Here is a 56517-nt window from a genome sequence, read left to right on the forward strand (position 1 = left end):
CATTCGTGGTTATGGGTCCCTGCTTTCGCAGGGACGACAATCTTGGTGTGGATAGTTCAGCCTTCAATCACGTGCCTCAATCATTCCCGATCGTATCGCCGAACAGCTGCCAGGTCTCGCCGTTGAATTTCTGCAGCCGCATCGCTTCGACCGGGAAGTAGTCGGTCGGCGAGGTCTTCACCTTGATGCCGGGCAGGAACATCGGCAGCGCGATGTCGAGGTTGGCGGCCTGCTTCATGATGTTCTCATGGGTGAGGTCGTCGCCGCATTGCTTCAACACCTGCACCGTCGCCTCCGCCACCACATAGCCGTAGACGATCAGCTGGTCCTGCAGATTGCCGTCCGGGAAATACGTCTTCATGAAGTCCTGCCAGGCGATCACGTCAGGATCCGTCTTCCATTGCGGATCGTTCGGATCCTTGAGCGAGTAGGACGAGATGATGTCCTTGGCGTAGTCGAAGCCGGCGGGCTTCAGCACCGAGGACACCGAGGTCGAGGTCGCCGCGAGGAAGAACAGGTCCGGCTTCCAGCCGATCTCGCCGATCTTCTTGATCGCCTGCGCCGCCTGCTTGGGGATCGCGTGCATGAACAGCACGTTGGCGCCGGAAGATTTCAGCTTCACGATCTGGCTGTCGACGGTCGGGTCAGTCGATTCATAGGTCGTTTCCGCCACCACCATCTTGGCAGTGTTCTCCGCGCCCAATCCCTTCTTGAAGCCGTTGCCGTAATCCTTGCCGGCGTCGTCGTTCTGGTAGAACAGCGCGATCTTCGCGTCCGGCTTGTTGGTCAGCACATATTTGGCGTAGACCGCGGTCTCGGCCTGGTACGACGGCTGGAAGCCGATCGACCATGGATAATGCTGATAGTCGCCCCACAGCGTGGCGCCGGCGCCGACGAACAGCTGCGGCACTTTTTTGTCGTTGAGATATTTGCGCACCGCAAGGCCGGTCGGCGTGCCCAGCGGATTGAGGATCGCGGCGACCTCCTCCTGCTCGACCAGCTTGCGGGTCTGCTCCACGGTCTTCGGCGGCGAGTAGCCGTCGTCGAGCGTGATCAGATTGATCTTGCGCCCGTTCACGCCGCCCTGGTCGTTGATCATTTTGAAATAGGCCGCCTGCACCTTCGCGATCACGCTGTAGGCCGACGCCGCGCCGGAGAATGGCGAGGTCTGTCCGAGCTTGATCTCGGTATCGCTGGTACCAGCGCCATATTTCTTTTCGGCGGCGTGCGCCTGTGATGCGAGCGCAAGCGCGAGTGCTGCCGTGATGGCCTTGCAGATCATCGTGAGCCTCCCTGTGGCGTTCTTATTGTTCGCGAGGGAGAGCTTACGTGAGGTCGAGGGAGGCAGGCTTGCGACGAGACGCCGGGGCAGGGATGCGAAAATGCGGCGGGGTCTAACGTTTACCGTCGTCCCGGCCTAGTGCGCAGTTGCGCACGGGAGCCGGGACCCATTACCCCAACTGCTTATGTGGTGCGACGCTGCGGCAACATTCCGCGTACCGGCAAACATTAGTGGTTATGGGTCCCGGCCTTCGCCGGGACGACGGTGATGAGCCCTCAGCGATACCGCACGCTGCCGGTCGTGACCGGATCGGTCGGCAGCACCGTGGCGCCGGCTCTACTGGCAGCGGCGGAGGTGATCATGCCGGGCTCGGCCGCGGCCTGCACATTGCGGGGCGGGTTGAATTCGAGGATGACGAGGACTGCCGTGGCCAGCACCGCCACGGCGGCGGTTGCAAGCGCAGGCACCAGTCTTCCGCGCGTATCGGCTGCGCGAACTTGCATTGACCAATTCCTTTATTGGGGTCGTTCTTTGGACGTGATGTAGGAACGGCCAGGCTTCTTCCCAAGAGTGCGGCGCACATGCCTCACAATCAGTTGTGCCGGCCGTGATGTCCTTCACGGTGTTCGAGCCGCGCAGCGGTCGCCGCGTCGAATCGCAATCGTGTCGGACGGCTTGTTTGCACACCATGAGTTGGAAGAGATCGTGGCGTTTTGCATGCGCCTCATGCGCTCGTGATTGATCGCGTGAGGTTGTGATTAATGGCCACGCGACAGGCCATTTTTGCCGTGATTTAGAGGCTTTCTTCGTTGTGCGCGGCGTGTGCGTTAAGGCTTTCTTCACGCGCTCTCGAAGCATCGGCACGGATTCGCGTGACGTGCGAGCTGCGGAAGCAATGACACCGCTGTCATTGGCAGCAGCTGTCAGCGGACTTGTCGCAACCGTCGCGACGCCGTTCGTCATTGCGAGAAGCGAAGCGACGAAGCAATCCATCTCTCTTCACGTTGTGCGATGGATTGTTTTACTTCACGCGTCATTGCGCAAAGAAGAATTCACTTCGCCATCGCGCCGCGCGCGTGGTGGTCGGATCGATTCACCTGTCAGACAGCGGGAGAGGGTGTGCGGGCGCATTCTCGCGGCCGGATCGGCCCGAGCTTTGCGGCAGCTTGACCCTCTTTCTTGAGCAGAGGGCGCGGGGAACGCCGGGTGCCAGCACGCACCCATGGGTCCCGAGCAACAAAAAGCTCGGGAGGTAGGACCACAGGTACGGCCGGGCGATCCCGGCGTTCCCCGCGCGGTTGGTTTACGGCTTATACGTGCTCTCCCCGGCGAGACTGGGCTTGTTTGTCACCGTCTTCACTGGACGCGTTTGCGTCTTGTGAAGAGACACCTGCCGCTAGGGCGTCAGGCCTGCACGATTTCGCCGTCCACGATGAGGCGCGCTCGTCTCGCGCGCTTCTCGCGTCCACCGCATCCCGCACCCAACGTCCGTGACGATCGCGATACGCCCCTCTCAGAGGAGGCGGGACGCGGTCTTGTAATGCTGAGTTGGGGTCTCGGGAAAGAGGAATATTTTCTTCGCGCGGACTGGACAGGGTGTGTCGCCTTGAACTTGCTGGCGAAATTCGTTTTTTGGCGCACGGCTGCCGCGGCGGTGGAACTTGCGCTGCGGTTCCGACTTGATGCTGCGGGCTGGTTACCGGCCTGCACGGCCTTGCAATTTCCTGCCCCCAAAGCCAGGGCCGTGCACTCCCCCCGGGGGCGCCAGCTCCCGGGGCCCCCGTGGCGCCGACTCCCTTCAAATCCTCGCAGTCGATTTCCTTCGCTGTGTTCACTACTGCACCGTCAAGCCACGCCGCGCGGGCGTAGTCTCGGTCCATCACCGCGCGAATGTCCGGCACTGCCGGTGACCGAGAACGCCAGTTGCGCTCCCGCCTTCGGATGCAATGGAGCAGCGTGATGCAGAACAGCCTTCCCAACCCGCGCAGGTCCCCGGAGCAGCACCTCGCGGATGAATCGATCCGCCTCCGCGACCAGGCCCGCGTCATGCCGCCCGGCGTCGCACGCGACCGCCTGATCCGCATGGCCCGCCAGGCCGAAACCGCCTCGCGCATCAACGCGTGGGTGATGTCGCCGGGGCTGCGGTCGCCGGAGTGAGACGGGTGGCGGCGCGATCCGTGCTGTGCTTGCAACGCGTCACGATTGGGAGCGTGTGATCCGGCAGCGGCCGCGACATCGGTGAATTTGGCAGCGCTGGTTGTGACGGCGCAATCGATCCGTCCCTCGATGCAGATTTAGGACATTGCGAGGTGACCGCGTGCATTTGCTCGGCGCGATCGGCCCAGGTCGTGCGGCAGCTTGACCCTCGCTCGTGATACAGAGCGCGCTGGCGGGAGCTTGCTTGTAACCGTCCTCGCAACAACGCTTTCGCGTTTTGCAGAGGACGCACCAGCCGCGAGGGCGTCAGGTCCACAGGCTTTCACTGTCCGCGATCAGGTACGCTCGTCCTGCGGGCTCCTCCTGTCCACCGCATCCCGCACCCAACGTCCGTGACGATCGCGATACGTCTCTCTCAGAAGAGACGGGACGCGGTCGTTGCAATGCTGAGTGGGGTATCGGAGAAGAGGAATATCTTCTTTGCGGGAGTTGTGCAAGGTGTATTGCATTGAAAACGCTAGGGAAATTAGAATTTGTCGAAGGGTAAGACGATGCGAGGCGTCGGCGCCGCAGATCCAGCTAGAATCATCTTGAGTCGGCTCACGCGATGACAGCTGCATAGCCAGGCATGCAAAGCTAGCTCGTCCAAATGCACGACATAAAGCGTCGCTCACGAATGGGCCTAACCCGGCGCACCGCGTTTTGCTTGGCCCACTCGCGCTGACTTATCGGATCGGTCGGATTGATTATCCTAAATAGGACTGACGGCGTCCGATCCCGTCGCATATGCAGGAGATCGGCTGCTCGAAGTATTATTGCGCAGTACTGGATATTGGCCGTCTCGGAATCCGTTGGCCCGTAGGGCTGCACAATCTTGTACTTCGCAAGATTATCAAGGTCATCGAGATGATGGCTCTCGGCGATAAGGCCCAAGTCCCTTCGAAGGGTGGGATCCAAATTCGACAATACGCGTTGCACCTCAGCGATCGCCTTTTCTGAGACACCTAGAGTTGGATTTAGATCACCCTCTATCCATTGGCGAATGCGCTTAGCGTGATTATATCGTACAAACTCCTGATAGAGAAAAACATCACGCTCTTCTCCAGCTAGCTCGTCAAGGAGAAAACCTTCTGGACCGTCGATTGCCAGTTGATCCAATCAGCGGAAGGGCTTGTTAAGGAGTCGAAAGCTAATTCAACTGTAGCGAGCATTGTAACTGCGCTAGGCGATGCGGCTCAGCAACTGCCTTCTGGTACAATTCTGTACAACTTGGATGTCAGTGCGATGCTGCGCAACTCAGTGGAGCTCGAATTTGAGCCCGTCCAAGTAAACGCAAGTGAGAGCCTGCGCCGAGCTGATATTCAATGGGGGCCAGGAGCAGCGAACAAATGGACGCGCGTGCAGGAGAAAATAGCTCGAAGAAATAGCCGGCCTAGAACGCAAGTTGATGAGCGAGTGAGCCAATACCTCGAAGAGTTGTTAATGCGCGATGGTCGCGCGAGACGATCCACTCTACGAGGACTTCCGCTGTGGCTCGCCGCACCTGACGTCCCATTCCATGGCATTGATGGGTATTGCGGCATAAGTTCCTACTACAGAACGTTTCTCCGAGGAGACCTCGCGATTACAAAGTTATTGCGTGACCTCTCCCTCAAAGCGGATGACGATGATATTTGGAGGCGATTGTACGTCTTCGCTTCAGTCTTCATGGCGGTAGTGGACATTGGATCGGACCGCGTGAATTCGGCCGCCGCTAAGCTTCGTCGTATTACTGCTGACTTGGGGGAAGAAGTATCTCAGGGAGGCGATCAATTCCTTGAGGCATTGAACGAAAGTCCGTTCGGCTTGTTTGACACGTCTGTTTGGTCGAATCGGGACAACAAGGCGGTCCAAAACAATCTATACTTCTAGAGAGCACTCTAACATTTTGGGGTGCTAATAAAAAAACGGCCGGGTCATCCGACCCGGCCGTTCAAATCTCTTTCCGCGAATTCCGCTCTTGCGTCGCGCTTAGCTCGCCTTCTTCACGAACGCCGGCTTGCCGACCTTCTTCTCGATCGCGCGCTTGAGATCGAGCGCGCGGGGCGACAGCACGTCGGCCTTGGCCTTGAGCAGGTAGGCGTCGAGGCCGCCATTGTGGTCGACGCTCTTCAGCGCGTTGGTCGAGACGCGCAGGCGCACGTTGCGGCCGAGCGCGTCCGAGATGAAGGTCACGTTGGCCAGGTTCGGCAGGAAGCGCCGCTTGGTCTTGATGTTGGAGTGGCTCACCTTGTGGCCCGTCTGGGGGCCCTTGGCCGTCAGTTCGCAGCGCCGGGACATCTTACAAAATCCTTATTGCATCCCCGCCTCTGGCGGCGCGTGCAATCACGCGGCCCGCGCGGGGGTTTTGAATTCGCGTCCATTTTCCAGGAACCGCGGGTGTATAGGGGGAGAATGCCCGAGCGTCAAGATTATATCGCCGCATGGACGCCCCGGGAAATGGCGGTTCATAAGCGCTACCAGCCACTTAACGGCGGATATGGCAACCATATAAAGGGCGTATTCGGCTGCAAGTCTTGGTTCCATAACAGATGCGCCCGTTGTCCGGCCGAATTGAATGCCAAATGGACAACGGATAGAGCGCCGATAGCAGGACCGTCAGGTAGGTTAAGTGACCACCGCCATTGCCCTTTTGCCCCCGCTCGGCCGGCTCGTCGGTCTGTGCGCCGGTGCCCTCTTGCTGTTTTGCGCCGAGCGCGCGAGCGCGCAAGGGCGGCTCGACGCCCAGTATGAGGCGACGCTCGCCGGTATCCCGGTCGGCAAGGGCAGCTGGACCATCGAAATCGGCGACGACAGCTTCTCGGCCTCGGCCCAGGGCGGCACCGCAGGCCTCCTGAAGGCGTTTTCCGGCGGCAGCGGCTCGGGCGCCTCGCAGGGCCGCGTCGTCAACGGCGCGCTGGCGGCCATCTCCTACACCGCCACCACCACCACCTCGAAGAAGTCGGAGACCATCCGGATGGTGCTGGCGGGTGGCGGCATCAAGGAATCCACGATCGAGCCGGAGCCGCCGGTCGATGCCGACCGGCTGCCGGTGACCGAGGCGCAGAAGAAGAACGTGTTCGATCCGATGACCGGCTCGTTCCTGCGCGCGCCCGGCAATGCCGAATTGATGAGCCCGGATGTCTGCCGCACCGGCGCCGGCGTGTTCGACGGCCGCATGCGCTACGACCTCAAGCTCGATTTCAAGCGCGTCGAGATCGTGAAAGCCGAGCGCGGCTATCACGGCCCGGCGCTGGTCTGCGCGCTCTATTTCGTGCCGATCTCGGGCTACATCCCGGATCGCCCTGTCATCAAATATCTCGCCGCCCAGCGCAACATCGAGGTCGCCTTCGTGCCGATCGCGGGCACCCGTCTTCTGGTGCCGTTCCGCATGACGATCCCGACCCCGCTCGGCCAGGCCATGCTGGAAGCCACCTCGTTCGTCACCACAGCCGCGCCGCCGCGCGTGGCAAAGACGCAGTAGCCTTCTCCCTCGCCCCGCTCTTGCGGGGGCGAGACGACGAAGCTCGCGCTTGGAGGGTTGGGGTGAGGGGCTTTCACCGCGAGCTGTGACAAGGGAGAGACCTGTACCCCCTCACCCGGATCGCAAGGGCGATCCGACCTCTCCCCGCAAGCGGGGCGAGGTGAACCGAATGCAACAAACGTCACCGGAATCCAGTTGACTCTTGCCCGCTTCTGATTCGACTCGGCCGCCTCTGGAACTTAAGGAATTCAGTCCGCATATCCCGTGCTTGTGGAGCCCTCTCAAACTTGATCTAGTGCCGCCGCCGTCAGCCTGCCCGAGATGTTGCGGTGAACGTTTCAGGCCTGGAATGGAGTCACCGATTCGGGCGCGATTCGTTCCGGACTCGTTCCGAAGCTTAAGGGCGGCGCAGAAAGCGTCGCATTGTGAGACAGATTCGCCTCAGATGGTGTCCATGATCGATCAGTTTCGGGATTTCCGCGTCATTGCGAGGAGCGCAGCGACGAAGCAATCCATATGTCGCGGCAAGCAATCCGAATGGATTGCTTCGCTTCGCTCGCAATGACGATTAACAGCCGCGCATCGATCAAAGAAACACCTGCAAAATATGGCTTTCTCAACTTCGTTCGGAAATGACCGCGTGCCCGGCGCAGGCGTCACTGCGGTGCTGGGGCCGACCAACACCGGCAAGACGCATCTGGCCATCGAGCGCATGCTGGCGCATTCGTCCGGCCTGATCGGGCTGCCGCTGCGGCTGCTCGCGCGCGAGGTCTACAACAAGGTCGCGGCCCGCGCCGGCGTCGACAATGTCGCGCTGATCACCGGCGAAGAGAAGATCAAGCCGAAGGCGCCGCGCTTCTGGGTCTCGACCGTGGAAGCGATGCCGCGCGATCTCGACGTGTCCTTTCTCGCGGTCGATGAAATCCAGATCGCGGCCGATCTCGAGCGTGGGCATGTGTTCACCGATCGCATGCTCAACCGCCGTGGCCGCGATGAGACGCTGCTGCTTGGCGCAGCCACGATGCGGCCGATCATCGAGCGGCTGTTGCCGGGCGCCTCGATCGTCACGCGGCCCAGGCTCTCGCAGCTCGAATTCGCCGGCGACCGCAAGATCACGCGGCAGCCGCGGCGCACCGCGATCGTCGCGTTCTCCGCCGACGAGGTCTACGCGATCGCCGAACTGATCCGACGCCAGCATGGCGGCGCGGCCGTGGTGCTGGGCTCGCTCTCGCCCCGCACACGCAATGCGCAGGTCGAGATGTTCCAGAACGGCGACGTCGATTATCTCGTCGCCACCGATGCGGTCGGCATGGGGCTCAATCTCGACGTCGACCACGTCGCCTTCGCCTCCGACCGCAAATATGACGGCTATCAGTTCCGCCGGCTGACGCCGGCCGAATTCGCGCAGATCGCCGGCCGTGCCGGGCGCGCCACGCGCAACGGCACCTTCGGCACCACCGGCCGCTGCGCGCCGTTCGAGCCGGAACTCGTCAATGCGCTGCAGAACCACACCTTCGACAGCGTCAAGATGCTGCAATGGCGCAACGCCAGGCTGGATTTCGCCTCGCTCGGCGCGTTGCAGGTATCGCTGGCGCTGACGCCCAATCATGAGGCACTGACGCGGGCCCCGGTGGCCGAGGACCTGCGGGTGCTCGAACATGTCGCACGCGACGCCGATGTGCGCGAATTCGCGCATGGGCCGGCCGCGGTGGAGCGGCTGTGGGAGGCCTGCCAGGTTCCGGACTACCGAAAGCTGTCGCCGGCCGCCCATGCCGAACTCGTGACCACGCTGTACGGCTTCCTGATGCAAAAGGGGCGTATCCCTGACGCATGGTTTGCCGCTCAGGTCGACCAGGCCAACCGGACCGACGGCGATATCGACACGCTATCGGGCCGGATCGCGCAGATCCGGACCTGGACCTTCGTTGCCAACCGGCCGGACTGGCTCTACGACCCGGACCATTGGCAGGGGATCACGCGCGAGCTCGAAAATAAATTGTCCGATGCGCTGCATGAACGGCTCACGGAGCGTTTCGTTGACAGGCGGACCAGTGTATTGATGCGCCGCCTGCGGGAGAACTCAGTTTTGAATACGGAAATTGGCAAGACCGGTGAAGTGATCGTGGAAGGCCACGTGATAGGCCGGCTCGATGGTTTCACCTTCGCACCTGATGCGGCCGAGGCCGGCAGCGACGCCAAGGCGCTACAGGCCGCCGCACAGCAGGTGCTGGCGCGCGAGATCGATACGCGTGCCGAGAAACTGGGCGCCGCCCCCGACGAGCAGTTCGTGCTGACCTCCGATGGCACCATCCGCTGGACCGGCGATGCGGTGGCCAAGCTGGTGGCCGCCGACGACGCGCTGCATCCGCGCCTGCGCATCATCTCCGACGAGCGGCTGACCGGCGCCTCGCGCGAAGCCGTGCAGACCAGGCTCGATCTCTGGCTCAAGACGCATATCGAGAAGCTGCTCGGGCCGCTGTTCGAACTGTCCAAGGCCGAGGATATCCAGGGCATCGCCCGCGGCATCGCCTTCCAGCTCGTCGAGGCGCTCGGCGTGCTCGAGCGCAGCAAGATCGCCGCCGAGATGAAGGATCTCGACCAGCCCTCGCGCGCCGCGCTGCGCAAATACGGCGTGCGCTTCGGTGCCTATCACATCTACTTCCCGCAGCTGCTCAAGCCCGCGGCGCGCTCGCTGGCGTCGCTGCTGTGGGCCGAGAAGCAGAGCAATGTCGACATGGGCGCGCTGTCGAATGTGCAGCATCTCGCCTCCAGCGGCCGCACCTCGTTCCCGGTCGACAAGGCCCTGCCGCGCGACGGCTATCGCGTGCTCGGCTATCGCCAGTGCGGCGAGCGCGCGGTGCGCGTCGACATTCTCGAGCGGCTCGCCGATCTGATCCGTCCGGCGCTGGCCTGGCGCGAGACCTCGCCGGGCGAGAAGCCCGCCGGTGCGTTCGATGGCCGCGGCTTTGTCGTCACGCAGGCGATGACGTCGCTGACCGGCTCCGCCGGTGAGGACTTTGCCTCGATCCTGCGCGCGCTCGGCTACCGCATGGACCGCCGTCCGCCGCTGCCGCCGAAGGCAGTCGAGGTTGCGCCTGCTGAGGCCACCGAGACCGTCGCCGCGGAGACGCCGCCGGCCGAGGCGACGTCCGACGTCGCCGCGGACGCGCCGGTCGATGCCGGCGCCGAGGTCACGGCCGATGCGCCGGAGGCTGCCGCTGCGCCGGAGGCCGAAACTGCCGCCGATCAGCCGGTGTCCGGCGATCCCGCGCCGTCGGCCGCGCTGCTGCCCGATGTCGGCTTTGCCGAGGTGGTCGCCAGCGAGGCGACGCCGGTGGTGCTCGAGACTCAGCAGGATGCTGTGGCCGAGCGCGCCGCGCCGGTCGATGAGCCCACTGTTGCCGAAGCGCCCGCTGCTGAAGTGCCGGCCGAGCCTGCGCCTGCGGTGGAAGCCGCTGCGGAGACGCCGACTGAAGCCGTTGCCGCAGAGGCTCCGTCAGAGCCCGCCGCCGAAGCGCCTGCGGAGACCGCGAACGCTGACGCAGCAACCGCCGAGGCCGCTCCCGCCGCCGCGGAAACGCCGGCTGAGCCGCAAATGGTCGAAGTCTGGCGGCCCGGCGGCCGCTCCGACGAGCGCCGTCCGCATCATCGCGGCCACGACCGCAACCGCGGCCGTCACCAGAACAAGCCCGCCGAGGGCGCGCAGGCTGCCGAAGGCGGTGGCGAGGGCGAGAAGCGCGAACATCATCGCCGGCCGCGCCGCCACCAGGATTTCCGCGTTCCGCGTCCTGGCGCGCCCGCTGACGGCTCTGCGCCGGCCGCTGCCGCGCCGGCCGATGGTGCGCCGCGCGAGGACAAGGGCCAGCGCCGCGAGCGCTTCGAGGGCAAGGGCTTCGAGGGCAAGGGCCGCGATCGCGACAATGAGCGTCGCCGCGACAACAAGTTCGGCGGCGGCGATCGTAAGGGCGGTGATCGTGACCGCGGCGGCCGCGATTTCGGCAAGGGCGGCCGCGACAAGCGCGAGGGCGGCCCGTCGCATCGGCCCTACGCCTCGAGCGCGCCGCGCGAGCGCGACCGTCCGATCGATCCGAACTCGCCATTCGCCAAGCTCGCTGCCCTGAAAGAGCAGCTCGCCGGCCGGAAGGAATAATCCAACCCTTGATGCTAGTTCTTGGTCTGACGCTTGGACAGACAGCGGCTCGACAAATGGCTGTGGCACGCGCGCCTGGTGAAGGCCCGCACCAGCGCGGCTGAACTCGTCGCATCAGGTCATGTCCGCATCAACGGCACGCGCGAGAAATCGCCGGGCCATGCGGTGAAGGCGGGTGACGTCATCACCGTTGCGCTCGACAACAGCGTCCGCGTGCTCAAGGTCACGGGCTTCGCCGAGCGGCGCGGCGATGCCAGTTCGGCGCGCGTGCTGTACGAAGATTTGCAGGCCGGCAATTTGCAAGCCGGCAAGGAGTAGTTATCTAGCGCTTGCTATCCCAATTTGGGGTGGCAGGGGCGTGAGAATACTGGCGTTTTTCGAGGCTGGCTTCCCTTGCGGCCCCGGTATTCCTGCGCTACGCAACCCCAGAAAAATCGATCGTTCCGGAGTTTTGGATGACCTACGTCGTCACTGAAGCCTGCATCAAGTGCAAATATACCGACTGCGTCGAGGTCTGCCCCGTCGATTGCTTCTACGAGGGCGAGAATATGCTGGTCATCCATCCTGACGAATGCATCGATTGCGGCGTGTGCGAGCCGGAATGCCCGGCTGACGCCATCAAGCCGGACACCGAGCCGGGGCTGGAGAAGTGGCTCGAGGTCAACACCCAGTATGCCAAGAGCTGGCCGAACATCACCCAGAAGAAGGACTCGCCCGAGGACGCCAAGGAGTGGGAAGGCAAGGAAGGCAAGTTCGAGAAATATTTTTCTCCGAATCCGGGCAGCGGCGACTGATTCGCTAACGTTCGCAAGCAGCCGTCGGGACTACCCCGATAAGGGCGGCCCGGACCCGCGGCGGCCCTCCGTGCGGCCGCCGATTTAACCCTAATGACGGACATATGACCTGAGGATGCCCTGTTATGCCCGGAATCGGGCGTAAACCATTGATTTTTGCGGAAAATGTGCTATATCTGCACCATTACAGGCCAAGAACCCCCTGCCATGCGTACCTTGTGGCGTCGAGGTTCCCGCAACATCGAACAGGGGCGTGGCAGTTTCCGCGCACAGGCTGTGTCACAGAAAACGCGTAAAAAGAGTGCTTCAAAGACGACAAAGAAAGCCGCTGTCGTTGCTCGCAGCGCAACCAAGGGCCGTGCCAAGGCGCCCGTGAAGGGGGCCAAGAAGGCGGCGGCTGCAAAGTCCTCAAAGAACAAAAGAAGCGTGATGCCAGAAAAGACTGCCAAGACTGCCGCGAAAGCGGCAGCTGCGAAGCCCGCTGCTGCGAAGGTCGCCCCCAAGACTGCTGCTGTTGCGCCGAAGCCGGCCGCCCCGAAGGCTGCCGTCCCCGCCGCTGCTCCGAAGGTTGCCGCCAAGCCGGCCGCTCCGTCCCGCCCGGAAGAGAAGAAGGTCGTGACCCAGCGCCAGGGCTTCAAGGCCAATGAATTCGTCGTCTATCCCGCTCACGGTGTCGGCCAGATCCTGGCGATCGAGGAGCAGGAGATCGCGGGTGCCAAACTCGAGCTGTTCGTGATCAATTTCATGAAGGACAAGATGACGCTGCGCGTCCCGACGGCGAAGGTCGCCAATGTCGGCATGCGCAAGCTGTCGGAGCCGGCGCTGGTCAAGAAGGCGCTGGAGACGCTGAAGGGCCGCGCCCGCGTCAAGCGCACCATGTGGTCGCGCCGCGCCCAGGAATACGAAGCGAAGATCAATTCGGGCGACATCGTCGCGATCGCCGAGGTGGTCCGCGACCTCTATCGTTCGGAATCGCAGCCCGAGCAGTCCTACAGCGAACGCCAGCTCTATGAAGCGGCGCTCGATCGTCTGTCGCGCGAGATCGCTGTCGTCCAGCACTCGACCGAGACCGAGGCGATCAAGGAGATCGAAGGCCAGCTCGCCAAGAGCCCGCGCCGCGGCGCCAAGGCGGAAGCCGAGGGTGAAGGCGAGGGCGATGCCGACGGTGAGGATGCCGATACCGATGGCGACGATACCGCCGTCGAAGACGAAGCCGCCTAAGCAGCGCGCTGCAAGATTTCGAAGAGCCCGGTCGCAAGACCGGGCTTTTTTGTTTTCGTGGACTCACCGGCGCTGCGGCAACGCGGTCTTGCATGCGGGCCTTGCCGCAATCGCCCCTTGGCTGATCGCCGCGACTCATGACCTGCTGCGCCGCGCTGGCGGCGAGATCGCGGAGCCGGCGAGGGGCGCGGCATGCTTGCAGGACGGTCGCTGGGGCGCGGTTACGACTGGCTGTGGACCGCATTCGCGGTCTCGACCTTCGGCACCTGGATCGCCTTTGACGCCTTCCCGCTGCTTGCGATCCTCGTGCTGCATGCAAGGCCGGAGGCGGTCTCGGCGCTTGCTGCCGTGGGGCTGCTGGCCGGGGCTGCGGTGGCGGTGCCGCTCGGGCCCTGGATCGAATTCCGCCGCAAGCGGCCGGTGATGATCGCGATGGACCTGATCCGCTTTGCCGCGACGATCAGCGTTCCCTTAGCGTTCGTGCTGGGACGGTTGACCTTCATCCAGCTCGTCGTCGTCGCCGTCATCATGGCCGCCGCGGACATCGCGTTCCGCGCCGCGAGCGGCGCCTGCCTGAAGGCGTTGGTCAAGCCGGGCGATCTCGTGATCGCGAACGGGCGGCTCGAAGCCACGTCCTGGACCGCGACCGCGATCGGGCCGCCGCTTGGCGGCGCGGCAATCGGAGTGTTCGGCCCGGTGGTGACCGTGATCGCCAACGCGCTCAGCTTTCTGCTCTCGGCGCTGGCGGTCCGGCGGATCGGCGGAAGCGAGCCTGCGCCCGCCCAGCGCCAGGCCCAGGGATTTCGCGCGGCCGAACTGATCGAGGGATGGCGGGCGATCCTCGCGCATCCCGTGCTCCGCCTGCTGTTCTTCAACACCGTGCTGGTCAACGGCCTGATCATGGCGACGGCGCCGCTGCTCGCGGTGCTGATGTTGCGCGATCTCGGCTTTGCGCCGTGGCAGTACGGGCTCGCATTCGGGGCGCCCTGTATCGGCGGGCTGATCGGCGCGCGGCTCGCGCCTTCGCTCGCCGCGCGCTTCGGGCAGCACAATGTGTTGCTCGCGGCCGGTACGCTGCGTGCCTGCTGGTCGCTCGGCCTCGCCTTCATGCCGAACGGTGCCGCGGGCATCGCCGTCGTCTTTGCGCTGCAGTTCGGTCTCGTCACCTGCGCCGGTATCTTCAATCCGGTGTTCGCGGCCTATCGTCTGGCCCAGATCGAGATGGGGCGGACCGCGCGGGTGCTCTCGGCCTGGACGATCACCAGCAGCGCAACCATCGCGGTGCTGACGGCGCTCTGGGGCCTGCTGGCGGGCTTCGCCGGTGTCCGGACGGCGATCGGTCTGAGCGGGCTGCTCTTGCTGGCGACGCCGCTGCTGCTGCCGCGCCGTGCGCTCAATACGAGCGCTGCTTTGATGCCCCAGCGGCCGTTCTCTGAGGTCACGATCCACAGATTGCGGTGACGGCTGGCAATCGATCCGTCGGCGCGGTCACGGCTGTATTCGACCAACAGGTGCACCTTGCGCGGACTGACCAGCACCGGCTCCTTGCGCTGATAGGTGCTCTTCGCCCATCCCGTGGTGCGCGCCAGATCGTCAAAGAACGACGCCGGCAGCCGGCCCGGCCGGTCCCAGATCACGAGCTGCTCGCCGGACAGGATGACATGCGGGAAGTGAAGCAGTGCGTCCATGCCGGCGAGATCGCGGGCATTGAAGCGGTCGGTGAAATCGTCGATGCAGCGGATCGCCGCCGCGATCATGGTGGCGTCGTCGAGGCCATCCGAATGCGGCTGGAACAGGTTGTCGGCATTGCCCATGCTGTCGCTATCCACCGGCACCGGAGTGAGCGGCAACGGCGTGCGCACGCGGCTCTCCAATCGTAGCCCGGATGAAGTGAAACCTTTTGATCGCGGTGAGGCGCGGACCGCCGGGTACCGAACGGCTTGAAAGCCACGTAAGCAATCCTGACCAGAATCGTCTTCACGGATGACGACGGCAATCGGAGCGCGCATGCTATGCTGGCCGCCCGGCGGCTATTTGATCGACATTAAAGTGACCCATCAATTTGCAGCGAGGAAAAATCCGATGACATCCAATGTTGAGGCGACCAGGAAGGGTTATGAGGCCTTTCAACGTGGTGACATTCCGGCGCTCATGAGAGATCTGATCGATGACGACTGCACGTGGATAACGCCAGGTCCCCAGGATAAATTGCCTTGGGCCGGGACCTTTAGGGGAAAGCAACAGATTGCAAACTTCTTCGTCCAGGTCGGCGAGAATCTGGAATTCAGCGAGTTTGCACCGCGCGAGATGATTGAGCAGGGCGACACTGTCGTGGTCTTGGGTACACTCACGGCGCGGGCAAAGAAAACAGGCAAGACCGTCAAGAACGAATGGGCCCATGTTTTCAAGTACCGCGAAGGAAAGGCGGTCCGCTTTCAGGAATACATTGACACTGCGGCGGATGTCGCGGCGATGACGTGACGGAGCAGGAGGCGGCCGGCTGAATCGGGCGCGCATTCGCGTGTCTTGCAGGCGTCATCCGCCTCTTCCTGCTACTTCACCCGTTGCTTCTCCAGCTTGCGCGCCAGCGTCCGGCGGTGCATGCCGAGGCGGCGGGCGGCCTCGGAGATGTTGAAATCGGTCTCCATCAGGGTCTGGTGGATGCGCTCCCATTCCAGCGTCTTGATCGAGGTCGGCCGCGCGCCGACCTCGATGGCGGCGTTGCCGGCGGCCTTTTGGAAGGCGGCCTCGATGTCGTCGGTGTTCGACGGCTTGGCCAGATAGTGGCAGGCGCCGAGCTTGATCGCCTCGACCGCGGTCGCGATGCTGGCAAATCCGGTCAGCACCACGATCAGCATATCCGGGTCATGCGCGTGCAGCGCTTCGACGCAGGCAAGGCCCGATGCGCCGCCGGCGAGCTTCAGGTCGACGACGGCATAGCCGGGCGATTGCTGCTCGAGCAGCTCGCGGACCTCGTCGAGCGAGGCCGACACCGCGACGCCGTAGCCGCGGCGCTCGAACGAGCGCTTCAGCGTGCGGGCAAAGCCCGCATCGTCCTCGACGATCAGGAGCTGGCGTTCATCCGTCAAGATGGTCTCCGATCGCAAGCGTCGAGAGCGGCAGCTCGAGTTTGACCGCGGCGCCGATGTCCGGCCGATTGCGCGCCGTGACCACGCCACCCAGCTTGCGCACGACATTGACGACCAGGAACAGGCCGAGGCCGCTGCCGGAGCTGCCCTTGGTCGACTGATACGGCTTTCCGACATGCGCCAGCATCTCGCGCGAGAAGCCCGGACCGCGATCGGTCACCGACAGCACAAGCTTGTCGGCATTGCGTTCGGCCATCAGCTCGATCCAGTCACGCGAGACCTCGGCGGCATTGTCGAGCACGTTGAAGATCGCCTGCTTGAGCGCGATGTCGGAGACGATCGCCAGATCGGCGCCGAAAGCGTTACGGAAATACAGCGTCGCCGACGGCCGTGTCGTCCGCCATTCCTCCACCAGCGCCGTCAGGAACGCCGCGACCGTGGTCGGCGAGGAGCCTTCGCCGCGGGCTTCGCCGGCCGACAGCAGGATGCCGGTCACGATCGACTTGCAGCGCTGCACCGAGATCTCCATCTCGCCGAGGTCCTGCGACAGCTCGGGATCGGAGGCGAGCGCCGGCATCCGGCGCCAGTCGCCCAGGATGACCGAGAGCGAGGCGAGCGGCGTGCCGAGCTCATGCGCGGCGCCTGAGGCCAGAAGGCCCATCTGCACGATGTGGTCCTGCTCGGCCGCGTGCTGGCGCAGCGCCGCAAGGCGGAGGTCGCGGTCGCGCAGGTTGCGGTTGATCCGGGTCATGAACACCACGAGCAGCACGGCGTCGAGCACGAGGCCGATGAACGTGCCGGCAATATAGAGATTGAAGGCTTCGGCAAAGCCCTGCGGCAGCTCCAGTGGCCGATAGTAACTCGTCAGCCAGGCGAAGTTCATGCAGACCAGCGCCACCAGCGACCAGGTCGAGGGCGCATCGAGCAGCACCGCGCCGAGCGTGACCTGCAGCAGATAGAGCGACGTGAAGGGATTGGTGGCGCCGCCGCTGAGATAGAGCAGGGCGGTCAGCGCCGCAACGTCGAGCGCCAGCGCAACCAGGAGCTCGCGGTTGTTGATGTCGGCGCGGTAGCGCAGCCACAGCAGGCTGACGAGGTTGAGCGCGACGAGCCCGAAGATCACGGCGGCCATCGGTAGCAGCGGCAGCGCCACGCCCATCCAGAACTGCACGAAGCCGATGGTGGCGATCTGCCCGATCACGGCGATCCAGCGCAGCTGGACCAGCAGGGCCATGTTCTTGCGATTGGTCGCGAGGTCGGCGGGCGCTGCGAGATCGAACGGCATGCCGGCAGCCGCGGGCACGGCGGACGGCATCACGGCCGTGGCATTTTCGTCATGCAGATCCGATGTGCGCTCGAGCATCTGGGCCTGTGTCGCGAGACAGATTGCGGGCTGCGCCGATCAGGCGGCGCACGGCGGCGCGCCTTGAGCCCCAACTTGGGTCGAAGGCGCCGGCGCGGCCCCTGCCGCTGATGACGCGCAGGAGCGCGCCGGCCAGCATAAAGGCCAGCGCGAACCATGTCAGCGCGTAAATCAGGTGGTTGTTCGGAAACCGCACGATCGTGAGCCCGCCGACCGGAGTGCCGCCCGGATTGGGCGTCGCATCGGCGTCGATGAAGAAGGGGGCGGTGTGCGACAATCCGTGCACGGCGGCGATGGCGGCGACGTCGCGGGAATACCAGCGGCCTGCCGCGGGATCGTTGCTGCGCAGGAAGCCGCCCTTTGGCTCTGACATCCGCAGCAGCCCGGTGATGCTGACTGGGCCTTGCGGCTCGCTGTCGCGCCGCGTCGCCGGATCGCGCTTGTCAGGCGGAACAAAGCCGCGATTGACTAGCACCGTGGTTCCGTCAGCTATCTGCAACGGGGTCAGCACCCAGAAGCCAGGGCCGTCTGTGGTGACGGCCTGCACCAGTGTCTCTTCGGCGTTGAGGAAGGTGCCGCGCACGGTGACGCGGCGATATTCGTCGCTCGTGGCCGTGACATCAGGCCATGACGAGGGAGGCGGCGGCGCTGTCGGCGCCGCATGCATGCGCTGTTCGACCCGTTCGATCAGCGCCAGCTTCCAGGTCCTGCGTTCGATCTGCCAGATACCGAGCGCGCTCAGCAGCACCACGCCCAGCATGCCGAGCGTGAGCAGCACAAGCGATGGTCTGGCAGAGCGCATCGTCACGGCATCTGGCTCATGTCGTGGATCGGCATCATGTTGATGTTGAGGTGATGCATGACCCACAGCGAGCCGGTCAGCGCGATCACCACCATGATCACGGTGAAGATCATCGCCATCATGGTCCAGCCGTTCTCGGACCGCGTGTTCATGTGCAGGAAGTACACCATGTGCACGACGATCTGGACCGCGGCGAGCACCAGAACGATCAGCGCGGTGACCTGCTTGTCGGCGATGGCGCCGGTCATCACCAGCCAGAACGGCACCGCGGTGAGGACGACGGAGAGGCCGAAGCCGATCAGATAGCTCTTCAGCGAGCCGTGTGCAGCCCCGTGATGGGCCGCGCCGCCATGGTCATCATGGCCGTGACCGCCGGCATTGGCTTCGAGAGTGCGGGCTTCTGTTGTCATCGCAGCATTCCCAGGAGATAGACGAAGGTGAAGACGCCGATCCAGACCACGTCGAGGAAGTGCCAGAACATGGAAAGGCACATCAGCCGGCGCCGGTTGGCTTCGATAAGGCCGAAGCGCGCGGTCTGCACCATCAGCGTCACCAGCCAGACCAGGCCGAAGGTGACGTGCAGGCCGTGGGTGCCGACCAGCGTGAAGAACGACGACAGGAAGGCGCTGCGCTGCGGCGTCGCGCCTTCATGGATCATGTGGGCGAACTCGGTGAGCTCGATGCCGAGGAAGGCGAGGCCGAACAGCCCGGTGATCGCGAGCCAGGCCTGCGTTGCGCCGATCCTCGATTTCTCCATCGTCAGCATGGCAAAGCCATACGTGATCGAGGAGAGCAGCAGCATCGTGGTGTTGAGCGCCACGAGCTTGAGGTCGAACAGGTCCTTCGGCGCCGGGCCGGCGGCATAGTTGCCGCCAAGCACGCCGTAGGTCGCGAACAGCATCGCGAAGATGAGGCAGTCGCTCATCAGGTAGATCCAGAAGCCCAGCATGGTGCTGGCGCCTTCCGGATGCGCGTGCTCGTCGATGACGTGAAAGACCGGTTCGGAGCCTTGTGTGGAGACGGTAGCAACGGTCATGTCTGGGCTCCTGCGGCGAGAACGCGCGTCCGCGCATCTTCGGTCCGCACCACCTCATCCGCCGGGATGTGGAAGTCGCGGTGATAGTTGAAGGTGTGGCCGATCGCGACCGCGAGCAGCGCAACGAAGCTGACGGCGGCAAGCCACCAGATGTACCAGATCAGGCCGAATCCCATCACCGTCGCGAAGGCTGCGAGGATGATGCCTGTGCCGGTGTTGGATGGCATGTGGATCGGCTTGAAGCCGGTCAGCGGCCGCCTGTAGCCGCGGCGCTTCATGTCCCACCAGGCATCGTTGTCGTAGACCACCGGTGTAAAGGCGAAGTTGTAGTCCGGCGGCGGCGACGAGGTCGCCCATTCCAGCGTGCGCGCATCCCAGGGATCGCCAGTGGTGTCCTTTAGTTGCTCGCGGCGCAGGATGCTGACCGCGAACTGCACCAGCATCGCGCCGATGCCGAGCAGGATCAGGAAGGCGCCGAAGGCGGCGATGACAAACCAGATCTGCAGCGACGGATCGTCGAACACGCGAAGCCGGCGGGTCACACCCATCAGGCCGAGCACATAGAGCGGCATGAAGGCGAAGTAGAAACCCGAGACCCAGAACCAGAACGACAGCTTGCCCCAGAACGGATCGAGCCTGAAGCCGAACGCCTTCGGGAACCAGTAGTTGATGCCGGCGAACAGGCCGAACAGCACGCCGCCGATGATCACGTTGTGGAAATGCGCGATCAGGAACAGGCTGTTATGCAGCACGAAATCGGCCGGCGGCACCGCGAGCAGCACGCCGGTCATGCCGCCGATCACGAAGGTCAGCATGAACGCCACCGTCCACATCATCGGCAGCTCGAAGCGGATGCGGCCGCGATACATCGTGAACAGCCAGTTGAACATCTTTGCGCCCGTCGGGATCGAGATGATCATGGTGGTGATGCCGAAGAACGAGTTCACGCTGGCGCCGGAGCCCATCGTGAAGAAGTGATGCAGCCAGACCAGATAGGACAGGATGGTGATGACGACGGTGGCGTAGACCATCGAGGTGTAGCCGAACAGCCGTTTGCCGGAGAACGTCGCGGTCACCTCGGAGAAGATGCCGAATGCCGGCAGCACCAGGATGTAGACCTCGGGATGGCCCCAGATCCAGATCAGGTTCACGTACATCATCGGGTTGCCGCCGAAGTCGTTCGTGAAGAAGTTGGTGCCGACGTAGCGGTCGAGCGACAGCAGCGCCAGCACCGCTGTCAGCACCGGGAAGGAGGCGACGATCAGGACATTGGTGCAGAGCGAGGTCCAGGTGAACACCGGCATCTTCATCATCGTCATGCCCGGCGCGCGCAGCTTGACGATGGTGCAGACCAGGTTGATGCCCGATAGCGTGGTGCCGACGCCGGCGACCTGTAGTCCCCATATGTAATAGTCGACGCCGACGTCGGGACTGTAGCCGATGTTCGACAGCGGCGGGTAGGCCAGCCAGCCGGTGCGGGCGAACTCGCCGACGAACAGCGACATCATCACCAGCACGGCGCCGCCGACCGTCATCCAGAAGCTGAAATTGTTGAGGAAGGGGAAGGAGACGTCGCGGGCGCCGATCTGCAGCGGCACCACGTAGTTCATCAGACCGGTCACCAGCGGCATCGCCACGAAGAAGATCATGATCACGCCGTGTGCGGTGAAGATCTGGTCGTAGTGATGGGCCGGGAGGTAGCCGTCGGAGCCGTTGAAGGCGATCGCCTGCTGCAGGCGCATCATCAGCGCGTCCGCGAAGCCGCGCAGCAGCATCACGATGCCGAGGATCATGTACATGATGCCGATGCGCTTGTGGTCGACGGTGGTGAACCACTCGCGCCAGAGATAGGTCCAGAGCCGGAAGTAGGTAACGATCGCGAACAGCGCGAGGCCGCCGGTCGCCACCACCGCGAAGGTGCCGACCAGGATCGGCTCGTGCAGCGGCAGCGCGTCCAGGTTGAGACGGCCGAAGATCATCTTGATGAGATCGGGATTCATGCGGCGCTCCTCAGGAGTCTGATTTCGGGCGCTGGCCGAGCAGCAAGGATGTCGATGACGGATGGGCGGGCGAGAACGGCGGGCGCTTCAGCCCGACGCCACGCAGCGGCGTCAGGTCGAGCGGCGCGAGCACGTCGCGCGACGGCGCGTCCTTGATCTCGTCCATCGCGCAGATGCCGGCGACGAAGGTCGGCTCAGCGCCGAGCGGCGCGCCGCGGCGGGCGTATTTGTCGTAAGTGAGCGGCAGCGTGTTGTTGAGGCCTTCGCGACCGAGGCCGCCCTTGGCGTCGATCGCCATCATCTCGCTCATGCACATCTTGCCGGGCTCGACGCACATGTTGAGGATCGCCTTGTAGAGATCGCGATCGACCGAGCGATAGAGACGGACCGGATCGTTCTGGCTCGGACGCTCGAGCTGCAGATAGTCGCTGCGGCCGAGCATGTTGGAGCTGGCCTTGGCGGTAGCGATCCACTTGTCGAAGTCGGAGCTCGACAGGCTCTTGAACTCGAAGTGCATGCCGGAGAAACCGGCGCCGCTGTAATTGGCGGAGAAGCCTCTGTAAGTACCTTCCTTGTTGGAGACCGCGTGCAGCTTCGTCTCCATGCCGGGCATGGCGTAGATCTGGCCGGCAAGCGCGGGGATGTAGAACGAGTTCATTACGGAAGAGGCCGTGATGCGGAAGCGGATCGGGCGGTCGACGGGAGCTGCGAGCTCGTTGACGGCGGCGACGCCGTAGTCCGGGTAGATGAACAGCCACTTCCAGTCGAGCGCGACCACCTCGACATTGAGCGGGGCGTCCTTGCTCTCGATCGGCTTGTCGGCGGCGATGCGGCCGAGCGAGCGGTAGGGATCGAGCAGATGCGTGCCCATCCAGGTCAGCGCACCGAGGCAAATGATGATCAGAAGCGGCGCCGACCAGATCACGAGCTCGAGTTGGGTCGAGTGATCCCACTCCGGCTCGTAGGGGGCTGCGGTGTTGGACTGGCGGTAGCGCCAGGCGAAGAAGATGGTCAGCGCCATCACCGGAAGCACGATGATGAGCATCAGCACGGTGGAGATCACGACGAGGTCGCGCTGCTGGATGGCGACGTCGCCGGCGGGGGCCAGGACGACGAAATCGCACCCGCCAAGCAGCGCCGCGAACGGCAATAAGGCCAATAATTTCAAGGCGCGCACGGCTCACCCCACTGGAATTTTATGAGTTCCGCCAAGGGGTAGCTGCGATGCAGCAAAGTTGACATTGGACAATTTGTCCAATGTTGCACTGCGGGATAGACGGTCAGAAGGTGAGGTGGACCGCGTGGCAAAGGCTGCCCGTGGCCTCATCTCTAGTCTGAGCATGATCTGTTCGGAAAACCGGTTTCCACGTTTCCGGATCAGGCTCCAAAGGACGGTTCTCCGGCGATGGCACAGGCCCCAGCAATGGCTCACGGCACCCCGACCGCGTCAGGTCACGGGCAGGCGAAACCCGGCGAAATCGCCATCGGCGTCATCATCGGGCGCACGTCGGAATTCTTCGACTTCTTCGTCTACGCGATCGCCTCGGTGATCGTTTTTCCGAAGCTGGTGTTCCCGTTCGTCAATGAACTGACCGGCACGCTCTATTCATTCGGGATCTTCGCGCTGGCCTTTGCCGCGCGGCCGCTCGGCACCGTCATCTTCATGGCGGTCGACCGCCGCCACGGCAAGGGCGCCAAGCTGGTCATCGCGCTGTTCCTGCTCGGCACCGCCACGGTCGCGCTCGCGTTCCTGCCCGGCTACGACACGATCGGCGTCGCGGCGATCTGGCTGCTCGCCGCCGCGCGCGTCCTGCAGGGCATTGCCTGGGGCGGCGCGTGGGACGGCCTCGCCTCGCTGCTCGCGATGAACTCGCCGGCGAATCGCCGCGGCTGGTACGCGATGGTGCCGCAGCTCGGCGCGCCGCTCGGGCTGATCGTGGCGAGCGCGCTGTTCGCGTTCTTCGCCGGCAACCTCTCGGCGGATGATTTCTTCGATTGGGGCTGGCGCTATCCGTTCTTCGTCGCATTCGCCATCAACGTCGTGGCGCTGTTCGCACGCCTGCGCATGGTGGCGACGGATGAATATTCCGAGCTGTTCGAAAGCCGCGACCTGGAGCCGGCGCGTGTCGGCGAGACGGTGGCGCAGGAGGGCCGCAACATCCTGCTCGGCGCCTTTGCGCCGCTGGCGAGCTTTGCGCTGTTCCACATGGTCACGGTGTTTCCGCTGTCCTGGGTGTTCCTGTTCACCAAGGAAAGCCCGGTGCGCTTCCTGATCATCGAGATGATCGGCGCCATGGTCGGCGTCTTCGCGATCATAGCCTCCGGCATGATCGCCGACCGCGTCGGGCGCAAGCCGCTGCTGCTGGGGTCCGCGGTCGCGATCGCGGTCTATAGCGGGTTCGCCCCGCAGTTGCTCGACGCCGGTGCGTTCGGCGAGACGATCTACATGGTGCTCGGCTTCGTGCTGCTCGGGCTGTCGTTCGGCCAGTCGTCGGGCGCGATCGCCTCGAACTTCGCGCGGACCTATCGCTACACCGCCTCGGCGCTGACCTCGGATTTCGCCTGGCTGTTCGGCGCCGGCTTTGCGCCGCTCGCTGCACTGCTGCTGGCGACGCATTTCGGCCTGATTTCGGCCGGCGCGTATCTGTTGTCGGGCGCGGTGTGGACGCTGCTCGCGCTGTGGCTCAGCGGCCTGCGCGAAGCGGAAGTCAATTAGTCCCGTAGCCCGTCTCCTGCTTGTAGCCCGGATGCAGCGAAGCGAAATCCGGGACCGCTCTCACCGCGGATAGTCCTGCCCCGGATTGCGCTGCGCTTCATCCGGGCTACCGAGCTTCGCTTAGCGAAACAGCCCGTCGACGCGGAACGAATACCCCAGGCCGACGATGTAGTTCGGCGAATTGCGGTTGAGCCCGAACGCGAAATGGAGATCGAGCTGCTGGGTCGGTGTGAGCCGGTACAGGCCGCCGGAATTGATCAGCTGGGTCGGCCGCGCGCCATCGGGATAGTCGCCGACATATTCGGTGAACACGCTGATCCGCTCGGTCAATTTCTTCTCGATCACGAAGGTCGTTTCCGACATGTGCTGGCCGGTCAGCTCGGCGGGGCGGAAGAATTCCGTGAACATGCCGCTGAGGCCCCAGCCGTCAGGCAGCTCCCAGGACCATGGCAGCTGGATGTAGGGCTGCGCGCCGCGCCCGGCGATGGCAGCCGCGCCGGTCGGCAGCGCGACGCCGGCGGTGATCGACAGGTCGATCTTTCCCGGCACCGGGCTGATCTGCCATTTGAGTCCGGGAGCGACGTCGGAAAAGCCCGAGGCGCCCGGCGATCTCACACTGCCGGTATAGCTCGGCAGGTCGATCAGGACCTCGAGGCAGGGCGCGATGCCGAGCCGCCAACGGCTGTTGCTGCCGTCGATGCTGCGGCCACTGTTGCGGCCGGTGACGTTGACGCCGTTTTCGCTCTGCAGGCTTCCGACCGGCACGACGATACTCGAATTGGTGACGTCGGGCCGGTCGGTCGCAATTTCGTCGCTCGGCTTGGGACAACCGTCCGCGCGCGCGGCGGTGGCTGCTGCGAGGGTGAGCGCAGCAAGCACGCACCCGATTTCGGCAAGTCGAGCGACGGCGCCGAACCGATTGTGAAACACTGGGGATGCTCCAAAAACCCGGCGCCGCTGCGGAGGTGGCAGCTTGGATAGTGATCGGCCAATGCCGCGGATATTCCTCGCGGGCCAAAAAAATCATCCGCGCCGGCCGCTGCAGCGATTGGAGAGACCGCGCGGGCGGGCAAATTTCGGGGAATAGAATGGCAGCCCGGCGGCTCCTGTTGTGGTGGCAAACAGGAGGCCCCCGGGAATGACCATTCGTTCGATCGCAGGCGTGCTAGCGCCGCGGCAGGCCAAAATCGCCGCGATGGCGGCCATTGCGATCCTGATCGCCCTGAACAGCGCCCGCGCGGCGGGTGATCCGGCGCGCGGCGCCACGCTGTACCAGGGCTGCGGCGATTGCCATTCGATCGAGAAGAACGACGTCGGTCCGATGCACAAGGGGGTGGTGGGCCGCCTTGCCGGCTCGGTCGCGGGCTACAATTACTCGCCGGCGCTGAAGAACTCGAAGATCGTATGGACCGAGGCCAATCTCGACAAATGGCTCTCTGGTCCGGACGCGATGGTGCCGGGCACCAAGATGTTCTACGAGGTTCAGGATCCGAAGGACCGTGCCGACATCATCGCCTTCCTCAAGGAGAAGGCGAAGTAGGGCGCCAAGCTTCTCCACCCGTCGTCCCGGCGAAAGCCGGGACCCATTACCACCATAGGTGATTGTTGGAAGCGGCTGGGGCCCACGGCGCGCTCGAACAACGCTGCCCTGTGGTTATGGGTCTCGGCTTTCGCCGGGACGACGGCGGTAGTGAGGCGCGAGCGGGGGCTTCCTGTCGTCAATCTACCACGATCTTGACGCGGTCGCGCGGCTTCACCTGGGCGTGGGCGTCGAGGCCGTTGAGCACGCGGAAGCGCTCGGCCGGATGATCGACGCCGGCCATGCGATGCGACAGCGATTCCACGGTATCGCCGGGCTGCACGTTGATGACCTTGATGCGCAGCGGGCGCGCGGCCTGGATCTCGTCGAGCGTCAGGCGGCGGAACGAGTTGACGGTCTCGCGCGCGTTGCGCTCACTCTCGGTGGATTTCTGCTTGGCGGCGAAGATGAAACGGTAGACGTCGCTGCCGAAGCGCAGCGCGTAGACCTTGAACTGCCACTGGTCGCCATGGGCGGTGGCCGATGCCGCCGGAAAGCCGTTGATATTGAGGTCCTCGGTCGAGGACTTCTCGACGCCTTCCATCCAGCCGGAATTCAGATAGTCGCCGAGCGACTGTTCGGCCGGCACCCGCACCACGTCGAAGCGCATCGCCTGGCTGCCGCCCTCGCGCACGCCGATCACCGCCTGCGCGGTGTTGTCGAGCGTGAAATTGTCGGGCGCGGTGAAGGTGAAGCCGAGCTTGGGATGCAGGAAGCGGCGCCCGCGCACAAAACCTTCGCTGGGATCCTCGCCATAGACGATGTTGTCGATCGCGGCGAGATAGGTCTCGCGGTCGCGCTCGTTGCTCTCGGGCGATGAGTATTGCCGCGCGGTGGTCTGCGCATTGGCGATGCGCTCCGGCGTTGCCGGATGCGAGGAGGTGAAATCCTGCGCACGCGGATCGAGCGCGGTCTTGCCGATCTTGAGTGCGGCATTGCGCTCCATCGCGGTCAGGAAGCGGGCCGCGCCGTAGGGATCGAAATGCGCGCGCGCGGCGATCCCGACGCCGATGCCGTCGGCCTCGAACTCCTGCTGTCGCGAGAAGCTCGCCATCGTCAGCTTGGTCTTGGCAAGCGCCAGCGCCGTGAGATCGGGATCGGTGCTCATGTCGGTGACGACGCGCGTCACCACCGCCGCCTGGCGCGCCTGGTCCTCGCGCATCGCGGCATGCTTGGCCAGCACATGCGCCATCTCGTGGCTCAGCACCGAGGAGAGCTCGGAGGTGTCGCTGGCGAGCGCGATCAGGCCGCGCGTGACGTAGAGCTGGCCGGTCGGCAGCGCAAAGGCGTTCACCGCGCCGGAATTGAGGATCGTCACCTTGTAGGCCTGGTCGGGCCGTTCAGACGCAGCGACCAGCCGGTCGACGGTCTTGCCGATCAGCGCCTCGAGCTTCGGGTCGTCATAGGCGCCGCCATAGGATGACAGGATGCGCTCATGCTCGCGCTCGCTGTTGGGCGTCTGCTGCACCACCCGGTTCGGCTTCACCGGCGCCGCCGCCGCGGTCGGCGCGACCTGCTCGAAGCGGCCGACATTGCCGCAGGCCGACAGCGTCAGGGCCGCGCAGACGAGCGCCAGCGCAGCCGAAAGCCGGCGGCCAGTTCCATCTTCACGCCGTCCAGCGCGCTCAATCACGTCAAAAACCCACAAACTGTCCCGTAATCGGCCAGGCCGTGACCTGTGGGCCCCTAATTCCCGCCGAGTACTTCAATCTGCCCCACCCGGAGCAATTCGATTCGCGGCCCACGTCGTGCTTCCACCCAGCCTCGCACTCGAATCCTACGATTTTCCAGAGACTTGGGCGCAAGCCCGGCCGCCTCAAACGCAGGGACTATGCGCCTTGAAATAGTCAGAGCAAAGTCCCGTGTCCAGTTTCGGCCGAAATTCAGGTAGGTCGTCGCCCCCGCCTGACGCACGGACAAAACCCTGCCCTCGACGACGGTAAAGCGCCCGATGCCGGCCAAAATATCGTCCGGACTTTCGGCGTTTTTTATGACCGTGGACTCGGCCCAGGTTCCCGATCGGGCGGCCCGCGCCTCGGCCTCCGCCGCCATCAGCGTACTGACACAGTCCCTGTCGGCGATCTCGGATGAGACCAGCGCGAGGCCCTGGCGCAGCAACTCGCTTTGTACGGGATGCTCGTTGCCTTCGAGGAATGCGTAGGCCGGCTGCCGGCCGTAGCGGTCCGGCGTGTCGTCCTGTCCGCGCAGCGTCACCTCGCGTCCGACCAGCAGCGCCGACAGTACTGTGGTGGCCTTCGCCCGGTCCGCCACCTCGATGCCGGCGAGCTTGACCTCGCGGCCGTCGTCCAGCCGCAGGCTGCGCGCATCGACCACAGCGGCGACGCGACCTTCGCCTTGAATCTCGAAATTGCATCCGGCTGCGTGGCTTGCCCCGCAAGCAAGCAGCATCGTGTAGGCGAGGAAAGTGCCGCGAGCCAGCATCGGCAGATTCTGCATCGACAATACCTGCATGGGTCGATCTTCGCACATCTTGACCATTCCGTTCAGCGGAAAACACGTGTCAGCTCCGCGGCTTGCCGCTGTGGATGGCATACGGCATGATCCGGCCCTCGAAACGGACCTGATGGAATTGGGTCCGCGCTTCAAGGGAGGATTTGAATGAGACGGGTTTTGGCCGGCGTGTTGGCCTGTGTGTTTGCGATCTCGGCGAATGCGTCGCTGGCGCAGGACAAGCCTCCGCTGAAGCTCGGCGGCATCCTCGATATGTCGAGCCTCTATGCCGACATCACCGGTTCGGGCAGCGAAACCGCCGCCAAGATGGCGGTGGAGGATTTCGGCGGCACGGTGCTCGGCCGCAAGGTCGAGATCGTGGTCGGCGACCATCTCAACAAGGCCGACCTTGCCGCCAACATCGCCCGCGACATGATCGACAACCAGGGCGTCGAGATGATCTTCGACGTTGCGGCGTCCGCGACTGCGCTCGCCGCCGGCGAGATCGCCAAGGCGCGCGGCAAGATCATCATGTTCAACGGCCCCGGCTCGATCCGCCTCTCCAACGAGGCCTGCGGCCCCTATACCGTGCACTACGTGTTCGATACCTTCGCGCAGGCCAATGTGACGGGCCTTGCCGCGGTGAAATCCGGCCTCGACACCTGGTTCTTCCTGACCGCGGACTATGCGTTCGGCCAGGACCTGGAAAAGGACACCAGCAATGTCGTGGTGAAGTCCGGCGGCAAGGTGCTCGGCAGCGTGCGGCATCCGATCAATACCTCGGACTTCTCCTCCTTCCTGCTGCAGGCGCAGGCCTCCAAGGCCAAGGTGATCGGGCTCGCCAATGCCGGCGGCGACACCATCAACGCGATCAAGCAGGGCGCCGAGTTCGGCATCACCAAGGGCGGTCAGAAGATCTCGCCGCTGCTCGCTTTCGTGACCGACATCGACAGCGTCGGGCTCGAGACCGCGCAGGGGCTGCTGCTGGCGGAAGCGTTCTATTGGGACCTCAATGACGACGCCCGCGCCTTCACCAAGCGCTTCATGGAGCGCACCAAGCGGGTGCCGACCTCGGCGCAGGCCGGCGTCTACTCCTCCGTGACGCACTATCTGAAGGCGGTGAAGGCCGCCGGCACCACGGACGCGGCCGCCGTCATGAAGGTGATGAAGGAGACCCCGATCAACGACATGTTCGCCAAGAACGGCCGGATTCGCGAAGACGGCCGCATGGTGCACGACATGTATCTGTTCGAGGTCAAGAAGCCCTCGGAATCGAAGGGGCGCTGGGACGACTACAAGCTGCTCGCGACCGTGCCGGGCGACCAGGCGTTCCAGCCGCTGTCGGAGTCGCGCTGCCCGCTGGTGAAGAAGTGACGAAGTCATCCCGGGGCGATGCGCAGCATCGAACCGGGATCTCGAGGTTCCGGATCTGGTGCTTGCGCACCATCCCGGAACGACGGCGCAACCAACAACAACGAAAGGCAAAACGCCATGAGCGATAATCAGATGGTTCTCCAATCCCTCGACAAGGGCCTGCTCACCATCACCATGAACCGCCCGGATCGGCGCAATGCGCTCAATCCCGACATGACGCGCGGCCTGGTCGAGGCGGCGCGGCGTGCGCAGGACGATACCGAGGTGCGTGCGGTGCTGATTAGGGGCGCCGGCGGCACCTTCTGCGTCGGCGGCGACGTCAAGTCGATGGCCGAAGGCCGCGCGCCGCTGCCGTTCGAGGCCAAGATGGCCAATTTGCGCCGCGGCATGGAGGTCTCGCGCATCCTGCACACGATGCCGAAGCCGGTGGTGGCGCAGCTCGACGGCGCGGCGGCCGGCGCCGGGCTCTCGATCGCGCTGTCCTGCGACCTGCGCGTCGCCAGCGCCTCCTGCAAGATCACCACCGCCTTTGCCAAGGTCGGCTTCTCCGGCGACTACGGCGGAACGTACTTCCTGACCAAGATGCTCGGCAGCGCGAAAGCGCGCGAGCTCTACATGATGTCGCCGGTGCTGTCGGCGCAGGAGGCCTACAACCTCGGCATGGTCTCCAAGGTGGTGCCCGATGCCGACGTCGAGGCCGAGACGCTGGAGCTGGCGCGCTCGCTGGCGCAGGGCCCGTCAGTCGCGCTCGGCTACATCAAGCGCAACATCAATAACGCCGAGACCATGACGTTAGAGGCCTGCTTCGACGGCGAGGCGATCCACCACACCCGTGCCGGCGAGACCACCGACCACAAGGAAGCGGCCAAGGCGTTCGTCGAGAAGCGCAAGCCCACTTTCCAGGGGCAGTAAGCCGTGACCAATTCCATGGCCGAGTACATGCGGCTGCGGCAGATCTGCTTGGTGGCGCCGCAGCTTGCGCCGGTGATCGGGGACATTTCCGCGATCATGGGCCTCGACGTCTGTTACCGCGACGGCAACGTCGCCAAATACGGTCTCGAGAACGCGCTGCTTCCGGTCGATACGATCCTGCTCGAGGTGGTTGCGCCGTTCCAGCCGGGGCCGGGCACCGCGGCCGGCCGCTTCATCGAAAAGACCGGCGGCCGCGGCGGCTACATGGCGATCTTCGCTTGCGAGGATCCCGACGCGCGCGGCGCCAAGGCCAATGCAATCGGCGTGCGCACCGCCAACGTGATCACGCACGCGCCGTATCACGGCGTGCAGCTGCACCCGCGCGACTGCCGCGCCGCCTTCATCGAGTTCAACCACACCGACGGCAGCGACGACGTGCTGGGGCCGTACCCGCCGGCCGGCCCGGATTGGCAGAAGTCGATCCGCAAGGACACGACCCTGGCGCTGACCGAGGTCGAGATGCAGAGCCCCGAGCCGCAGGCATTGGCGGCGCATTGGGGGAAGATTGTCGGTATTCCCGCTGCTGATGCCGTGGTGAAGCTGCCGAACGCGACCTTCCGCTTCGTCAAGGGCGATAGCGAGATCATGAGCGGCTTGACCTTCAAGGTCGTCGACAAGGCCAGGGTGGTGGATGCTGCGCGAGTCAGGGGCTGTGCCGTGAAGGGCGATGAACTCCAGCTTTGCGGCGTATCGTTCAAGCTGACGGACTGATGTCGTAGCCCGGATGGAGCGCAGCGAAATCCGGGGCCACTCCGTCCGCGGTTGGACCGCCCCCGGATTGCGCTGCGCTCCATCCGGGCTACGCAGCGCCAACCCCGTCATCCTGAGGTGCGAGCGAAGCGAGCCTCGAAGGATGCATCGGCCACCAGCCGGGCCGATTCATCCTTCGAGACGGCCGCATTGCGGCCTCCTCAGGATGGCGGGGTAAGGTTGAGCCCGCGGCAACGATCCAATATCGTCGAGCGCAACAAGAACAATTGGAACGCCCCCATGCCGCATCCGCTCGAAACCTTCTTCGCCCCAAAGAGCATCGCGCTGATCGGCGCCTCGCGCGATCACGAGAAGATTCCCGGGCGGCTGCTCGCGATGTTGCGCAAGAACGGCTATCCGGGCGGGCTCTATCCGATCAATCCGAACTATGACGAGATCGACGGGCTCAAATGCTTCAAGTCGATCGCCGATATCGGCGCGCCGGTCGATCTCGCCGTCATCGTCATTCCGGCGCGTGCGGTGCTGTCGGCGCTGGAACAATGCGCGGCTGCCGGCGTCAGGAACGCGGTCATCATTTCGTCCGGCTTTGCCGAGGAGGGCGGCGACAGCGCAGCGATGCAGGATGCGATCGTGGCGCTGGCGAAGCGGACGGGAATGCGGATCAGTGGCCCGAACGCCGAAGGATTTTACAGCCAGGTGCAGAAGGTCGCCGCGACCTTCAGCCCGACCGTCGACGTCAAGCCGGATGCGCCGGATCTGGTCGCGACCAAGCGGCGGATCGGCATCGTCGCGCAGAGCGGCGGCATCGGCTTTGCGATCTATCATCGCGCCAAGGCGCTTGGTGTTGCGCTCAGCTATGTCGTGAGCGCCGGCAATGAGAGCGATCTCGGCGCCGGCGAATTCCTCGACTACATGGTGCAGGATCCCGCGACCGACGTCATCCTGCTGTTCATCGAGGGCATCCGCGACGTCGACAAGTTCCTTGCGGCGGCGAAGCGCGCGGCAGAGCTCGGGAAGCCTGTCATCGTAACCAAAGTGGGTCGTTCCGGCGCCGGCGAGCGCGCGGCGGCCTCGCACACCGCGAGCATGGCGGGCTGGTCGGCGGCCTATGACGCGGTGTTCGCCAAATACGGCTTCATCGTCTCCAACGACCTCGACGAGGCCGTGACGATTGCTGCCGTATTGACCACAAATCCGCTGCCGAAGGGCGACCGTGTCGCGGTGCTGACGGTGTCCGGCGGCGCCGGCATCTGGGGCGCCGACACCGTGTCGATGCAGGGCCTGCGCGTGCCGGAGCTCTCAGTCGCGATCCAGAGCCAGATCAAGCAATGGATGCCGTCTTACGGCGCGGCGGGCAACCCGGTCGACGTCACCGCGCAGGGCGTCTCCTCCGGCGGCCTGCAGAAGAGCATCGAGCTGTTCGACGCGTCAGATGAAGTGGATGCGACCCTGGTCGTGCTGTCGCTGTCGAGCGAGACGCGGATGCCGTTCAAGGAAGCCGAGCTCAAGCCTCTGATTGCGGCGCAGAACAAGCCGGTGGTGTTCTATTCCTATACGCTGCCGTCGCCATTCGCGCGGCAGGAGCTCGCGAAGTCGGGCGTGGTAGTGCTCTCCGGGCTGACCCATGTCGGCGTCGCGATGCGGCGGCTGGCGGACTATGCAGCCTTCAAGCCCACGCCCGAGATGGCGGCATCTGCCTCGCAGATGCGCGACCTTTCTGTGCATCTCACAGCGAAGACGCTCTCCGAACATGACAGCAAGTCGCTGCTGCGCGCGGCCGGCATCACGTTGCCCGATGAAATTCTGGTGACCGATCGCGACGGGCTCGACGCGGCGATCGAGCGGGCTGGATTCCCGCTGGTCATGAAGATCCAGTCGCCCGCGATCGCGCACAAGAGCGAGGTCGGTGGCGTTCGCGTCAACATCGCGGCCAAGGGCGCGGCGTTCACCGCCTATCGCGACATGCTGGAGAGCGTGCAGCAGCAGCGGCCGGACGCTGCGATCCAGGGCGTGTTGGTCGGGCCGATGGCGAAGAAGGGCGTCGAGATCATCGTCGGCACCATGCTGGATGCCACGTTCGGGCCGATGGTGATGGTAGGCCTTGGCGGCATTACCACCGAGCTGTTCAAGGACGTCATCTATCGTCCGGCGCCGGTGAGCCCGGCCGAGGCGACCATGATGCTGCAGACGCTGAAGGCCGCGCCGCTGCTGCACGGCTTCCGTGGCGCGCCGAAGGCCGATGTCGCGGCGCTCGCGCAGTTGATCTCGCAGATCTCAGTGCTGGCGGCGCAGCACCGCAGCGAGATCGCCGAGATCGAGGTCAATCCGGTGCTGGTGCATCCGGAAGGACAGAGCGTGACGATCGTCGATGCGCTGGTTGTGCCGAAAGGCTAGCGAGCTATCTCCCCACCGTCGTCCCGGGCTTGACCCGGGACCCATACGCCGTGGCCCGCGGAAAGGCACAAGGGGAGACGGCTTGCCTCGCTACTCGCATCGGTGGTTATGGGTCCCGGCTTTCGCCGGGACGACGCATTGAGAGAGCGGTGCTCGCGTCTCACCGCCCCTTGAAGTTGGCGACGCGGCGCTCGGCGGTGGCCTTGACGCCTTCCTTGAAGTCTTCGGTCGCGCGCAGCTTGGTCTGCTCGGCCAGCTCATGGTTGGTTGCGGCGAGCACGCGGTCGGCGAGGCCGGCGCGCATCGTGGCGCGGGTCGAGACCAGGCCGAGCGGTGAGCATTCGGCGATCTCCTGCGCGAGCTTCATCGCCTCGGCCCGCACCTGATCTTGCGGCACCAGCACATTGGCGAGACCCCAGCGATAGGCTTCCTCGCCGGTGACGCGGCGGCTGGTGTAGAACATCAGCTCCGCATTGTTCTTGCCGATCAGTTCCGGCAGCGTGGTGGTCAGGCCGAAGCCTGGATGGAAGCCGAGTTTCGTAAAATTCGCCGCGAAACGCGCTTCCGGGCAGGCGACGCGGAAGTCGGCGGAGACCGCAAGGCCGAGGCCGCCGCCGATCGCGGCGCCGTGGATCGCCGCGACGATCGGCTTCTTGTTGCGGAAGATGCGCACCGCCTGAACATAGAGATGGTTGATCGGCAGGTTGGAAGCCGGATCGCTCTTGGACCGCTCCTCCTGCTCCTGGCGGGCCGGGTCGCCGAAATTGGCGCCGGCGCAGAACGCCTTGCCCTGGGCTGCGAGCACCGAGGCGCGGATCTCGATGTTGTTGTCGAACTCCTCCAGCGCGTCGGCGATCTGGTTGATCAGCGCGACGTCGAAGAAATTCAGCGGCGGCTTGCGGATTTCGATCAGGCCGACATGGCCGTGGGTCTCGACGCCGATATCAGTATACTTGGTCATGATCTGTCCTCGTTGAACTAACGCAAGCCCAAACCGCGGGCGATGATGCCGCGGAGCACTTCGGTGGTGCCGCCCTGGATCGTCAGCTTGGGCGCGGTCTTGATGGCGAAATCGAGCTGCTTTTCCAGCGTCTCGCGATTGGTCGCGGTCTCCTCGACGAACGCCGCGAGATCGCGGACGCGATGCGGCAGCTGTTGCTCCCACACCGTGCCGATGTCCTTGACGATGGAGGCCTCCACCACCGGCTCCTTGCCGGCCTGCAGCATGCCGGCGACCGACACCGACATGCGGCGCATGGTGTGCACCTGCGCCACCAGACGGCCGATACCCTCGGCGCTGCGGGTATCCGGATTCTTGCCGACGGCGCGCACCAGCTCGGTGAGCACGTAATAGGTTTCGAGGAAGCGCTCGGGGCCGGAGCGTTCATAGGCGAGCTCGGACGTCGCCTGCTTCCAGGCGCCGTCGACTTCGCCCAGCACGTGATCGTCGGGTACGAAGTAATCGGTGAACACCACCTCGTTGAATTCGAACTGCCCGGTGATCTGGCCGATCGGATTCACCTCGATGCCCGGCTGTTTCATCTTGACCAGGAACTGGGTCAGGCCGTGGCGGCGGTTTTCCTTGGTCGGCGGCGAGGTGCGGAAGATTGCGATCATGTAGTCGGCGATGTGCGCCGACGAGGTCCAGATCTTGGTGCCGTTGATCAGATAGCCGCCATCGGTCTTGGTGGCGCGGGTCTTCGCCGCGAACAGGTCGGAGCCGGAGTTCGGCTCGCTCATGCCGATGGCAAAGCAGACCTCGCCGCGGCAGATCCGCGGCAGGATATCCATCTTGATGTGCTCGGGCGCGTATTTCAGAAGCACCGGCCCGCTCTGGCGGTCGGCAACGAAGAAGCGCCGGGTCGGCGCGTTCGCCACCCGCATCTCCTCGGTCACCACGTAGCGTTCGAGGAACGAGCGTTCCTGGCCGCCATACTTCTTCGGCCAGGTCATGCCGAGCCAGCCCTTGGCGCCGACGCGGCGGGAGAATTCCGGCGCGTCATTGTCCTCGCGGTTCGGAGCGTGGGGATCGAAGGTGCCGGCGGCGATTTCCTCGGCGAGGAAGGCGCGCACCTCCTTGCGGAGCTGCTCGCATTTCTCCGGCAGGCGGATCGGATCGAAACGAAGGGCTGCGGTCATGATGTCCAGTCCTGATCTTTCTGCCTGATCTCAGCGCGAAGCCACCAGCGGCCACAATTCATCGGCGCCGCGCTCGGCGACGAGCTTGCCGAGCTCCACCGCCCAGTAGCTCTCCGAGCCGAAATCGTCGCGCCACGCCAATGCGCGCAGCGAATAGCGGTGCAGGATGTGCTCGATGGTGAAGCCGATCGCGCCATGCACCTGGTGGGCGATGCTGCTGCCTTTCTCGGCCGCTTCCGAGCAGCGGATCTTTGCCGCCGCGGCTTCGAGGAACACCGCGTCATTGTCGAGCGATGTCGCGCTCGCGATGGTGTCAGCCGCCGAAGTTGCGGCGGCCAGCGCTGCTGCGGACTCGCCGGCGAGGCGTGCGAGGTTGTGCTGCACCGCCTGGAACTTGGAGATCTTCTTCTCGAACGCGACGCGTTCGTTGGAATAGCGCACGGAGATGTCGAGCATCGATTCCAGAGAGCCTGCAATTTGCAGGCTGCGCACCACGCCGCCCATCAGCATCAGCGTGGTCTGGTCAAAGCCCTTGGGTGCCGGCCTGGTCGTGACCGGCTGCACCTTGTCGAGCGTGACGGTGTCGTTGTGATCGCCGCCTAGCCCGATGCCGGTTTCGATCCGGCACTTCGCGGCATCGACCAGCGCGATCGAGATGCCGCCATTGCCGCTCGCCAGCACCGCGAAATGTTTTGCGTCCTTGGCAAACGGCACGCCGCGGGTGCGGCCGGAGAGCGAGCCGTCAGCGCCAACCGTGACGCGGTCCTTCGGGCTTGCCGGCAGCACGGTCATCTCGCCTTCCGGGGAGGTGATCTTGCCTTGCGTCAGCAGCCAGCCCGCCAGCATTGTTTCGGCCAGCGGAACAGCGATCGCGTGCCGTCCGGCGACGTTGAGGACGCTGAAACCTTCCGCGAGACTGGCGCCGGAACCGCCGAGATCGTCGGGCACCCAGGAGAGCGGCAGGCCGGCTTCGGTCAGCGCCTGCCACAGCGGCGCCTTCCATGCGCCGTGCTTGTCGTGATTGATGGTTTGGGCATCCGCGAGATCGGCGAAAATCTTTTCCGCGGTCTCGGCGACGATGTTCTCACTCTCCGCCACAGCGTTCCTCGTGTTGATTGGCTTGGGGCTCGCCGTTCGGCTGGCCCTGCTTGCGGTGTTGTCTTGCGCTCAATGATGCGGAAAAGCCATAGCCGTGACAAGCGTTGCCCGCAGGGCCACTTGCGCGGATGGCATGAAGCCGGCCCCGATGCATGAATTCCGCATAGTGAACTTTCGACCGCCTTGGTTTGTATGCCACGCGCGGAAGCAAATTGACCGGCGACATAAGTTCAGTCCGCCAGATGAAACTCGATCGCCTTCCGCATCAGGTCGGCGAACTCGGTCTCCTGTGTGACCAGCGCGTCGTTCAGTCCGGCCACGCACAGCACCAGCGGCTCGTTCGATTCCGCTGATGGCGGCAGGTTCATGGCAACGGCGCCCGCGCCCGGCGTGACCAGGCCGAGCGAGAAGGCATGCCCCTTGGCGCGGACCTTCTTCAGCTCTAGCAGCAACGCCTTGATGTCGATCTGCCGATCGGGTCGCGGCTCGTTGGCGTTGATCAGGCGCACCAGGCGGCGGACCTCCTTGTCCGGATAGGCCGACAGCAGCGCGTAACCCGATGCGGATCGCGCCAGCGGCCGCAGCGTTCCGGCCTTGACATAGAGCCGCATCGGCAGTGTGGCCTGAACGATATGGACATATTGCGCGCTGAGCCCGTTGCGCACTGCGAGCATGATGGTCTCCCCGGTTTTCTCGGAGAGTTCGTTCATCAAATTGATCAGGCGCCCCCGCGTGAACAGCGCCGGGCTCAGCCAGTGCCCCAGCATCGAGATCCGCGGCGTCGGGATATAGGTGCGGCGGCTGGTGTCGTAATGCAGATAGCCGAACGCGGTCATCGTCCGCATCAGCGCCGAGGTGCTGGACTGCGGGAATTTGAGCGCGGCTGCGACCTCGATGGCGGAAGCGGCGCGCTGGTGCTCCTCGAAGAATTCGAGCACGTCGAACACGCGCCGCGCCGACTTGACCGCATTGTCCATCTTCGGCAGGTCGCGCGAGGTATCGCCGGGGAAATCGGGGCCGTCGAAAGACCGCGGGCCGGCGACCGGGCCGGCTTTCGCTGCATCTTTCTTCGCCACCGGCATCGCTATCGTCCCTGCTGTGCCACCCGCCGCTTCAGCCACCAGCCATATTGCTCGGGCCAGCTCGTCCACTCGGGATCGCATCCGAGCGCGAGTGCCGTCTGCGCGGGCCAGTTCGGATTCCACAGCAGTTCGCGGCCGAGTGCAATAAGCGTCGCCTTGCCGTCCCGCAAGATGGCTTCTGCGTAGTCCGGCTCGCGGATCAGCCCGACCGCGACCGTCGGCATGCCCGCTTCCTTCTGGATGCGCTCGGCGAACGGCACCTGGAAGCCCGGGGTGCGTGACACCAGCGAATTGCCGCGCGGCAGCTTCATGCCGCCCGATGAGCAGTCCACCATGTCGATCCCGATCGCCTTCAGCTCGGTGGCAAATGCGATCGAGTCCTCGATCGACCAGCCGATGTCGACGCCGTCGACCGACGAGATGCGGACGAAGGCCGGCAGGTGGTCGGGCCATTCCTCGCGCATGATCGCAGCGATCCGCAGCGGCAGACGCATGCGATTTTCGCGCGACCCGCCGTACTCGTCGTTGCGGTTGTTGGCGAGCGGCGACAGGAACGAGTGCATCAGGTAGCCGTGCGCGCAGTGCAGCTCGATGACGTCGTAACCGGCGGCCCTGGCGCGGCGAAACGCCTGGTGGTAATCGTCGACCAAGGCATCGATCTGCTCTGAAGTCAGCATCTGCGGTGCCGGCCAGCCGTCGTCGAAGGGAATGCCGCTCGAGGCCGCGATCTGCCACGGGCCTTCACCGCGGGCCCTGATGTCGGCCTCGCCGAGCGGATTGCCGCCTTCCCACGGCCGCTGCGCCGAGCCCTTCCGGCCGCCATGTGCGATCTGGATTGCGGCCTTGGCGTTGAAGCTGTGGATCAGCGCGGCGAGGGCGGCGTGGTCCGCGATGTGCGTATCGTCCCAGATGCCGAGGCATCCATGGGTGATGCGTCCCTGGACGTTCACCGAGCTCTGCTCGACGAACACGAGACCGGCGCCGCCGGCGGCGAGCTTGCCGATATGCGCGGTGTGCCAATCGGTGGCGCGCCCGTCCTGCGCCGAATAGGTCGCCATCGGCGAGACCATGATCCGGTTCTTCAGTTCGAGGTCGCGGAGTTGCAGCGGGGTAAAGAGCAGCGGCAGTTCGGTCATGCGATGTCCAGCCTTGCTTGTGGTTTCTTGCCTGTGGTCTTGCGAATTCGTGAGAGCATCACTTCTTCAGCAGCGGGCATGCGCTCTCCTCGGGCGTCGCAAACGCTTCCTTGCCGGGGATGACCTGAACCAGTTTCTCGTAATCCCAGGCGCCCTTGGATTCCGCCGGCGATTTCACCTGCACGAGATACATGTCGTGGATCAGCTGGCCGTCCGCGCGCAGGAAGGCATTGCGGGCAAAGAAGTCGTCGATCGGCATGTCTTTCATCTGCGCGATCACCTTGGGACCGTCGTCGGTACCGGACTTCTGCACCGCCTTGAGATAGTTCATGACAGCGGAGTAGAGGCCGGCCTGCACCATGGTCGGCCGCTTGTTGGTCCTGGCCATGAAACGCGCGGCGAAGTCGCGGGTCTTGTCGTCGAGATCCCAATAGAACGCGGTCGCGAGTTGCAGCCCCTGGGCGGCCTGCAGACCGATCGCATGGATGTCGCTGGTCTGCATCAGGAAGGCCGCCAGCTTCTGGTTCTGCGCCAGCCCGAATTCCTGCGCCTGCCGGATCGAGTTGGCGAGGTCGCCGCCGGTATTGGCGAAGGCGATCACATCCGCTTTCGAGCTCTGGGCTTGCAACAGATACGACGAGAAATCCATGCTGTTGAGCGGGTGCCGCACATCGCCGACGATGCTGCCGCCGACCTTCTCCACGGTCTTGGCCGCGTCGTTACGCAACGCGTGGCCGAAGGCGTAGTCGACCGTGACGAAATACCAGCTCTTGGCGCCTTCCTTGGCCAGCGCCCGAACCGTGCTGTTGGCAAGCGCATAGGTGTTGTAGGTCCACTGCACCGAATTGGCCGAGCAGCCCTTTCCGGTCAGATCGGAGGAGCCGGCCGACGACACCAGCATCGCCTTGTTCTTCTGCTTGGTGAGTTCGAGCACGGCGAAGGCCACAGCCGAGTTGGCGAAATCGACGATGACGTCGACATTCTCCTGCTCGTACCAGCGCCGCGCGATGCCGGCGCCGATGTCTGCCTTGTTCTGATGGTCGGCATCGACCATCGCGATCGGCTTGCCCAACACCTTGCCGCCGAAATCCGCGATCGCCATCCGGACCGCTTCGACCGCACCGGGGCCGGCAGCGTCGGCATAGAGGCCGGCCTGATCGGTTAGCACGCCGATCTTCACCATGTCGTCGGAGATCTGCGCGTGCGATGGTGCGGCTGCGAAGGTGGCCGTCAGCAATGCAGTGCTCGCGGCGAGCCATCCGTAACTCGATGTCATTGTCCCTGGTTTCCTCTAGTTCGATTGCCTTATGGCGTTGGTCTTTTCTTGCCGCAGGTCGATCATGTCAGGATGCGCCTGCGGGTCCTTGTCCGGGCCGAGCAGCGTGTGCTTCTGGATCTTGTTGGTCGAGGTCAGCGGCAGCTCGCCGACGAAGGCGATCCATGCCGGTAGCTTGAAGGGCGCGAGGCGCTCGCGGCAGTATCGGAAGATCTCCTGCGCAAGTTCGCGTGACGCGTCGGCGCCGTCGTTGATGACGATGAAGGCCGCAACCTCCTCGTCGCGGATCGGATCGTGTGCGGCAACGACCGCCGCCTGTTTGACCAGGTCGGATGTGGTCAGAACGGCCTCGATCTCCGCCGCCGAAATGTTTTCGCCGGCGCGCCGCACCAGATGCTTCAACCGGTCGACGAACACGAACGCGCCGTCCTCGTGTTGCCAGGCGCTGTCGCCGGTATGAAACCAGCCACCGCGCCAGGCCTGCTCGGTGGCCTCGGGGTCTTTCAGATAGCCCGAGAAGAAGCCGCGCCGCGGCGTCGCTTCGGAATGACGCACGCAGAGTTCGCCGACCGTGCCCGGCGGCACAGCGTTGTCGTCGGCATCGAGGATCGTCATTTCGAGGCCGGGCACGCTGCGGCCGATGGTGTTGGTCTCGAGATGGCGCGGCTCGACCGTGTTGAACGGACTGCGTCCGGTCTCCGTCATGCCCCAGCCCTCGACGAACGGGATGCCGAAGCGCTCGCGGGCCCGCGCGCGCTGCTCGGGATTGGCGCCGACGCCCATCGAGAAGCGGAGCGCATGGGCCTGCTCGTCCGGCGTCTCCGGCTGGGCGAGCAGGGCCGCGACGATCACGCCGAGATAGTGCAGCACCGTTGCGCGGCAGGAGACGATGTCGCGCCAGGCCAATTTCGCGTGGAAGCGCTCCGGCAGGATCAGGCAGCCGCCGGTCAGCATCATCGCGATCGGGGTTAGCGTCAGGCCGGCCATGTGGAACAGCGGCAGCGGGCTGTAGAGGCGCTCCGCTCCGGCATGATAGGTCGCCTCGCCGCCGTGGCTGACGTACCAGCGGCCGGTCGAGACCACGTACTCGTTGGTCAGGATGCAGCCCTTCGGACGCGCCGTCGTGCCCGACGTGTAGAGCAGCGCTGCCTCGGTCTCGTTTCCCGGCTCGCCGGCGCGCGGTGGCGGCCGCTGCGCCTGCGGGATTTTCCCAACGCTCATGCTGAGATCGTCGCCGGACACCTCGAGCACGGGCACAGTGCCAGTCAGCGCCTTCTGCAACTCCTTCTGGTCGTGCAGCGTGACGATCAGGTCGGGCTCGGCATGCGCAAAGAGATACGCGATTTCCGCCGCGCGATAGGCCGGGTTGATCGGAACGATCGAGACCCCGAGGCCGTTGAGCGCCAGCCAATGCACGATGAAATCGGGCCGGTTCTCCAGCAGCAGGCAGGCGCGGTGTCCATGGCCGAGGCCGGCTGCGCGGTAGTGTTCGCGCAATGCGCAGACCTGCCGCGCAATGTCGCCATAGGACAGTTCGACGCCATCGGGAAAATAGCCGCGGTCGGGACGCGCGGGAATGCAGAGGAAGGGTTTGAACGCTGCCGCATCTGCAGTTGCAGCGAACACGCTGAACACGGTGTACATCGTGGCGAAGCTTCCCTCTGGCGGCCGCAGGTCGATGTCAACGATGCCGGTCCAGGAGAGCTGCTTCGTTGAGCGCCTTGCCGCGATCGCGGCGTTGCGCGGAAGCTATAAGGGTGGGTAATGTGCTGTCAAATTGATTATGAGTTTCTAAAAAACTCATATGTAGTTTGAGGCCAAATTTGGAGGTAACGAGATGAAGATGCATATGCTGTCGGGCGGGCGTTTGCGGATGTCCAGGCGGACCTATCTGCCTGATGCCGCGCGCGGCGAGATGATCGATCTGCCGGTCGCCTGCGTGCTGTTGCGGCACACGCAGGGCAATGTGCTGTTCGACACCGGATGCCATCCCGATGTCGCGACCGATCCTGAAGGACGGCTCGGCACGCTCGCCAAATATATGCAGCCGATCATGCCGGCCGACGATCATGTGCTGACGAGCCTGAAGGCGGTTGGCCTTGGCCCCGACGATATCGACGTCGTGATCTGCTCCCACCTGCACACCGATCATTGCGGCTGCAACGCCTTCTTCAAGAAGGCGACGATCTTCGTTCACGCGCTCGAGGTCGAGGCCGCGAACGCGGATAACGCGCAAGATCGCGGATACATCAAGGCGGATTGGGATCATCCGCTGAAGATGGAGATCTTCGACCGGCAGACGGATGTGTTCGGCGATGGCAAGCTGACGCTGGTCCCGCTGCCGGGACATTCGAAGGGAACGACCGGCGCGCTGGTCAAGCTGAATCAGAGCGGCGAATATTTGCTCGCGTCCGACGCGCTCAGCGTGCGCGCCAATCTCGATCAGCGGACCTCACCGAGGAACAGCCTTGACGTCGACCAATTCCTGAACTCGCTCGACGAGATCGCGAGGCTCGAGGCATCCGGGGTCAAGATCATCTGCGGCCATGACGATGCGCAATGGGCCAGCCTGCAAAAGGGCCCGAACGCGTATATGTGAGCGCCTGTACCTGAAGTTTGCAGATGGCATCCCGCGCGATATGGTATGCCGCCGCCGGAGTTCATCTGGCTCACAACAACAAGGAAAATGCAGATGTCCAAGGATGGTTTGTGCGCGATCGTGACGGGATCGGCATCGGGCCTCGGCGCCGCCACCGCGCAAATCCTCGCCACGCAGGGCGCGCGCCTCATCATCAACTATTCCAACAGCAAGGCGGAAGCCGAGGCGACCGCGGAAGCCTGCCGCAAGCAGGGCGCCGAAGTGCTGGTGGTGCAGGGCGACGTCTCGCGCGATGAGGATTGCAAGAAGATCGCAGCCGCCGCGCAGGGCTGGGGCCGCCTCGACGTGCTTGTCAACAATGCCGGCACCACCAAGCACGTGCCGCATCACGATCTCGACGGCCTGACGGCGGAGGATTTCCAGCGCATCTATGCCGTCAACACCATCGGTCCGTTCCAGATGGTTCGTGCTGCGCGCGCGCTGCTCGAAGCCGGCGCAAAGGCATCCGGCCGTCCCTCGGCGGTGGTGAACGTCTCCTCGATCGCCGGCATTTCCGGCGGCGGTTCGTCGGTGGCCTATGCCGCGAGCAAGGGCGCGCTCAACACCATGACGCAGTCGCTGGCGCGCGCGCTGGCGCCCTTGATCCGCGTCAACACGGTGTGTCCGGGCTATATCGATACGCCCTGGTTCACCAAGGGTCGTGGTGAGGCGGGCGCCAAGCAGGTGCGTGATACCGTGGTCGCGCGCGTGCCGCTGAAGGTCGCGTCAACGGCCGAGGATATCGCCAACCTCGTCTGCTTCCTGGCAAGCCCGGCGTCGAGCAACATGACCGGCGAATTCGTCCGCATGGACGCCGGCATGCATCTCATTCAGTGAGCTGGAGCGTTTTCGAGCGAAGTGGACACCGGTTCGCGTGAAGAAAACGCGTCAAAACAAGAATCTAGAGCTTCGGTTCTGATTCAATCAGAACCGAAAATGCTCTAGTCATCCACGTCTTCGGAGTGATTGCAGAAACGAAAATGCCCGGGCCAGGCCCGGGCATTTTGATTTTGAACCAGTAGCGCGGCTGGCTTTACTTGTTTCCCAAATCCGGGATCACGCGCGCCGCGACCAGCCGGTTCCAGATGAACAGCACCACCAGCGCGCCGATCGTGGCGGTGATGAAGCCGGCACCCTGTTCAGGACCGTAGTGGCCGATGGCCTGGCCGATGAAGGTCGCGAGAAACGCGCCGACGATGCCGAGCACGGTGGTGAGAATGAAGCCGCTTGGATTATTCGGCCCCGGCGACAGAAGCCGCGCGATGATCCCCGCGACAAAGCCGACGATGATGACCCAGATGATGCCGCCCATGACTGTCGTCCTCCTCAGATGGAATCAACGCTGGCGCTAAAGCCGGCCGTTCAGCTCGTCGCCGCTCGGCAGCCGGCCGTCCGGCGTCAGATGATTGATCGCGTCGGGCAGATACTGGCTCAGGCCCTGCAGCAATTGGTCGCGCGACATGCCGCTCTGCGACGCCAGCGAGTCGATCTGGTCGGCGCCGAGCGCGTTGGCGAGATCGCCGGGCGCGATCTGCTTGTTGGGACCGTTGCTGACCCAGGAATTGGCCGTATCGCCATGGCCCTTCTGCTGCAATTGGCTGAGCAGGTCGCCGAGGCCGCCGCTGAGCACGGTGCCGGCTGCGCCGCCGGCGAGCAGGCCGCCAAGGCCTCCCTTGAGCAGATCACCGAGCCCGCCGCCACCGGCGCCGCCGGGCAGGCTCGCGGTGACATTGCCGGGGAGTGACGGCGCTTGCGCCGGAGTCGGCTGAGGGGCGGTCGCGCCCGGCTGGCCGCCGGAGAAATGCTTGACCGCCTTCCAGGCGAGCAACGCCAGGATGGCCATGGTCATCGGCGACATTCCGCTGCCGCCGCCGCTGGAGCTGTCGGATGGTGTGCTTGGCGCGCTCGGACCGCGGGGCCCGTTCTGCATGCCGTTGAGTACGTCGAGTAAACCCATGATCGTCTCCTGCCGCAACCGTGCCCCGAGCGGGAAACATAGCTTCGGGCCATGACGGTTACAAGGCGGGCCACCCGGGCGGCGGCGCGCGGAAATAGGCAGGCAACCCCAGGTCTGCTATCGAGCTCTGCTATCGAGGTCTGCTATCGAGCCCTGATGAACGGACATTTAGCCAGATGAACGCGGACCGGCCGATCGGCATCGCGGGTGCCGGAAGCATCGGTTGCTTCGTCGGCGGCATGCTGGCTGCGTCCGGCCGCCGCGTCGCGCTGCTGGCGCGGCCGCGGTTGATCCAGGAGATCGCAGGCAACGGCTTGCGGGTCAGCAGTTTCGACGGCTCGGAGCGGGCGGTATCCGCGGACCGGCTCATTCTGTCCGACGATCCGTCGATCCTGCGCGACGTCGAGACGGTGCTGGTGACGGTGAAGAGCGCCGATACCGCCGAGATTGCCGAATTGATCTCGCGCCACGCAGCCGCCGATGCCGCGGTGATCAGCCTGCAGAATGGCGTCGGCAATGTGCCGCTGCTGCGCGACCGCCTGCCGGCCCGCAAGGTGCTCGGCGGCATGGTGCCGTTCAACGTGGTCGCGCTCGGCGACGGCCGCTTCCATCGCTCGACCTCGGGCGACATCGTGATCGCGCAGGACGATGCCGGCACCGCCGCGCGGCTCTCGGTGCCGGGTCTTGCGATGAAGGGCACCAACAACATCGACGGCGTGCAGTGGGGCAAGCTGATCGTCAATCTCAACAACGCGCTCAACGCGCTGTCCAACATTCCGCTGCGGCAGCAGCTCGCGCAGCGCGGCTGGCGACGATTGTTCGCCGACCAGATGGGCGAGGGTTTGGCCGCGATTCGCGCCGAAGGGATTGTGCCGGTGTCGCCGACGCCGCTGCCTTCGAGCTGGATGCCCGCATTGTTGCGGCTGCCGGACGCGCTGTTCGACATGCTGCTCGGCCGCACCATGAAGATCGATCCCGAAGCGCGCTCCTCGATGTGGGAGGATCTGCAGCGTGGCCGGCGCACCGAGATCGACTATCTGCAGGGCGTGATTACCGCGATCGCGGATCGCCGCGGCCTCGCGGCTCCGCTGTCGCGCCGCGTCATCGCATTGATCCGCAAGGCGGAGGCCGACGGCAAGGGCTCGCCGGGGCTGACGCCGGAGCAGATTCGCGATGGCCGCTGACCGTGAGCGCCGACGATCGTCTGGCATAGCATTCGGATAACCGAGGAGGTGACATCATGAAACGATCCTGCATCATGCTGCTCACGCTTGTTGCGCTTGGCACCGGCCCGGTGCGCGCGGCGCCGCCGACCGTGACACCTTCGCCGGGCTATGATGCGCGTTTGCAGGAGCAGCGCGCGGCGGCGTCGAGCCGATCGGCCGAGCCTGCGCGCAAACCGGTCACGCATCGACACCACAAGCGCGGTCGCGCGCACTGATCCATTGCAGAGAAGACCTCAGATGAAGCTGCTGTTCCTCGCGCTCGCCGTCGTACTCGGCATCACGACGGCTGCCGACGCCGCCGACTATGCCGGTTCGATCAGTGCCTACCGGCGCGCCAATCATATGCCCGCGGTGAAGCTCGATGCGAAGCTGAATGCGATGGCGCTGAAGCAGGCGCAGGCGATGTCGGCGACCGGATCGGTCAGCCACTCCGCGGGCGGTAGCTTCTTCACCCGCATCGCGCCGCTGAAGAAGCAGCGCGCCGCGGAAAATATCGGCGCCGGCTTCATCGCCTTCGCCGAGATGCTGAAGCAGTGGGAGAGCTCGGCGGGGCATCGCGAGAATCTCTTGATGCCAGGCGCAAAGCGCGTGGGCGTGGCCTTCGTCGACAATCCGAAGTCGCCGTACCGCCGGTTCTGGGCGATGGTGATTACCGACTGACGTCGGTTCGCTTCGCAACCTTGGTCGGCGGCGGCGATGCCGGCGTGAACAGTTTCTTCAGGCCGTCCAATCCTTCGGAAAGCCGCGGCCATTCGCAGGAGAACGTACCCTTCACGCAGCTCGCCGCCTGCGGCCGTACCCTGGGAAGAGGAGCAGCAGCAGCCCGCGGCTTGACCGGCCGTGCGACCGGGGCCGGGACCTTCGCCGGCTCGCTGTGCACTGGCTCGTTGTGCAGCGACGCCTGCTGAAGCTGCGGCGGCCGCACCTGTTGCTTTTCCTGACGCTCAAGCTGCTTGGCATTGAACGCCGCGACAATGCTGGAGCGGCGCTCCTTCTCGAGATAGCCGGTGTATTCCTGGTCGATCTTCCGCTGCTCGTCCGGCGTCGGATTGGGGCCGGCGATGTCGAAGCTGCGGTCCTGCATGAAGTCGTAATAGGTGTAGCCGCCGCCGGGCTTGCGGCGTCCGGCAAACTTGGCATTGCAGTCGGCGAGTTGCGCGGTCTTGTCTTCCCTGGTCTTCGCCTTCTCGGCGAGGTCGGCGCAATCCTCAAAATCCTTCGGCGCGCTGCGCCACCATTGCGCGTGCGCGCTCAACGGCGCCAGCGCGAACGCGGCGACAAAAGCGGCAACAGCCAACGTCGATGATCGTGACGGCATCACGGACATTGCAACCAAATCCGAACGAAACAGAGTGAGCAGATTGTCGCCATTTTAGTGACGCTTGTCACCTGGAACCGGACGATTTCCCTGATCATTTAAGTCGCAGATCAGCCCTTTGGCCTGATCGAGTAATCGCTGTACGCAATTGCAATCTATCAAGAATTCTTTCCGCAACGGCGCGGCGGTAATTGGAACAATTCACCTCGAATAGTTCATTTCACTCTATGCAGCAATGCGACGAGTTCCGCCTGCCGATGCGTGCCGGTCTTCTGGAAAATCGTCTTGAGCTGATTGCGCGCGGTGGCAAGGGCAATGCCGGCTTCCTGTGCGGCCGCTTCGATCGAATCGCCGCGTGCAAGTCGCGTGGCGAGGCGCGCCTGCGCCGGCGTCAGCTCGAACGCCGCCGCCAGCAGCGCTTGATCGAATGCGGCGGCGTTGCCCTCGAGATCGCGGATCAGCAGGATCGCGCGCGCGCCCAGGAACGGTGAGCGTGCGGCGGGAGGCACCGGCTGCATCTGGATCACGATTGGCCGCTTGTCGATCCTGCGCACCACAATCGGCGATGTCGGGAGCGGGTGCAGGTCCGAGCTGTGGGCCAGCAGATCGATCAGCCTGGTCAGATCGGCATTGGCCTGCCGGTCGAGCAGGGTGAGGCGGTTGTTGCGGATCGCAAGCTCATGGCCGAGGCAGGCTTCCGCCTGGCCGTTCATGCCGATGACGGCTCCGAAGCGGCCGACGGCGATCGCCGCGACCTGAATCAGGTCGAGCGCGCTGGTGATGCCCGAAATTGCGGAGCGGCCGACGACGGCAGAGAGTGTCGCGGCTTCGGTGAGCCGCGCCGACACGCGCGAGAGTGCCTTGACCTCGTCGGCGTCGAACATGCCTTCCTTCGGCGAGCGCTGGATCGTCAATCCCCACAACGCAGGACCGGAGCGGAAGCCGATAGCGGCAAACCATTTCAGCCCGAACTCGCCGAGCGACGTGTAGAGGGGGTCGCGCAGCATCTCGGTTTCGCCGCCGAACAGGTCGGCGTCGGTGATGACGTTGGTGCCGGCGAGCATCAGCGGCACGCCACGCGCCGCGCGAATGTCGGTGAGGTGAAGATTCTGCGGAAAGTAGGTCTTGGTGAAATAGTCGGTGATCGATTGCGTGCGCGGAATGTCTTCGGTGCGGATATCGCTCTGAAGCATCGCAGCCCCGGTCGCGCCGACGGCCGCGCACACCTCGTCCATGAAGGACGGCCAGGTCGCGGGATCGAGAACCACGTCGCCAAGGCGCGCGGTCACGTCGTCCAGCCTGTGCACGTCGACCAAAGGCTCAGCTCCGCCTGATGCAGATGTTTGTTGTTTCGCAGGACGAAACAGGTCGGGCCTGTTTGCGACCGGTACCGTGCATAAGAAAGCCCGGACCGCCAAATATGCAAGTTAAATCAGCGTCACCCAAGGTCGATCCAGCAAACCCTGACGAAACTTGATCGAAAATCGGCAAGTGGCGCGAGCCCGCCGTTACAGCAAATGCAGATCCCGGCGGCGATCGGCCTCGGTCAGCGCCACGCGGCAGAAGCTGGCGGCGATCGCGACGACGTCCTCGACGGCTTGCGGATATTGCTTCGAGACCCAGCGCAGCGCGATCGAGATGACCGCGCCGACCATGCCGATCGAGAGCAGCGTGGCAGCGGCGGCCTTGTCGCCGTGTTGGGGATCAGGCGTCGGCGGCACCAGGATATCGCTGAAGACGCGCAGCGCGTCGAGCTTGACGGCGTCGACCGCCGGACTGATGCCTGAAATCTCCAGCAGGAAGACCCGCGCGGGCTTCGGGTGCTCCTTCAAACGGGTGAAATACAGCGTCAGCGCGGCGCGCAGCCTCATCTCGGCATCGCCGCCGGCGGCCGCCGCGGCAGCCGTCATCTCCTCGTGGAGGTGGCCGACGACATGGTTGTAGGCGGCGATCAGCAGGGCTTCGCTGTTGGAAAAGGATTCGTAGAAATAACGTTCGGTGAGCTCGGCCGCCTCGCAGATCGCCTTCACGGTGGCGCCGCGATAGCCGACCTCGCCATAGACCTCGATCGCAGCATTGATCAGCTTCAGCCGCCGCTCGGCGCGGCGTTCCTCGGCGTCCATACCGCCATAGAGGCGGGCTTTCCGGCTGCTTGCCATGAAAAGTGTATTGACACGAGCCATTGTCAGATGTCAAGTTATCTGACAACATAGATTGTCAATTATGCCGCGGGAGGGTCAGGGCATGTCTGCTCATTTCGACGTGTTGATCGTGGGTGCCGGGCTGTCGGGCATCGGTGCCGGCTATCATCTGCAGACCAACTGTCCGGACCGCAGCTACGCCATTCTCGAAGGCCGCGATTGCATCGGCGGGACCTGGGACCTGTTCCGCTATCCCGGCATCCGCTCCGACTCCGACATGTACACGCTCGGCTATTCGTCCCGGCCCTGGACCGAGCCGAAGGCGATCGCCGACGGCCCGTCGATCCTGAATTATGTGCGCGAGACCGCGCGCATGTACGGCATCGACAAGAACATCCGCTTCCACCACCGCGTCGTGCGCGCCGACTGGTCATCGGCCGATACACAATGGACGGTCGAAGTCGAGCGCGGGCCGGAGCAGACGATCGAGCGTCTCACCTGCAACTTCCTGTTCATGTGCAGCGGCTACTACAAGTATGAGCACGGCTACACGCCTGACTTCCCCGGCATCGCCGATTTCGCCGGCCGCGTCGTCCATCCGCAGAAGTGGACCGATGACATCGACTATGCCGGCAAGAACGTGGTGGTGATCGGCAGCGGCGCGACCGCGGTGACGCTGGTGCCGGAAATGGCCAAGACCGCAGCTCATGTCACGATGCTGCAGCGTTCGCCGACCTATGTCGTGGCGCGGCCCGACGAGGACAAGGTCGCCAACTGGCTGCGGGCGCGACTGCCGGCAAAACTCGCTTACGGCCTCACGCGCTGGAAGAACGTGCTGTTCGGCATGTATTTCTACCGGCTCTGCAAGCGCGATCCGGAGCGCGTGAAGAAGCTGATCCTCGGCGGCGTGCGACACGCGCTCGGCCCCGATTACGACGTCGCCACCCATTTCACGCCGAGCTACAATCCGTGGGACCAGCGGCTCTGCCTGGTGCCGAACGGCGATCTGTTTCAATCGCTGCGCAGCGGCGGCTCGTCCGTCGTCACCGACCAGATCGAGACCTTCACGCCCGGCGGCATCAAGCTCAAGAGCGGAAATGTGCTCGACGCTGACGTCGTGGTAACCGCGACCGGCCTCGATTTGCAGGTGCTCGGCGGGCTCGAGATCAAGGTCGACGGCGCGCCGGTCGATCTGTCGAAGACCATGAACTACAAGGGGCTGATGTATTCGGGCGTGCCGAACCTTGCCGCGGCGTTCGGCTACACCAACGCGTCCTGGACGCTGAAATGCGACCTGACCTGCGAATATGTCTGCCGCATGCTCAACCACATGAAGGCGCATGGCTACGCACAAGTGACGCCGCGGCGGAACGATCCGACCGTGACCGAACTGCCCTGGGTGGATTTCTCCTCGGGCTACATCCAGCGCACCGCCGCCAGGTTCCCCAAACAGGGCTCGCGCCGGCCGTGGCGGCTCTACCAGAACTATGCCCTCGATATCATGACGCTGCGTTTCGGCTCGCTGAAGGATGAGGCGATCGAGTTCTTGCCGGCGCGCCGGGCCAGCGCGGCGAATGCTGCCGCGAATCCGGCCCGGCAGGTGGCGTAACGACGACACGTAAGGCGCGCGCAATCTCGCGTTCGCCCGATGCGGCGCGGGCTGGCGATCATTCGGCACCTCTGCTATGGGATGGCGGCGCCCGCATGCTTCGGCTAGCGGGCGGTGCGGTCCCGTAGCTCAGCCGGATAGAGCGACGGTTTCCTAAACCGTAGGTCGGAAGTTCGAGTCTTCCCGGGATCGCCATTTTCGCCTGGCCCGCTCCGCAGATCGGCATCCTATCTGTTCGGAGCTTCCTTGCGTCAATCGATGGCTGATTCCGAGATTGCGGACCATGGCCGGCGGAGTTGCGGTCGGGGCAGCACTGCAATGTCGCAAGCGTGTGCCGCCCGGCGGCGACTTTCGCTGGAGGTCCGTCGGCGGCAGTGATAACGGCTGGGAAAACCATCTCATGACGGGCCGCATGCCGAAACCTCCACCTTCTTCCCATCGCGGGCCCAGCCCACCCCCGGCTCTGCAACGCGCCATGGTCGCGTTGCAGATGGGGCAGGTCGTCGAAGCCGAGCGGCTGGCGGCGGAGGTATTGAAGGCAAACCGGACCGATGTCGGCGCGGCTTCAATCCTGGCACGGGCGCTGATGGCCCAGAACCGGAATGAGGAGGCGATCGCGCCGCTCGAGCGCGCCACGCGCCGCGTCGAGGATGCCGGCGTCGAGACCCTGCTCGGCGCGGCGCTCGCCGGAGCCGGTCGGCGCAACGAGGCGATCGATCTGTTGCGGCGAACCGCCGCTCGGCGGCCGCCGTTCCTGCCTGCATTCCAGGGGCTGGCGGGGCAATTGGGCGCGGCCGGCCGCATCGACGAGGCGGTTGCCGTCATTGAGAGCGCGCTTGCTTTCGCGCCCGGCAGCGTCGAGTTGCTGCTCTTGCTCGCGCAGCTGCTGCCCCATCGCAATGAGCGCGGCCGCGCGCGCGAGATTCTGGAGAAGCTGCGCACCGTGGCGCCGGGACATCCCGATATTCTGGCCGCGCTCGCGCGCGTGCTGCTGCTCGACGGCGAATACGCGGCTGCGGCGGATCTCTACCGCCAGGTGCTGGCGCAGCGCCCCGACGATCCCCTGACGCGTACCAGCTTTTCCGCCTGTCTTCTGGAAATGGGCGACCGCGCTGCCGGCGAAGCCAATCTGCGCCTGGCGTTGCGCGGCCGTCCGCAAATGCTCGGCCGCACGGCGTCCGCGCTAGCCATGGCATCGCATGGCCGCTTCTTCCTCCGTCCGAGCGCGGTTGCGAAATTTCTGAGCTAGACAAGGCTCGGGCAAATCATGTCGCGAGACTGTGGGTGTATGATTCACAAACGGCGCAACACACTCGGTGTCGTCCCTGCGAAAGCAGGGACCCAACCACGAATGGTGATTGCTAAGCGCTGCCGGAACGACGAGCCCCTTCATCACATCCGCTGCGGCGTGTGGGTCCCTGCTTGCGCAGGGACGACGAATGGAGCAGCCGCCCCGAACGCGGCCACGCCCGCTCGCTCTACGTCCGAAACTGGCGGCGATAGAGTCCGGGCTCGCGGGCCATCCTGTTGGACAGTTCCTGTGCACGCGACGTTTCATCCGGCGTCATCGCCGCGGTCTGCGCGACCCAGTTTTCGCGCTTCACCGGGAAGCATTGCGCAACCGGCGTGCCCTTGGGCAAGGTGCCGCTGAAATTGATGTCGTGCCAGCGCGCCGGGAAATGAATCCAGCTGTCGTGAAACTGATCGCAATCGACCATGCCGGTCAGTGTGGTGAACGGCAGGTCGAACCGATTGACCGGATGCGTGAAGAACAGCGAGTAGCCCGCCGGCGCCTCGATGGTCCACAGATTGATGAACTTGATGAGGAAGCGGTCCTGTTCGAACAGCGGCGAGCCGATCACCTGGCTTTCGTCGTGGAATCCGACCGGCGAGCGCGGGAATTCGAGCACGCCTCCGGACGGAAGGTCGTTGTCCCATGTCATCTCGCCATTCTCGATCTTGAGATCGCAGACCAGCGGCATCAGGAAACCCGATGTCATCGCATCGACGAATGGCGGGCAGCGCTTGACGGTATCCTCCTCACGATTGCTCATCGCATTGAAGGCCTGCGTCGGCATCGCCTTGAGCCATCCGGGAAGGCCCAATGACGCGGGCACCGGTGGCGGAATCTTGCCCTCGAGCTCCGCCGGGCAGCGGAATTTGATGGCTAAGGCTTCGTTGTTGTTGGACACGGTTTGGCCCTTGGTTCGTTCAGTGTCGGCAGCGCCCTTGCGCCAGTCGATGCTGATCTAGCACGCGATGACGGGGCGGAGAAAGCAGCCGCATCTCAAGCAGGGCGAGCCGCGGTCTAGAGCTATAAGTTGTTGTTATCGTGACGGATAAGGTAAGCCCTCAATTCCCGGTGCGGCGCGCATGCCGATCCCGTTTTGACGCGTCTTTCCGCTCGCCGGTGTGCAAGACTTTGCCGATAGGCATTGGCTTTCGATGTCTGTCGGGCGCATCATGGCTGGTGTCGCTGACGACGAGATTTGCAGCAGGGTAACGGAGGGACTGATGGCCGAATCGAAGGTTGAGACCGCCAACACTGCAGGCGCCGCGCCACCCTCCGGCGACAGCGGCGGCGTCAGCGAGCTCGCGATCGCGACCGTCCGCACCGTGCCGATCGAGCAGGCGCAGTCCCGCACCGAGCACGATCTGCTCGGCGAGGACGATGTGCCGGCGAATGCGCTGTGGGGTATCCACACCAAGCGCGCAGTGGTGAACTTTCCGATCACCGGCGTGCCGGTCGGCCATTTCCCGGAATTCGTCCGCGCGCTGGCGCTGGTGAAGCAAGCGGCCGCCCGCGCCAACAAGCGCCTGGGTTATCTCGCGCCGGAAAAGGCCGATGCGATCGACAAGGCCTGCACCCAGATCGCGACCGACAAGGTCTATGCCGAGTCCTTCGTCGTCGATGCGATTCAGGGCGGCGCCGGGACCTCGACCAACATGAACGCCAACGAGGTGATCGCCAACGTCGCCCTAAAGCTGATGGGCAAGCAGCCCGGCGACTATCACACGCTGCATCCGAACGACGACGTCAACATGGCGCAGTCGACCAACGACGCCTATCCGACCGCGCTGCGGCTCGCGGTGATCTTTGCCACCCAGCCGCTGGTGCGCGCGCTCGATGACCTTGCCTATGCCTTCAAGGGCAAGGCGGTGGAGTTCGCCGATGTCCTCAAGATGGGCCGCACCCAGCTTCAGGATGCGGTGCCGATGACACTCGGCCAGGAGTTCGACGCCTTCCACGCCACCGTGAAGGAGGACGTCGCCCGATTGAACGAGATTTCGAGCCTGTTCCGCGAGGTCAATCTCGGCGCCACCGCGATCGGGACCGGCATCAATGCGGATCCGCGCTATGCGGCGCTTGCGGTCGAGGAGCTGTCGCGGCTGTCGGGCCAGCCCATGGTGCTGGCTTCAAATCTGATCGAGGCAACCTCCGACCTCGGCGCTTTCGTGCTGTTCTCCGGCGTGCTGAAACGCGTCGCGGTGAAGGTGTCGAAGATCTGCAACGACCTCCGCCTGCTGTCGTCGGGGCCGCGGACCGGCATCGGCGAGATCAGGCTGCCCGCGGTGCAGGCCGGCTCGTCGATCATGCCCGGCAAGGTCAACCCGGTGATTCCGGAGGTGGTCAACCAGGTCGCCTTCCTCGTGATCGGGCACGATCTCACGGTGACGATGTGCGCCGAGGGCGGCCAGCTCCAGCTCAACGCGTTCGAGCCGACCATCGGCTATTGCGTGTTGAGCTCGCTGCGCATGCTGACGGCGGCGATCGATGCGCTGACCAAGCGCTGCGTCGACGGCATCGAGGCCGATCGCGAGCGTTGCCGCAGCCTGGTGCAGGGCTCGATCGGCCTGATCACGGCGCTGGCGCCGGCGCTCGGCTATGAGGCCTCATCGCGCGTGGCGCGCCGCGCGCTGAAGGAGAACCGCTCGGTCGCCGACATCGTGCTGGAAGAAAAGCTCCTGACCGATGATCAACTCAACCAGCTGCTCGAGCTCGAAGCCATGACCCGCCCGGCGCGCCGTCAGCCCGTGCCCAAGTTGAAGGACAGTTGAGCGCAGGCGTTACGGATCCCGCCCGACGAACATCCATTTTGACCTTTGCAGGACGGACCTGCCGGCCGCATGCCGACGCGTCCGTGATGGCGCCTTTGTGAAGCCGATCACACGTCCATCGGAGATGTATGATACGATGAAGCAACTTTAGATAATTGATGTACCGCGCTCGCGGCACAGGGATTGCGAGGTTTGCCATGGCCGCGCCGAACCTGCCGACGCCAGATTTTGCCTTCGATCCCGATCAGCCCGGCGCCTGCATTGCCGGCGTGCGGCCCTATCGCAACGGATCGTACCGGCTCGATGCCGAAACCATCTCGCAGAGCTTCATCGTGCACAATTACGGCCATGGCGGCGCCGGCATCACGCTGAGTTTTGGCTGCGCCGCGAAGGTCCGCGACATCGTCAGGGATCATCTGGCCGCAAGCCGTGGGGTCACCGAAGCCGCCGTGCTCGGCGCCGGCGTGATGGGTCTGACCGCCGCGACATTGCTGCTCGATCTCGGGCTCAAGGTCAGGGTCTATTCCGATCGCGTGCCGCTCGAGACCACCTCCGCCAAGGCCGGCGGCCAGTGGGCCGTCTCGGTGGTGGAATTCGCCGGCAAAGAGCGCGAGCTCACCGACATCATCAAGAGCGCCTATCGTGCGTTCAAGGATCGGATCGGGCAGGGGTTCGGCGTGTTCGAGCGGCCGAACTACACCGCGACGCGCGCGCACAATCTCGACATCGTGCTGCAACTCGCGCCCGGCCTGATCCCGCCGCGGCAGCCGCTGCAGCGCTTGCCGTTCGCGCGCCACACCAAGCCCGGCTTCGTCTACCAGACCCTGCTGATTGAGCCGCCGGTCCTGCTCGCCAGGCTGAAGGCTGACCTCGACCAGCGCGGCGTCAGCTTCGTGTCGAAGCGGTTCGTCAACCGTTCGGATATCCTGGCCAGCGTGCCGCAGCCGATCATCGTCAACTGCACCGGGCTCGGATCGATGACGCTGTGGAGCGACACCAAGATGATGCCGATCAAGGGACAGCTTGCGCTGCTGCGGCCGCAGCCGGCGCTGCAATATCTCTACGGCCAGAACGGCTACCTGTTCCCGCGCAGCGACCACGTCGTGATCGGCGGCACCTTCGAGCCCGGCGTCAACAACGAGACCCCGGACAAGGCGGTATGCCAGGGCCTCGTCGATCACATCGCCTCGCTGTTCGGCAAGGCACCGGCGAGGCCGCTGCCCGACATCCATATCCACAACCCCG

General features: G+C 64.5%; 52 protein-coding genes and 1 tRNA gene (1 of these 53 cut by a window edge). 26 read left to right on the plus strand and 27 right to left on the minus strand.

The genetic code is table 11. The features are described 5' to 3' along the window. Positions 1–76: 76 nt before the first annotated feature. On the minus strand, positions 77–1282 hold the full coding sequence (locus AC066Y_RS11910; RefSeq protein WP_478274035.1) for an ABC transporter substrate-binding protein: 1206 nt from the start codon (positions 1280–1282) through the stop codon (positions 77–79). Between the two features lie 275 nt (positions 1283–1557). Then, positions 1558–1785: a hypothetical protein gene (locus AC066Y_RS11915; protein WP_212311911.1), complete on the minus strand. Its 228-nt coding sequence runs from the start codon at positions 1783–1785 to the stop codon at positions 1558–1560. A gap of 1456 nt (positions 1786–3241) precedes the next feature. Between AC066Y_RS11915 and AC066Y_RS11920 the strand changes: the two genes are divergently transcribed. Beyond that, positions 3242–3439, plus strand: a complete 198-nt coding sequence (locus AC066Y_RS11920; RefSeq protein WP_478274036.1) for a hypothetical protein — start codon at positions 3242–3244, stop codon at positions 3437–3439. Positions 3440–4075: 636 nt separating this feature from the next. On the opposite strand, the gene AC066Y_RS11925 is transcribed toward AC066Y_RS11920, so the two are convergent. After that, on the minus strand, positions 4076–4597 hold the full coding sequence (locus AC066Y_RS11925) for an HD domain-containing protein (protein WP_478274037.1): 522 nt from the start codon (positions 4595–4597) through the stop codon (positions 4076–4078). On the opposite strand from AC066Y_RS11925, the gene AC066Y_RS11930 reads away from it, so the two are divergent. Beyond that, entirely contained in the window at positions 4589–5350 is a 762-nt protein-coding gene (locus tag AC066Y_RS11930) for a hypothetical protein (protein WP_478274038.1), read from the plus strand. The genes AC066Y_RS11925 and AC066Y_RS11930 overlap by 9 nt on opposite strands. 99 nt (positions 5351–5449) lie before the next feature. On the opposite strand, the gene rpmB is transcribed toward AC066Y_RS11930, so the two are convergent. Then, complete coding sequence (gene rpmB / locus AC066Y_RS11935) at positions 5450–5758, minus strand: 50S ribosomal protein L28 (RefSeq protein ID WP_173640159.1); 309 nt, start codon at positions 5756–5758, stop codon at positions 5450–5452. Positions 5759–6110: 352 nt separating this feature from the next. Between rpmB and AC066Y_RS11940 the strand changes: the two genes are divergently transcribed. From AC066Y_RS11940 to AC066Y_RS11975, 8 genes are all read left to right on the plus strand, one after another. After that, complete coding sequence (locus AC066Y_RS11940) at positions 6111–6941, plus strand: DUF3108 domain-containing protein (protein ID WP_478274230.1); 831 nt, start codon at positions 6111–6113, stop codon at positions 6939–6941. A 607-nt stretch (positions 6942–7548) separates the two neighbouring features. Next, positions 7549–11091, plus strand: coding sequence for a helicase-related protein (locus tag AC066Y_RS11945; protein ID WP_478274039.1), 3543 nt, complete (start codon positions 7549–7551; stop codon positions 11089–11091). Positions 11092–11124: 33 nt separating this feature from the next. Beyond that, positions 11125–11409, plus strand: coding sequence for an RNA-binding S4 domain-containing protein (locus tag AC066Y_RS11950; RefSeq protein ID WP_092120020.1), 285 nt, complete (start codon positions 11125–11127; stop codon positions 11407–11409). Positions 11410–11546: 137 nt separating this feature from the next. Next, positions 11547–11885: a ferredoxin FdxA gene (gene fdxA, locus AC066Y_RS11955; RefSeq protein ID WP_212365339.1), complete on the plus strand. Its 339-nt coding sequence runs from the start codon at positions 11547–11549 to the stop codon at positions 11883–11885. A 429-nt stretch (positions 11886–12314) separates the two neighbouring features. Next, positions 12315–13106, plus strand: a complete 792-nt coding sequence (locus tag AC066Y_RS11960; RefSeq protein WP_207834574.1) for a CarD family transcriptional regulator — start codon at positions 12315–12317, stop codon at positions 13104–13106. A gap of 192 nt (positions 13107–13298) precedes the next feature. Continuing rightward, positions 13299–14567 (plus strand): MFS transporter, encoded by a 1269-nt coding sequence (locus tag AC066Y_RS11965; RefSeq protein WP_478274040.1) that lies wholly within the window; start codon positions 13299–13301, stop codon positions 14565–14567. Between the two features lie 200 nt (positions 14568–14767). Further along, positions 14768–14986 (plus strand): hypothetical protein, encoded by a 219-nt coding sequence (locus AC066Y_RS11970; protein WP_478274041.1) that lies wholly within the window; start codon positions 14768–14770, stop codon positions 14984–14986. A 103-nt stretch (positions 14987–15089) separates the two neighbouring features. Further along, entirely contained in the window at positions 15090–15587 is a 498-nt protein-coding gene (locus tag AC066Y_RS11975) for a nuclear transport factor 2 family protein (protein WP_092119999.1), read from the plus strand. Between the two features lie 71 nt (positions 15588–15658). Here AC066Y_RS11975 and AC066Y_RS11980 read toward each other — a convergent pair whose 3' ends face one another. The 7 genes from AC066Y_RS11980 to cyoA are packed head-to-tail and all read right to left on the minus strand — an operon-like array spanning position 15659 to position 22573. Continuing rightward, positions 15659–16195: a response regulator transcription factor gene (locus tag AC066Y_RS11980; RefSeq protein WP_212311899.1), complete on the minus strand. Its 537-nt coding sequence runs from the start codon at positions 16193–16195 to the stop codon at positions 15659–15661. Further along, the gene (locus AC066Y_RS11985; RefSeq protein WP_478274231.1) at positions 16185–17510 is read right to left on the minus strand and encodes an ATP-binding protein; all 1326 of its coding nucleotides are present in this window, start codon (positions 17508–17510) and stop codon (positions 16185–16187) included. The genes AC066Y_RS11980 and AC066Y_RS11985 overlap by 11 nt, the downstream gene beginning before the upstream one ends. A gap of 19 nt (positions 17511–17529) precedes the next feature. Further along, positions 17530–18360, minus strand: coding sequence for an SURF1 family protein (locus AC066Y_RS11990; protein ID WP_478274232.1), 831 nt, complete (start codon positions 18358–18360; stop codon positions 17530–17532). Positions 18361–18362: 2 nt separating this feature from the next. Further along, the gene (gene cyoD, locus AC066Y_RS11995; RefSeq protein WP_173640166.1) at positions 18363–18770 is read right to left on the minus strand and encodes a cytochrome o ubiquinol oxidase subunit IV; all 408 of its coding nucleotides are present in this window, start codon (positions 18768–18770) and stop codon (positions 18363–18365) included. Further along, positions 18767–19396, minus strand: a complete 630-nt coding sequence (gene cyoC, locus AC066Y_RS12000) for a cytochrome o ubiquinol oxidase subunit III (RefSeq protein WP_478274042.1) — start codon at positions 19394–19396, stop codon at positions 18767–18769. The genes cyoD and cyoC overlap by 4 nt, the downstream gene beginning before the upstream one ends. Further along, on the minus strand, positions 19393–21396 hold the full coding sequence (cyoB, locus tag AC066Y_RS12005; RefSeq protein ID WP_478274043.1) for a cytochrome o ubiquinol oxidase subunit I: 2004 nt from the start codon (positions 21394–21396) through the stop codon (positions 19393–19395). The genes cyoC and cyoB overlap by 4 nt, the downstream gene beginning before the upstream one ends. A gap of 10 nt (positions 21397–21406) precedes the next feature. Continuing rightward, positions 21407–22573, minus strand: coding sequence for a ubiquinol oxidase subunit II (gene cyoA, locus AC066Y_RS12010; RefSeq protein WP_478274044.1), 1167 nt, complete (start codon positions 22571–22573; stop codon positions 21407–21409). Between the two features lie 246 nt (positions 22574–22819). Between cyoA and AC066Y_RS12015 the strand changes: the two genes are divergently transcribed. Then, positions 22820–24112: an MFS transporter gene (locus AC066Y_RS12015; protein WP_478274045.1), complete on the plus strand. Its 1293-nt coding sequence runs from the start codon at positions 22820–22822 to the stop codon at positions 24110–24112. A 120-nt stretch (positions 24113–24232) separates the two neighbouring features. Here the strand turns inward: AC066Y_RS12015 and AC066Y_RS12020 are convergent, their stop codons facing one another. Then, positions 24233–25042, minus strand: coding sequence for a transporter (locus tag AC066Y_RS12020; RefSeq protein ID WP_478274046.1), 810 nt, complete (start codon positions 25040–25042; stop codon positions 24233–24235). Positions 25043–25250: 208 nt separating this feature from the next. Between AC066Y_RS12020 and AC066Y_RS12025 the strand changes: the two genes are divergently transcribed. Next, on the plus strand, positions 25251–25652 hold the full coding sequence (locus tag AC066Y_RS12025) for a c-type cytochrome (RefSeq protein ID WP_478274047.1): 402 nt from the start codon (positions 25251–25253) through the stop codon (positions 25650–25652). 178 nt (positions 25653–25830) lie between these two features. Here the strand turns inward: AC066Y_RS12025 and AC066Y_RS12030 are convergent, their stop codons facing one another. Both AC066Y_RS12030 and AC066Y_RS12035 read right to left on the minus strand, forming a co-directional pair. Next, positions 25831–27324: a M48 family metalloprotease gene (locus AC066Y_RS12030; RefSeq protein ID WP_478274048.1), complete on the minus strand. Its 1494-nt coding sequence runs from the start codon at positions 27322–27324 to the stop codon at positions 25831–25833. Positions 27325–27377: 53 nt separating this feature from the next. Then, entirely contained in the window at positions 27378–28100 is a 723-nt protein-coding gene (locus tag AC066Y_RS12035) for a thermonuclease family protein (protein ID WP_478274233.1), read from the minus strand. A 210-nt stretch (positions 28101–28310) separates the two neighbouring features. On the opposite strand from AC066Y_RS12035, the gene AC066Y_RS12040 reads away from it, so the two are divergent. From AC066Y_RS12040 to AC066Y_RS12055, 4 genes are all read left to right on the plus strand, one after another. After that, a complete protein-coding gene (locus AC066Y_RS12040; RefSeq protein ID WP_478274049.1) occupies positions 28311–29516 on the plus strand; it encodes an ABC transporter substrate-binding protein in 1206 nt (401 codons plus the stop codon). Positions 29517–29633: 117 nt separating this feature from the next. Further along, positions 29634–30428 (plus strand): enoyl-CoA hydratase, encoded by a 795-nt coding sequence (locus AC066Y_RS12045; RefSeq protein ID WP_095731620.1) that lies wholly within the window; start codon positions 29634–29636, stop codon positions 30426–30428. 15 nt (positions 30429–30443) lie between these two features. Further along, positions 30444–31199 carry a VOC family protein gene (locus AC066Y_RS12050; RefSeq protein ID WP_478274234.1) on the plus strand — a complete coding sequence of 252 codons (756 nt, stop codon included), beginning with the start codon at positions 30444–30446 and terminating at the stop codon, positions 31197–31199. Between the two features lie 279 nt (positions 31200–31478). Further along, positions 31479–33593, plus strand: coding sequence for an acetate--CoA ligase family protein (locus AC066Y_RS12055; protein WP_478274050.1), 2115 nt, complete (start codon positions 31479–31481; stop codon positions 33591–33593). Between the two features lie 160 nt (positions 33594–33753). On the opposite strand, the gene AC066Y_RS12060 is transcribed toward AC066Y_RS12055, so the two are convergent. The 7 genes from AC066Y_RS12060 to AC066Y_RS12090 all read right to left on the minus strand — a co-directional run bounded on the left by AC066Y_RS12060 (position 33754) and on the right by AC066Y_RS12090 (position 41968). Next, a complete protein-coding gene (locus AC066Y_RS12060) occupies positions 33754–34554 on the minus strand; it encodes an enoyl-CoA hydratase/isomerase family protein (protein WP_173640178.1) in 801 nt (266 codons plus the stop codon). A gap of 17 nt (positions 34555–34571) precedes the next feature. Continuing rightward, positions 34572–35732 carry an acyl-CoA dehydrogenase family protein gene (locus tag AC066Y_RS12065; protein WP_456720040.1) on the minus strand — a complete coding sequence of 387 codons (1161 nt, stop codon included), beginning with the start codon at positions 35730–35732 and terminating at the stop codon, positions 34572–34574. Between the two features lie 30 nt (positions 35733–35762). Continuing rightward, the gene (locus tag AC066Y_RS12070) at positions 35763–36830 is read right to left on the minus strand and encodes an acyl-CoA dehydrogenase family protein (RefSeq protein ID WP_478274051.1); all 1068 of its coding nucleotides are present in this window, start codon (positions 36828–36830) and stop codon (positions 35763–35765) included. A gap of 230 nt (positions 36831–37060) precedes the next feature. After that, the gene (locus AC066Y_RS12075) at positions 37061–37912 is read right to left on the minus strand and encodes an IclR family transcriptional regulator (protein WP_478274052.1); all 852 of its coding nucleotides are present in this window, start codon (positions 37910–37912) and stop codon (positions 37061–37063) included. Positions 37913–37914: 2 nt separating this feature from the next. After that, positions 37915–39048 carry an NADH:flavin oxidoreductase/NADH oxidase gene (locus AC066Y_RS12080; protein ID WP_478274053.1) on the minus strand — a complete coding sequence of 378 codons (1134 nt, stop codon included), beginning with the start codon at positions 39046–39048 and terminating at the stop codon, positions 37915–37917. A 58-nt stretch (positions 39049–39106) separates the two neighbouring features. Further along, positions 39107–40324 carry an ABC transporter substrate-binding protein gene (locus tag AC066Y_RS12085; protein WP_478274054.1) on the minus strand — a complete coding sequence of 406 codons (1218 nt, stop codon included), beginning with the start codon at positions 40322–40324 and terminating at the stop codon, positions 39107–39109. Positions 40325–40339: 15 nt separating this feature from the next. After that, positions 40340–41968: an AMP-binding protein gene (locus AC066Y_RS12090; RefSeq protein ID WP_478274055.1), complete on the minus strand. Its 1629-nt coding sequence runs from the start codon at positions 41966–41968 to the stop codon at positions 40340–40342. A gap of 193 nt (positions 41969–42161) precedes the next feature. On the opposite strand from AC066Y_RS12090, the gene AC066Y_RS12095 reads away from it, so the two are divergent. Both AC066Y_RS12095 and AC066Y_RS12100 read left to right on the plus strand, forming a co-directional pair. Continuing rightward, on the plus strand, positions 42162–42923 hold the full coding sequence (locus AC066Y_RS12095; RefSeq protein WP_478274056.1) for an N-acyl homoserine lactonase family protein: 762 nt from the start codon (positions 42162–42164) through the stop codon (positions 42921–42923). Positions 42924–43016: 93 nt separating this feature from the next. Beyond that, on the plus strand, positions 43017–43799 hold the full coding sequence (locus AC066Y_RS12100; protein WP_478274057.1) for an SDR family NAD(P)-dependent oxidoreductase: 783 nt from the start codon (positions 43017–43019) through the stop codon (positions 43797–43799). Positions 43800–43995: 196 nt separating this feature from the next. Here the strand turns inward: AC066Y_RS12100 and AC066Y_RS12105 are convergent, their stop codons facing one another. Continuing rightward, positions 43996–44274, minus strand: a complete 279-nt coding sequence (locus tag AC066Y_RS12105; RefSeq protein ID WP_092119939.1) for a GlsB/YeaQ/YmgE family stress response membrane protein — start codon at positions 44272–44274, stop codon at positions 43996–43998. Positions 44275–44310: 36 nt separating this feature from the next. Continuing rightward, positions 44311–44919, minus strand: a complete 609-nt coding sequence (locus AC066Y_RS12110) for a YidB family protein (RefSeq protein ID WP_420968224.1) — start codon at positions 44917–44919, stop codon at positions 44311–44313. Positions 44920–45095: 176 nt separating this feature from the next. Here AC066Y_RS12110 and AC066Y_RS12115 point away from each other — a divergent pair, with 176 nt between their 5' ends. The 3 genes from AC066Y_RS12115 to AC066Y_RS12125 are packed head-to-tail and all read left to right on the plus strand — an operon-like array spanning position 45096 to position 46805. Then, a complete protein-coding gene (locus tag AC066Y_RS12115; RefSeq protein WP_478274058.1) occupies positions 45096–46103 on the plus strand; it encodes a 2-dehydropantoate 2-reductase in 1008 nt (335 codons plus the stop codon). A 56-nt stretch (positions 46104–46159) separates the two neighbouring features. Next, positions 46160–46360 (plus strand): hypothetical protein, encoded by a 201-nt coding sequence (locus tag AC066Y_RS12120; RefSeq protein ID WP_478274059.1) that lies wholly within the window; start codon positions 46160–46162, stop codon positions 46358–46360. Positions 46361–46382: 22 nt separating this feature from the next. Beyond that, positions 46383–46805 carry a CAP domain-containing protein gene (locus tag AC066Y_RS12125; protein WP_478274060.1) on the plus strand — a complete coding sequence of 141 codons (423 nt, stop codon included), beginning with the start codon at positions 46383–46385 and terminating at the stop codon, positions 46803–46805. Here AC066Y_RS12125 and AC066Y_RS12130 read toward each other — a convergent pair. The 3 genes from AC066Y_RS12130 to AC066Y_RS12140 all read right to left on the minus strand — a co-directional run bounded on the left by AC066Y_RS12130 (position 46795) and on the right by AC066Y_RS12140 (position 49622). Next, a complete protein-coding gene (locus AC066Y_RS12130) occupies positions 46795–47463 on the minus strand; it encodes a hypothetical protein (protein WP_478274235.1) in 669 nt (222 codons plus the stop codon). The genes AC066Y_RS12125 and AC066Y_RS12130 overlap by 11 nt on opposite strands. 215 nt (positions 47464–47678) lie before the next feature. After that, positions 47679–48779 (minus strand): helix-turn-helix transcriptional regulator, encoded by a 1101-nt coding sequence (locus AC066Y_RS12135; RefSeq protein WP_478274061.1) that lies wholly within the window; start codon positions 48777–48779, stop codon positions 47679–47681. 192 nt (positions 48780–48971) lie between these two features. Then, the gene (locus tag AC066Y_RS12140) at positions 48972–49622 is read right to left on the minus strand and encodes a TetR/AcrR family transcriptional regulator (RefSeq protein ID WP_478274062.1); all 651 of its coding nucleotides are present in this window, start codon (positions 49620–49622) and stop codon (positions 48972–48974) included. 85 nt (positions 49623–49707) lie between these two features. Here AC066Y_RS12140 and AC066Y_RS12145 point away from each other — a divergent pair, with 85 nt between their 5' ends. The 3 genes from AC066Y_RS12145 (at position 49708) to AC066Y_RS12155 (ending at position 52462) form a co-directional block, all read left to right on the plus strand. Further along, positions 49708–51213 (plus strand): flavin-containing monooxygenase, encoded by a 1506-nt coding sequence (locus tag AC066Y_RS12145; protein ID WP_478274063.1) that lies wholly within the window; start codon positions 49708–49710, stop codon positions 51211–51213. Between the two features lie 118 nt (positions 51214–51331). After that, positions 51332–51408, plus strand: a tRNA-Arg gene (locus AC066Y_RS12150). 280 nt (positions 51409–51688) lie between these two features. Then, complete coding sequence (locus tag AC066Y_RS12155) at positions 51689–52462, plus strand: tetratricopeptide repeat protein (RefSeq protein WP_478274236.1); 774 nt, start codon at positions 51689–51691, stop codon at positions 52460–52462. 229 nt (positions 52463–52691) lie between these two features. Here the strand turns inward: AC066Y_RS12155 and AC066Y_RS12160 are convergent, their stop codons facing one another. Beyond that, the gene (locus tag AC066Y_RS12160) at positions 52692–53405 is read right to left on the minus strand and encodes a hypothetical protein (protein ID WP_478274064.1); all 714 of its coding nucleotides are present in this window, start codon (positions 53403–53405) and stop codon (positions 52692–52694) included. A 322-nt stretch (positions 53406–53727) separates the two neighbouring features. Here AC066Y_RS12160 and AC066Y_RS12165 point away from each other — a divergent pair, with 322 nt between their 5' ends. Both AC066Y_RS12165 and AC066Y_RS12170 read left to right on the plus strand, forming a co-directional pair. Continuing rightward, positions 53728–55272, plus strand: coding sequence for an aspartate ammonia-lyase (locus AC066Y_RS12165; RefSeq protein ID WP_478274065.1), 1545 nt, complete (start codon positions 53728–53730; stop codon positions 55270–55272). A gap of 197 nt (positions 55273–55469) precedes the next feature. Next, on the plus strand, positions 55470–56517 hold the 5' portion of the coding sequence (locus AC066Y_RS12170) for an FAD-dependent oxidoreductase (RefSeq protein WP_478274066.1). It continues 41 nt past the right edge of the window; 1048 of the gene's 1089 nt are visible here — the first part of the coding sequence; it begins with the start codon at positions 55470–55472; its stop codon lies beyond the right edge, outside the window.

It is taken from the genome of Bradyrhizobium sp. USDA3010, from assembly GCF_056429065.1.

Excerpts from the sequence above, each read along its gene's own strand:
- AC066Y_RS11910 (WP_478274035.1), bottom strand. The coding sequence starts at position 1,282 with ATGATCTGCAAGGCCATCACGGCAGCACTCGCGCTTGCGCTCGCATCA.
- AC066Y_RS11915 (WP_212311911.1), bottom strand. The coding sequence starts at position 1,785 with ATGCAAGTTCGCGCAGCCGATACGCGCGGAAGACTGGTGCCTGCGCTT.
- AC066Y_RS11920 (WP_478274036.1), top strand. The coding sequence starts at position 3,242 with ATGCAGAACAGCCTTCCCAACCCGCGCAGGTCCCCGGAGCAGCACCTC.
- rpmB (WP_173640159.1), bottom strand. The coding sequence starts at position 5,758 with ATGTCCCGGCGCTGCGAACTGACGGCCAAGGGCCCCCAGACGGGCCAC.
- AC066Y_RS11945 (WP_478274039.1), top strand. The coding sequence starts at position 7,549 with ATGGCTTTCTCAACTTCGTTCGGAAATGACCGCGTGCCCGGCGCAGGC.
- fdxA (WP_212365339.1), top strand. The coding sequence starts at position 11,547 with ATGACCTACGTCGTCACTGAAGCCTGCATCAAGTGCAAATATACCGAC.
- AC066Y_RS11960 (WP_207834574.1), top strand. The coding sequence starts at position 12,315 with ATGCCAGAAAAGACTGCCAAGACTGCCGCGAAAGCGGCAGCTGCGAAG.
- AC066Y_RS11965 (WP_478274040.1), top strand. The coding sequence starts at position 13,299 with ATGCTTGCAGGACGGTCGCTGGGGCGCGGTTACGACTGGCTGTGGACC.
- AC066Y_RS11970 (WP_478274041.1), top strand. The coding sequence starts at position 14,768 with ATGCGGGAAGTGAAGCAGTGCGTCCATGCCGGCGAGATCGCGGGCATT.
- AC066Y_RS11975 (WP_092119999.1), top strand. The coding sequence starts at position 15,090 with ATGACGACGGCAATCGGAGCGCGCATGCTATGCTGGCCGCCCGGCGGC.
- AC066Y_RS11985 (WP_478274231.1), bottom strand. The coding sequence starts at position 17,510 with ATGCCGTCCGCCGTGCCCGCGGCTGCCGGCATGCCGTTCGATCTCGCA.
- AC066Y_RS11990 (WP_478274232.1), bottom strand. The coding sequence starts at position 18,360 with ATGCGCTCTGCCAGACCATCGCTTGTGCTGCTCACGCTCGGCATGCTG.
- cyoD (WP_173640166.1), bottom strand. The coding sequence starts at position 18,770 with ATGACAACAGAAGCCCGCACTCTCGAAGCCAATGCCGGCGGTCACGGC.
- cyoC (WP_478274042.1), bottom strand. The coding sequence starts at position 19,396 with ATGACCGTTGCTACCGTCTCCACACAAGGCTCCGAACCGGTCTTTCAC.
- cyoB (WP_478274043.1), bottom strand. The coding sequence starts at position 21,396 with ATGAATCCCGATCTCATCAAGATGATCTTCGGCCGTCTCAACCTGGAC.
- AC066Y_RS12015 (WP_478274045.1), top strand. The coding sequence starts at position 22,820 with ATGGCTCACGGCACCCCGACCGCGTCAGGTCACGGGCAGGCGAAACCC.
- AC066Y_RS12025 (WP_478274047.1), top strand. The coding sequence starts at position 25,251 with ATGACCATTCGTTCGATCGCAGGCGTGCTAGCGCCGCGGCAGGCCAAA.
- AC066Y_RS12035 (WP_478274233.1), bottom strand. The coding sequence starts at position 28,100 with ATGCTGCTTGCTTGCGGGGCAAGCCACGCAGCCGGATGCAATTTCGAG.
- AC066Y_RS12040 (WP_478274049.1), top strand. The coding sequence starts at position 28,311 with ATGAGACGGGTTTTGGCCGGCGTGTTGGCCTGTGTGTTTGCGATCTCG.
- AC066Y_RS12045 (WP_095731620.1), top strand. The coding sequence starts at position 29,634 with ATGAGCGATAATCAGATGGTTCTCCAATCCCTCGACAAGGGCCTGCTC.
- AC066Y_RS12050 (WP_478274234.1), top strand. The coding sequence starts at position 30,444 with ATGGCCGAGTACATGCGGCTGCGGCAGATCTGCTTGGTGGCGCCGCAG.
- AC066Y_RS12055 (WP_478274050.1), top strand. The coding sequence starts at position 31,479 with ATGCCGCATCCGCTCGAAACCTTCTTCGCCCCAAAGAGCATCGCGCTG.
- AC066Y_RS12060 (WP_173640178.1), bottom strand. The coding sequence starts at position 34,554 with ATGACCAAGTATACTGATATCGGCGTCGAGACCCACGGCCATGTCGGC.
- AC066Y_RS12065 (WP_456720040.1), bottom strand. The coding sequence starts at position 35,732 with ATGACCGCAGCCCTTCGTTTCGATCCGATCCGCCTGCCGGAGAAATGC.
- AC066Y_RS12075 (WP_478274052.1), bottom strand. The coding sequence starts at position 37,912 with ATGCCGGTGGCGAAGAAAGATGCAGCGAAAGCCGGCCCGGTCGCCGGC.
- AC066Y_RS12080 (WP_478274053.1), bottom strand. The coding sequence starts at position 39,048 with ATGACCGAACTGCCGCTGCTCTTTACCCCGCTGCAACTCCGCGACCTC.
- AC066Y_RS12085 (WP_478274054.1), bottom strand. The coding sequence starts at position 40,324 with ATGACATCGAGTTACGGATGGCTCGCCGCGAGCACTGCATTGCTGACG.
- AC066Y_RS12090 (WP_478274055.1), bottom strand. The coding sequence starts at position 41,968 with ATGTACACCGTGTTCAGCGTGTTCGCTGCAACTGCAGATGCGGCAGCG.
- AC066Y_RS12095 (WP_478274056.1), top strand. The coding sequence starts at position 42,162 with ATGAAGATGCATATGCTGTCGGGCGGGCGTTTGCGGATGTCCAGGCGG.
- AC066Y_RS12100 (WP_478274057.1), top strand. The coding sequence starts at position 43,017 with ATGTCCAAGGATGGTTTGTGCGCGATCGTGACGGGATCGGCATCGGGC.
- AC066Y_RS12105 (WP_092119939.1), bottom strand. The coding sequence starts at position 44,274 with ATGGGCGGCATCATCTGGGTCATCATCGTCGGCTTTGTCGCGGGGATC.
- AC066Y_RS12110 (WP_420968224.1), bottom strand. The coding sequence starts at position 44,919 with ATGGGTTTACTCGACGTACTCAACGGCATGCAGAACGGGCCCCGCGGT.
- AC066Y_RS12115 (WP_478274058.1), top strand. The coding sequence starts at position 45,096 with ATGAACGCGGACCGGCCGATCGGCATCGCGGGTGCCGGAAGCATCGGT.
- AC066Y_RS12120 (WP_478274059.1), top strand. The coding sequence starts at position 46,160 with ATGAAACGATCCTGCATCATGCTGCTCACGCTTGTTGCGCTTGGCACC.
- AC066Y_RS12125 (WP_478274060.1), top strand. The coding sequence starts at position 46,383 with ATGAAGCTGCTGTTCCTCGCGCTCGCCGTCGTACTCGGCATCACGACG.
- AC066Y_RS12130 (WP_478274235.1), bottom strand. The coding sequence starts at position 47,463 with ATGCCGTCACGATCATCGACGTTGGCTGTTGCCGCTTTTGTCGCCGCG.
- AC066Y_RS12140 (WP_478274062.1), bottom strand. The coding sequence starts at position 49,622 with ATGGCAAGCAGCCGGAAAGCCCGCCTCTATGGCGGTATGGACGCCGAG.
- AC066Y_RS12145 (WP_478274063.1), top strand. The coding sequence starts at position 49,708 with ATGTCTGCTCATTTCGACGTGTTGATCGTGGGTGCCGGGCTGTCGGGC.
- AC066Y_RS12155 (WP_478274236.1), top strand. The coding sequence starts at position 51,689 with ATGGTCGCGTTGCAGATGGGGCAGGTCGTCGAAGCCGAGCGGCTGGCG.
- AC066Y_RS12165 (WP_478274065.1), top strand. The coding sequence starts at position 53,728 with ATGGCCGAATCGAAGGTTGAGACCGCCAACACTGCAGGCGCCGCGCCA.